At 49.7% G+C, this 57,671-nt stretch carries 48 protein-coding genes and 3 pseudogenes (1 of these 51 running past the window's edge); 17 read left to right on the forward strand and 34 right to left on the reverse strand.

Annotated elements, in window-relative coordinates; genetic code table 11:
- Positions 1-333: 333 nt before the first annotated feature.
- The 4 genes and pseudogenes from M1B78_RS11645 to M1B78_RS11660 form a co-directional block, all read right to left on the reverse strand.
- Positions 334-543: a hypothetical protein gene (locus M1B78_RS11645; protein WP_257940743.1), complete on the reverse strand. Its 210-nt coding sequence runs from the start codon at positions 541-543 to the stop codon at positions 334-336.
- Positions 544-834: 291 nt separating this feature from the next.
- Positions 835-1,372: pseudogene (locus M1B78_RS11650) on the reverse strand (N-acetylmuramoyl-L-alanine amidase).
- 34 nt (positions 1,373-1,406) lie between these two features.
- Positions 1,407-1,508: a smalltalk protein gene (locus tag M1B78_RS11655; protein WP_257940770.1), complete on the reverse strand. Its 102-nt coding sequence runs from the start codon at positions 1,506-1,508 to the stop codon at positions 1,407-1,409.
- Positions 1,509-1,710: 202 nt separating this feature from the next.
- A pseudogene (locus tag M1B78_RS11660) lies at positions 1,711-2,210 on the reverse strand (HU family DNA-binding protein).
- A 383-nt stretch (positions 2,211-2,593) separates the two neighbouring features.
- Between M1B78_RS11660 and M1B78_RS11665 the strand changes: the two are divergent.
- From M1B78_RS11665 to M1B78_RS11695, 7 genes are read left to right on the forward strand one after another with little or no spacing between them, the layout of a single operon-like run.
- On the forward strand, positions 2,594-3,073 hold the full coding sequence (locus tag M1B78_RS11665) for a hypothetical protein (RefSeq protein ID WP_257940744.1): 480 nt from the start codon (positions 2,594-2,596) through the stop codon (positions 3,071-3,073).
- Positions 3,070-5,301 (forward strand): adenosylmethionine--8-amino-7-oxononanoate transaminase, encoded by a 2,232-nt coding sequence (gene bioA, locus M1B78_RS11670; protein ID WP_257940745.1) that lies wholly within the window; start codon positions 3,070-3,072, stop codon positions 5,299-5,301. Before M1B78_RS11665 ends, bioA begins: the two co-directional genes overlap by 4 nt.
- Positions 5,302-5,331: 30 nt before the next feature.
- Positions 5,332-6,483, forward strand: coding sequence for an 8-amino-7-oxononanoate synthase (locus tag M1B78_RS11675; RefSeq protein ID WP_257940746.1), 1,152 nt, complete (start codon positions 5,332-5,334; stop codon positions 6,481-6,483).
- A 28-nt stretch (positions 6,484-6,511) separates the two neighbouring features.
- Positions 6,512-7,300, forward strand: a complete 789-nt coding sequence (locus tag M1B78_RS11680; RefSeq protein ID WP_136010668.1) for a pimeloyl-ACP methyl esterase BioG family protein — start codon at positions 6,512-6,514, stop codon at positions 7,298-7,300.
- Between the two features lie 14 nt (positions 7,301-7,314).
- A complete protein-coding gene (gene bioC, locus M1B78_RS11685; protein ID WP_257940771.1) occupies positions 7,315-8,133 on the forward strand; it encodes a malonyl-ACP O-methyltransferase BioC in 819 nt (272 codons plus the stop codon).
- A complete protein-coding gene (bioD, locus tag M1B78_RS11690) occupies positions 8,133-8,780 on the forward strand; it encodes a dethiobiotin synthase (protein WP_257940747.1) in 648 nt (215 codons plus the stop codon). Before bioC ends, bioD begins: the two co-directional genes overlap by 1 nt.
- Before the next feature lie 29 nt (positions 8,781-8,809).
- The gene (locus M1B78_RS11695) at positions 8,810-9,982 is read left to right on the forward strand and encodes a glycosyltransferase (RefSeq protein WP_257940748.1); all 1,173 of its coding nucleotides are present in this window, start codon (positions 8,810-8,812) and stop codon (positions 9,980-9,982) included.
- A gap of 5 nt (positions 9,983-9,987) precedes the next feature.
- Here the strand turns inward: M1B78_RS11695 and M1B78_RS11700 are convergent, their stop codons facing one another.
- Together M1B78_RS11700 and M1B78_RS11705 are read right to left on the reverse strand one after the other, a co-directional pair.
- Positions 9,988-11,232 carry an ABC transporter permease gene (locus M1B78_RS11700; protein WP_176469184.1) on the reverse strand — a complete coding sequence of 415 codons (1,245 nt, stop codon included), beginning with the start codon at positions 11,230-11,232 and terminating at the stop codon, positions 9,988-9,990.
- A gap of 108 nt (positions 11,233-11,340) precedes the next feature.
- Positions 11,341-12,540, reverse strand: coding sequence for a pyridoxal phosphate-dependent aminotransferase (locus M1B78_RS11705; RefSeq protein ID WP_136010672.1), 1,200 nt, complete (start codon positions 12,538-12,540; stop codon positions 11,341-11,343).
- Positions 12,541-12,797: 257 nt separating this feature from the next.
- Between M1B78_RS11705 and M1B78_RS11710 the strand changes: the two genes are divergently transcribed.
- Positions 12,798-14,033, forward strand: coding sequence for a fucose isomerase (locus M1B78_RS11710; protein ID WP_176469183.1), 1,236 nt, complete (start codon positions 12,798-12,800; stop codon positions 14,031-14,033).
- Positions 14,034-14,117: 84 nt separating this feature from the next.
- Here M1B78_RS11710 and M1B78_RS11715 read toward each other — a convergent pair whose 3' ends face one another.
- From M1B78_RS11715 to M1B78_RS11755, 9 genes and pseudogenes are all read right to left on the reverse strand, one after another.
- Positions 14,118-15,365 (reverse strand): ABC transporter permease, encoded by a 1,248-nt coding sequence (locus tag M1B78_RS11715; RefSeq protein ID WP_257940749.1) that lies wholly within the window; start codon positions 15,363-15,365, stop codon positions 14,118-14,120.
- A 38-nt stretch (positions 15,366-15,403) separates the two neighbouring features.
- Complete coding sequence (locus tag M1B78_RS11720) at positions 15,404-16,636, reverse strand: ABC transporter permease (protein ID WP_257940750.1); 1,233 nt, start codon at positions 16,634-16,636, stop codon at positions 15,404-15,406.
- Positions 16,637-16,661: 25 nt separating this feature from the next.
- On the reverse strand, positions 16,662-17,309 hold the full coding sequence (locus M1B78_RS11725) for a DUF2807 domain-containing protein (RefSeq protein ID WP_257940751.1): 648 nt from the start codon (positions 17,307-17,309) through the stop codon (positions 16,662-16,664).
- A gap of 146 nt (positions 17,310-17,455) precedes the next feature.
- Positions 17,456-18,718, reverse strand: a complete 1,263-nt coding sequence (locus M1B78_RS11730; RefSeq protein WP_257931489.1) for an ABC transporter permease — start codon at positions 18,716-18,718, stop codon at positions 17,456-17,458.
- Between the two features lie 13 nt (positions 18,719-18,731).
- Entirely contained in the window at positions 18,732-20,006 is a 1,275-nt protein-coding gene (locus M1B78_RS11735; protein WP_257940752.1) for an ABC transporter permease, read from the reverse strand.
- 51 nt (positions 20,007-20,057) lie between these two features.
- Positions 20,058-20,723, reverse strand: coding sequence for an ABC transporter ATP-binding protein (locus M1B78_RS11740; protein ID WP_257940753.1), 666 nt, complete (start codon positions 20,721-20,723; stop codon positions 20,058-20,060).
- A 159-nt stretch (positions 20,724-20,882) separates the two neighbouring features.
- Positions 20,883-21,230 (reverse strand): annotated as a pseudogene (locus tag M1B78_RS11745) (FtsX-like permease family protein); the annotation flags it as partial.
- A gap of 29 nt (positions 21,231-21,259) precedes the next feature.
- Positions 21,260-22,507, reverse strand: coding sequence for an efflux RND transporter periplasmic adaptor subunit (locus M1B78_RS11750; protein WP_136010680.1), 1,248 nt, complete (start codon positions 22,505-22,507; stop codon positions 21,260-21,262).
- Between the two features lie 342 nt (positions 22,508-22,849).
- Entirely contained in the window at positions 22,850-23,773 is a 924-nt protein-coding gene (locus tag M1B78_RS11755; RefSeq protein WP_257940754.1) for a glucosaminidase domain-containing protein, read from the reverse strand.
- 103 nt (positions 23,774-23,876) lie between these two features.
- Between M1B78_RS11755 and cdd the strand changes: the two genes are divergently transcribed.
- From cdd to M1B78_RS11780, 5 genes are all read left to right on the forward strand, one after another.
- Complete coding sequence (cdd, locus tag M1B78_RS11760) at positions 23,877-24,359, forward strand: cytidine deaminase (protein WP_005837423.1); 483 nt, start codon at positions 23,877-23,879, stop codon at positions 24,357-24,359.
- A 358-nt stretch (positions 24,360-24,717) separates the two neighbouring features.
- Entirely contained in the window at positions 24,718-26,355 is a 1,638-nt protein-coding gene (locus M1B78_RS11765; RefSeq protein WP_257940756.1) for an ABC-F family ATP-binding cassette domain-containing protein, read from the forward strand.
- A 105-nt stretch (positions 26,356-26,460) separates the two neighbouring features.
- Positions 26,461-27,000, forward strand: coding sequence for a flavodoxin family protein (locus tag M1B78_RS11770; RefSeq protein WP_257940757.1), 540 nt, complete (start codon positions 26,461-26,463; stop codon positions 26,998-27,000).
- 32 nt (positions 27,001-27,032) lie between these two features.
- Positions 27,033-28,529: a 4Fe-4S binding protein gene (locus M1B78_RS11775; protein WP_257940758.1), complete on the forward strand. Its 1,497-nt coding sequence runs from the start codon at positions 27,033-27,035 to the stop codon at positions 28,527-28,529.
- Positions 28,530-28,577: 48 nt separating this feature from the next.
- Positions 28,578-29,981 (forward strand): aldo/keto reductase, encoded by a 1,404-nt coding sequence (locus M1B78_RS11780; RefSeq protein ID WP_257940759.1) that lies wholly within the window; start codon positions 28,578-28,580, stop codon positions 29,979-29,981.
- A gap of 230 nt (positions 29,982-30,211) precedes the next feature.
- Here the strand turns inward: M1B78_RS11780 and M1B78_RS11785 are convergent, their stop codons facing one another.
- Positions 30,212-31,663, reverse strand: coding sequence for a hypothetical protein (locus M1B78_RS11785; protein WP_176469188.1), 1,452 nt, complete (start codon positions 31,661-31,663; stop codon positions 30,212-30,214).
- Between the two features lie 22 nt (positions 31,664-31,685).
- Positions 31,686-33,239: an AAA family ATPase gene (locus M1B78_RS11790; RefSeq protein ID WP_257940760.1), complete on the reverse strand. Its 1,554-nt coding sequence runs from the start codon at positions 33,237-33,239 to the stop codon at positions 31,686-31,688.
- Between the two features lie 528 nt (positions 33,240-33,767).
- Between M1B78_RS11790 and M1B78_RS11795 the strand changes: the two genes are divergently transcribed.
- Positions 33,768-34,406, forward strand: a complete 639-nt coding sequence (locus M1B78_RS11795) for an HU family DNA-binding protein (RefSeq protein ID WP_005832241.1) — start codon at positions 33,768-33,770, stop codon at positions 34,404-34,406.
- A gap of 104 nt (positions 34,407-34,510) precedes the next feature.
- Positions 34,511-35,317 carry an NAD(+) diphosphatase gene (nudC, locus tag M1B78_RS11800; RefSeq protein WP_257931499.1) on the forward strand — a complete coding sequence of 269 codons (807 nt, stop codon included), beginning with the start codon at positions 34,511-34,513 and terminating at the stop codon, positions 35,315-35,317.
- 275 nt (positions 35,318-35,592) lie between these two features.
- Here nudC and M1B78_RS11805 read toward each other — a convergent pair whose 3' ends face one another.
- The 3 genes from M1B78_RS11805 to M1B78_RS11815 all read right to left on the reverse strand — a co-directional run bounded on the left by M1B78_RS11805 (position 35,593) and on the right by M1B78_RS11815 (position 40,961).
- A complete protein-coding gene (locus M1B78_RS11805; protein ID WP_136010663.1) occupies positions 35,593-37,335 on the reverse strand; it encodes a phospho-sugar mutase in 1,743 nt (580 codons plus the stop codon).
- Positions 37,336-37,416: 81 nt separating this feature from the next.
- Positions 37,417-39,060 carry a C69 family dipeptidase gene (locus tag M1B78_RS11810; protein WP_257940761.1) on the reverse strand — a complete coding sequence of 548 codons (1,644 nt, stop codon included), beginning with the start codon at positions 39,058-39,060 and terminating at the stop codon, positions 37,417-37,419.
- Positions 39,061-39,227: 167 nt separating this feature from the next.
- Positions 39,228-40,961, reverse strand: coding sequence for a M23 family metallopeptidase (locus tag M1B78_RS11815; RefSeq protein ID WP_257940762.1), 1,734 nt, complete (start codon positions 40,959-40,961; stop codon positions 39,228-39,230).
- Between the two features lie 197 nt (positions 40,962-41,158).
- On the opposite strand from M1B78_RS11815, the gene ald reads away from it, so the two are divergent.
- A complete protein-coding gene (gene ald, locus M1B78_RS11820) occupies positions 41,159-42,262 on the forward strand; it encodes an alanine dehydrogenase (protein WP_136010661.1) in 1,104 nt (367 codons plus the stop codon).
- A gap of 372 nt (positions 42,263-42,634) precedes the next feature.
- Here ald and M1B78_RS11825 read toward each other — a convergent pair whose 3' ends face one another.
- From M1B78_RS11825 to M1B78_RS11855, 7 genes are all read right to left on the reverse strand, one after another.
- Positions 42,635-43,582, reverse strand: coding sequence for an NAD(P)H-dependent flavin oxidoreductase (locus tag M1B78_RS11825; RefSeq protein ID WP_257931503.1), 948 nt, complete (start codon positions 43,580-43,582; stop codon positions 42,635-42,637).
- Positions 43,583-43,658: 76 nt separating this feature from the next.
- A complete protein-coding gene (locus M1B78_RS11830) occupies positions 43,659-44,321 on the reverse strand; it encodes a DUF4858 domain-containing protein (protein ID WP_176469316.1) in 663 nt (220 codons plus the stop codon).
- 4 nt (positions 44,322-44,325) lie between these two features.
- Positions 44,326-44,883 carry a DUF4943 domain-containing protein gene (locus M1B78_RS11835; RefSeq protein ID WP_257940763.1) on the reverse strand — a complete coding sequence of 186 codons (558 nt, stop codon included), beginning with the start codon at positions 44,881-44,883 and terminating at the stop codon, positions 44,326-44,328.
- A gap of 19 nt (positions 44,884-44,902) precedes the next feature.
- The gene (locus M1B78_RS11840) at positions 44,903-45,997 is read right to left on the reverse strand and encodes a porin family protein (protein ID WP_257940764.1); all 1,095 of its coding nucleotides are present in this window, start codon (positions 45,995-45,997) and stop codon (positions 44,903-44,905) included.
- The gene (locus M1B78_RS11845) at positions 45,984-46,535 is read right to left on the reverse strand and encodes an RNA polymerase sigma factor (RefSeq protein ID WP_257931517.1); all 552 of its coding nucleotides are present in this window, start codon (positions 46,533-46,535) and stop codon (positions 45,984-45,986) included. Before M1B78_RS11845 ends, M1B78_RS11840 begins: the two co-directional genes overlap by 14 nt.
- 205 nt (positions 46,536-46,740) lie before the next feature.
- The gene (gene nadC / locus M1B78_RS11850) at positions 46,741-47,589 is read right to left on the reverse strand and encodes a carboxylating nicotinate-nucleotide diphosphorylase (protein ID WP_117866338.1); all 849 of its coding nucleotides are present in this window, start codon (positions 47,587-47,589) and stop codon (positions 46,741-46,743) included.
- A complete protein-coding gene (locus M1B78_RS11855) occupies positions 47,582-47,974 on the reverse strand; it encodes a DUF4783 domain-containing protein (RefSeq protein ID WP_136010654.1) in 393 nt (130 codons plus the stop codon). Before M1B78_RS11855 ends, nadC begins: the two co-directional genes overlap by 8 nt.
- Positions 47,975-48,068: 94 nt before the next feature.
- Here M1B78_RS11855 and rlmH point away from each other — a divergent pair, with 94 nt between their 5' ends.
- The gene (rlmH, locus tag M1B78_RS11860; RefSeq protein WP_257940765.1) at positions 48,069-48,542 is read left to right on the forward strand and encodes a 23S rRNA (pseudouridine(1915)-N(3))-methyltransferase RlmH; all 474 of its coding nucleotides are present in this window, start codon (positions 48,069-48,071) and stop codon (positions 48,540-48,542) included.
- 6 nt (positions 48,543-48,548) lie between these two features.
- Here rlmH and M1B78_RS11865 read toward each other — a convergent pair whose 3' ends face one another.
- From M1B78_RS11865 to M1B78_RS11895, 7 genes are all read right to left on the reverse strand, one after another.
- A complete protein-coding gene (locus M1B78_RS11865) occupies positions 48,549-51,458 on the reverse strand; it encodes a bifunctional fucokinase/fucose-1-phosphate guanylyltransferase (protein WP_257940766.1) in 2,910 nt (969 codons plus the stop codon).
- 259 nt (positions 51,459-51,717) lie between these two features.
- Positions 51,718-52,074, reverse strand: coding sequence for a MarR family transcriptional regulator (locus tag M1B78_RS11870; RefSeq protein ID WP_257940767.1), 357 nt, complete (start codon positions 52,072-52,074; stop codon positions 51,718-51,720).
- An 11-nt stretch (positions 52,075-52,085) separates the two neighbouring features.
- Complete coding sequence (locus M1B78_RS11875) at positions 52,086-54,563, reverse strand: FAD-dependent oxidoreductase (RefSeq protein ID WP_257940768.1); 2,478 nt, start codon at positions 54,561-54,563, stop codon at positions 52,086-52,088.
- A gap of 177 nt (positions 54,564-54,740) precedes the next feature.
- The gene (locus tag M1B78_RS11880; RefSeq protein ID WP_257940769.1) at positions 54,741-55,994 is read right to left on the reverse strand and encodes a clostripain-related cysteine peptidase; all 1,254 of its coding nucleotides are present in this window, start codon (positions 55,992-55,994) and stop codon (positions 54,741-54,743) included.
- Positions 55,995-56,023: 29 nt separating this feature from the next.
- Positions 56,024-56,422 carry a hypothetical protein gene (locus M1B78_RS11885; protein WP_117601278.1) on the reverse strand — a complete coding sequence of 133 codons (399 nt, stop codon included), beginning with the start codon at positions 56,420-56,422 and terminating at the stop codon, positions 56,024-56,026.
- Positions 56,423-56,542: 120 nt separating this feature from the next.
- Entirely contained in the window at positions 56,543-57,403 is an 861-nt protein-coding gene (locus M1B78_RS11890; RefSeq protein ID WP_002561589.1) for a sigma-70 family RNA polymerase sigma factor, read from the reverse strand.
- A 192-nt stretch (positions 57,404-57,595) separates the two neighbouring features.
- Positions 57,596-57,671: the 3' portion of a Do family serine endopeptidase gene (locus M1B78_RS11895; RefSeq protein WP_136010649.1), read on the reverse strand. Its footprint extends 1,454 nt past the window's final position; 76 of the gene's 1,530 nt are visible here — the last part of the coding sequence; its start codon lies off the right edge, out of view — the gene reads right to left on this strand; the stop codon is at positions 57,596-57,598.

Below are 57,671 nucleotides of genomic sequence, written 5' to 3' on the forward strand. Positions count from 1 at the left end.
AGAGTTCTTTTTGAGGATGTTTTTCTGTTTTAATGAAGAGCATAGCGGGCTATGTGACGAATAGAAACAGAAAAACATAAGGGGGGCAAATCACTTTGTATGTAAACTACGAGAGGGATAAATTGGCTGAAATGCCGATGGATAAAGGGATTGACGTAAAGATATAGATTTTATGAGTCCAAAACGTTCTGTTATATTTGCTTATATTGTGGGCTAATTTAATTGAGTTTTTATGAAGTTCTAAACAGTAAAAATGATATTACGTAAAGTAGAGGGCTGAATTGACGCTTTTTGAGGCGCGATTCAGCCTTTTTTCCGTGTGGAGTGTTTAGGTTATTCTTGAACACAACGAATGAGGTGAGACTGCTTGATAATGGCTCTACGGGTTATCTTAACGCTACCCTCAGTGAGACCCGCATGAAGTAGCGAGCTCTTTTTGATACCTATTTGAGCGTCATTTAGGACGGTATAAATGGCGCTGATACTGCCGAAATAATAGTCCTTTTTCTCGAAAATGAGATGTACGTGAATTATCTTAGTCATAAATTCATTATTTAGAAGTTTATTTCTACAAAGAAATTCTAAATAATAAATATATAGAAGTATTTCCAAATAAAATATGTACTGTTTAGGGTGTTTAGAGGATATGACTTCATAAGTTCTTTTGTATGCCCAAATGAATAAATGACGTTGATAAATAGCAATGAGGCGAAAGGTTAAAAACAAACTTAGGGATACCATAAGGGATACCGATAAGGGATACCTTATTTTGCAGAAAATAAACAGACCGGAAAGAAGCTTGGGAAGAAGCTGAAAAAACTTTTTGAAGAAAATTTAAACAGGCTCTAAGTATGCCGGATTGGGTGGTGCAGGCTCTGTCAGAATGATCGTTGCATCAAAGCAAGGACATTGCTTCACCCACTCTTCCGGCTCTATCTCCCCGTTATGGTTCAGGTCGGGGCTTAGGTCGCGGTGACCGCAAAGCCGGGCACTGGGATAATCTTTCAGCAACAGCAACACAAGTACGCGCAGAGAATGCCTTTGGAAAGGGGTACGCGCATCGGCAGGGCGACCATACTCGTCAAGACCACCTTCGTAACAGACACCGATGCTATTTGCATTCGCCTCCGGGCAGGGACAAGGGGCGAAGAGACTTGATGTCACCATTCTTCCGGATATAAAAATGATAGGAGGATGTGTCCAAACACCAAAAATATGAAAATCACCCCTGTCACAGATATCTGTAGCAAGGGTGATTTTATTAAAAAGAGGTTTTTGACACATTCTGGTCTATCGTCAAGTCGTGCTCCGTATAGTAGCGGTCGCAGCGGGTGGCGGAACAATGGACGACGATAAGATTGATGAATCTCATGAGAATTAAGAATTAACTTTTTAATTTAAAAAAGCTACACCGTCATGACATGGATGCTCAAGGCACCAATGAGGGCAGAAGCTACAGCGATTATCACTTTCAGGATTTTATCCCAAACAGATGATTTTGTACTTATAGGAAATTTAAATTAAGGGTTAAGGATTAAGCCTATTCAGATTATATTCAAAAAGCTTTCTTTATTCAGCTTCTTTTGAGCTTCTTTCTGGTCTATCTTCCTGTTTCTATTTGCCACACAGCTTGCTATGATCCTCATAGAAACAGAGAAAAATCTCCTCAAAAAAGAACTCTCAAAATGATGCAGAATAAAATTTCATTTTTTATCCCAGCGGATTCTCGCCCTGATCACCGTCATTGCTGGACCGACGCCTTGATTGCCTTCGCCGGAACTGCCCTCCTCGGGCTTGTCGAGCACATAGTCCACATAGCCGGGCTGCGGGTCACGGCGGTGCTGCCGTTCACCAACTTCAGCTCCATGTTGAGGATAAAGCGTATATTCACCTTCGCGATAATGCGCACCGTACACTTCTCCGAGGTCTCCATGCCGGGACAGCGGAACGTCATGTGAAAAGTACCCAGCTGGTTCAGCTTCACTTTGTCACCGTTGGCAAGGTTGCCTTGAATCTCCTCCACCAGGGCTTCGATGACGTGCTTCACGTCGCCTTTCGTCATGACACAGTCCTTCTGGATGGAGGCGGCAAGGACATCGACGTCTATGGTGCCGCAAGTCTTGGGTTTCTGACGGAGATAGTACAACATGGGCGAGACCGGGGTCGCTCACAATTTTATGGCATTGGAAGCGTTCTACAATTACATTCATAAATTTGAAAAGTTATAGTTGTTTGCCAATATATAGTTCACAAAAACGCATCATCCGTCCACACCGAATACATCATACATTAAAGGCAAACGGATGATATATTGAGGGTAAATATATGATGAATATCGCAGATAAACTTCTTAATGACTATTAAGTGTTGTTATAAAACATGATATTATTTACTGCAGATTTGGAGACTATCAAAAAACACGTACCTTTGCAGTGTGTTTTTCATAGTATTAGATTTAAGGTTAACGAAAGATTGGCTGTCTGGGATAGATAGCCTTTTCTTTTTTCATACATTACCGTTACCGTTATGAAATTATTTTTTCTACATTTGCACCCGCTAAAAGGAAACAAAACCGCATCAGGCTGAAAAAAACATGAGGAATACATCACCCACCGCACCTACCATCCGCTTCCGCCGCTGGAGCAGAAAAGCCTACGCTGCATTTGCCAGCATAGGACGGTGTGTCACCATCGGTTGCCTGCGCAAAAGCGTGGCAGACAGCTCTCTGTCCAAACAGAAAACTGCGGGAACCGACGGACATGCCGGATGCGGGGAAGAGAGTACCTGGAAAGGGAAAACGGAAGGAAGAGAAACCGACACCGACATTCCGCTGGGTAGCAGCAGCGCCCTAACAAGTATCCTCACGGAGCTGGGAACAAACCGGCACATTCTTTTTGAAACACAAGTCATCCGCCCCTGCGGGAGTACGGGCGGACAAGACACATATAGCCTGAAACAAAAGAGAATAAGAGGTACGAATTACCGGAAGCCATGCAGCAGAATGACGAGCTGCACCGCCCCGGCAATCCGTACCTCTGTCTTTATCCACGAACTTAACCCAAGAAAGATATGACCCTACAGAAGTTGAAGGAACAAGTGCTGCGCGGCAGCCACATCAGTAAGGAAGAAGCCGAATGGCTGGCTGTGCAACCCGACAAGGAAGCACTATACGAAGCTGCCCACGAGATAACCCGGGGCCTGGCCACGGAGGAGTTTGATATGTGCTCCATCATTAATGCCAAGTCCGGACGATGCCCGGAAAACTGCAAGTGGTGTGCACAGTCGTCGCACTACAAAACCCAGGCAGACGTGTACGACCTGGTGGACAAAGAAGAATGCCTGCGGCATGCCCGGCATAATGAAGCCCAAGGCGTGGCACGTTTCTCGCTGGTGACCAGTGGACGGAAGCCCTCCTCCAGAAACATGGAGAAACTGTGCGAAGCCGCCCGGCACATGCGCCGGCACTCGTCCATCCAGTTGTGCGCATCACTGGGACTGCTCAACGAAGACGAAATGCGGGCACTGCACGACGCAGGCATCACCCGCTATCACTGCAACCTGGAGACAGCCCCCTCCTACTTTCCCCAACTGTGCAGCACGCACACGCAGGAAGAGAAGCTGCGCACCCTGCAAGCCGCCCGCAACGTAGGCATGGACATCTGCAGCGGCGGCATCATCGGCATGGGCGAGAGCATGGAGCAACGTATCGAATTCGCCTTCACACTGCGCGAGCTGGAAGTACAGTCCATCCCCATCAACCTCCTGAACCCCATCCCCGGTACACCGCTGGAACAGCAGGCACCACTCAGCGAGGAGGAAATACTGACCACCATCGCCCTCTTCCGCTTCATCAACCCGACAGCTTTCCTCCGCTTTGCCGGAGGACGCTCGCAACTAAGCAAGGAGGCTGTGAAGCAGGCGCTGCACATCGGCATCAACTCCGCCATCGTGGGCGACCTGCTGACAACGCTCGGTTCGAAAGTGTCGGAAGACAAGATGCTGATAGAAGATGCCGGATACCGGTTCTGCGGTTCGCAGTTCGACAGAGAGCACCTCTGGCACCCCTATACTTCTACAACCAACCCGCTGCCGGTGTACAAGGTGAAGCGTGCCGAAGGCGCCACCATCACCCTGGAAAGCGGAGAAACCCTCGTAGAGGGAATGTCGTCGTGGTGGTGCGCCGTCCACGGATACAACCACCCCATACTGAACCGGGCGGCAGAGGAACAGCTGGGCAAGATGTCGCATGTGATGTTCGGAGGGCTGACACACGACCCTGCCATTGAACTGGGCCAGTTGCTGCTACCGCTTGTCCCGCCGTCCATGCAGAAGATATTCTATGCCGACTCGGGCTCGGTGGCAGTAGAGGTGGCCTTGAAAATGGCCGTGCAGTACTGGTATGGCAAGGGAAAGGCGAAGAAGAACAATTTTGTGACTATCCGTTCGGGCTATCACGGGGATACATGGAATGCCATGTCTGTCTGCGACCCGGTGACGGGCATGCATTCGCTGTTCGGGGCATCATTGCCGATGCGCTATTTCGTGCCGCAGCCGCGCTCGCGCTTCCACGGCGAATGGGATGAACGGGATACGGTGGAACTGCGGAAACTGGTAGAGGAGCATCACGAGGAACTGGCAGCGCTTATCCTCGAACCTGTGGTGCAGGGCGCTGGCGGCATGTGGTTCTACCACCTCCAGTACCTACGCGAAGCGGCACAGATATGCAAGGAACATGGCCTGCTGCTGATATTCGATGAAATAGCCACGGGCTTCGGACGGACGGGAAAACTCTTTGCCTGGGAGCACGCGGGTGTGGAACCAGACATCATGTGCATAGGAAAGGCCATAACGGGCGGATACATGACGCTGTCTGCCGTACTGACAACGAACGAAGTGGCGGATACCATCTCCAACCATACGCCGGAGGTGTTTATGCACGGCCCCACCTTTATGGGGAATCCACTGGCATGCGCCGTGGCATGCGCTTCGGTGAAGCTGCTGACCTCGCCCGAATACGACTGGCAAGGAAAGGTGAACCGCATCAGCCAGCAACTGCTGGAAGAGCTCGAGCCGGCACGCCGACTGCCGCAAGTGACAGATGTACGTGTGCTGGGAGCCATCGGGGTGATTGAGACCAAAGAACCCGTAGACATGGCGTGGATGCAGAAACGCTTCGTTGAAGAGGGAATCTGGGTACGCCCGTTCGGAAGATTGGTATACCTGATGCCTCCGTTCATTATAGAGCCGCAACAGCTGACAAAGCTGACGGGAGGATTGACGAAAATTATAAGAATGTGCTAACATTGGCATATGGACACATTAAAAAGAATTATGAATACAACCGAATATATGCAGCAAGAACTGCAAACACTAAAAGAACACAGCAACCTGCGCCTACTGCCGCAACTGACGCACGAGGGGCGCACAGTGGTAGCCGATGGCCGACGCATGCTGAACCTTTCGTCCAACGACTACCTGGGCCTGGCCGCCGACCATCGGCTGAGGGAAGAATTCCTGCAAAATCTGACGCCGGACAACTTCCTGCCGACCTCCTCCTCCTCCCGCCTGCTGACGGGAAACTTCGGGATTTACGAAGAACTGGAGACGGAACTCGCCACACTTTTCGGCACGGAGACAGCGCTGGTACTCAATAGCGGCTATCATGCCAATATGGGGATTCTGCCCGCCGTGAGCGATGCACAAACCCTGATATTGGCAGACAAGCTGGTGCATGCCAGCATCATCGACGGCATCCGCCTATCCACCGCACGCTGCATCCGATTCCGCCACAACGACCTGGCGCAACTGGAACGCCTGCTGGAACAGCATCATACGACATACCGGCAACTGATTATCGTCACAGAAAGCATCTTCAGCATGGACGGTGACAAAGCCGACCTCACGGCATTGGTGCGTCTGAAAAAAAAATATCCCAACGTACTGCTCTATGTGGACGAAGCCCATGCCTTCGGCGTAAAAGGAGCACGAGGCCTGGGCTGCGCCGAAGAAACCGGATGCATCCGGGATATAGATTTCCTCGTGGGCACCTTCGGCAAGGCAGCGGCATCTGCCGGCGCATACATCGCCTGCTGTCATACGATACGCGAGTACCTCGTCAACCGGATGCGAACCCTCATCTTCACCACGGCACTGCCTCCGACAAGCATTGCCTGGACACTGTTTATCGTACGGAAACTTGCCGGAATGCAAGACCGCCGCGAGCATCTGGCAAGAATCGGCCGGACGCTACGCGAAGCATTACAAGCCAAGGGGTACGGATGCCCCAGCGCAAGCCATATCGTCCCCTTGATTATCGGCCCCAGCGCCGACACCGTGTTGTGCGCAGAGCTGCTGCAGAGGCATGGATTCTATGCGCTGCCGGTACGCCCGCCCACGGTGCCCGAAGGAACATCACGCATCCGCTTCTCGCTGACGGCAGACATTACAGAGCAGGAGATAGAAGAAATGATTAAATATATATAGTGTAAGATAACTCATCACATATATTATTATGAGACAGGTTTACATCATCAAAAAAAATAACCCCAAGCTGCTACTGTTCTTCGCAGGATGGGCCGCCGACGAAACACCCTTTAAACAATATTGCCCCCAAGGCATGGACTACATGATTTGCTATGACTACCGCACGCTCGATTTCGATACTTCCATCCTAGAGCAATACCGGCAAGTGAACGTAGTGACATGGTCTATGGGCGTATGGGCTGCTCCTATCGCACTGGCTTCCGTGCCCAAGGAGAAACTGATGCTTATAGCTTTTAATGGTACCATTACCCCTATCGGTGACACAGATGGAATTCCCGAAAAGACCTTCCGAGACACCTTGAGCGGACTGACTCCCGCCTCGCTCCAGAAGTTCATGCGCCGCATGTGCAAAGACAGCAATGCCTACAAAGCCTTCCTTGCCATCACTCCCCGCCGAGACTTCAACGAAATTAAGGAAGAGCTGGAACTCATTGAGAAAAAATACACCCGAATGAGAGGGATAACCATCGATGAAAACGGCAATTATATCTACCCCAATAATGACGAGACGGATGCCTATGCAAACGATAAATGCCAATACATCAATTATGACTACGCTTTCATAGGCGCCAACGACCGCATATTCCCTTTAGAAAATATGAAAACAAATTTCGATGACATGTTCAATGATGACAAACTAATTGTTGTAGACTGCGCCCACTATGACGAACCAATGTTCCGCTTCTTGCTGCAAGACATGTGGTCGATGCCCATTGACGACTTTCTAAGCCATCTGAGAGAACTGGATAGACAATAAAAGAATTGAAAAAAATGACAGACATCCCTACCCGCTCCATAGACAAAGAACTTGTAGCAAAACGCTTCTCCTACTCGCGAAGCACCTATGACCGCGAAGCCAGCGTGCAACGGCAAGTAGCCGAAAAAATGATGCGCCTGCTGACTGACGCCCTGCTTTCCGCAGGCATACCCCGTCCGCAACTTCCTACACACTTCCGCCACATCGTAGAGCTTGGCTGCGGAACGGGCAGCTACTCGCGCATCCTGCTGAACACCTTGCAACCGGAAACGCTGTTGCTGAACGACCTCTGCCGGGATATGGAGGAATGCGTCGGGGAGCTATGCACTACGCGCACTACGCGCGTCAGCTTCTTGCCCGGTGATGCCGAAGCTCTCGACTTCCCCGCAGAAACCGACCTGATAACCTCGTGCTCCACCCTGCAATGGTTCAATGACCCTGGCGCTTTCCTCACCCGCTGCCACCAAGTACTGATGGCAGACGGACTGCTTGCCTTCAGCACCTTCGGCACCACAAACATGCACGAAATACGCCAACTGACGGGGCACGGGCTGGAGTATCTCTCCATTGAGGAGCTGCAAGCCCTGCTCTCTCCCGGCTTCGATGTTCTCCATGCCGAGGAAGAGGTAGTGACCCTGTCCTTCCCCACCCCTCAGGCAGTGCTGAAGCATCTGAAGCAAACCGGAGTGACGGGAACGGAAAAAAGGATGTGGACGCGCAGCCGCCTGCAATCCTTCTGCGAAGCATACGCCACCCGGTTCAGTGATGCCGCAGGCAACGTAAGCCTAACCTATCACCCTATTTATATCGTCGCACGAAAAAAAACAGAATAATGGAAACAAAAAACATCTACTTCATCAGCGGCATTGATACAGATGCCGGAAAAAGCTATTGCACCGCCTGGTACGCCCGTGAGCTTATGCAACGCGGCCTGCGTGTCGTCACCCAGAAGTTCATCCAGACCGGCAACACCGGTCATTCCGAGGACATCGACCTGCACCGTCGCCTCACCGGAACCGGCTATCTGCCGGAAGACAAAGAGGGGCTGACCATGCCCGAGATATTCTCCTATCCCTGCTCCCCCCACCTCGCCGCTCGCATAGACAAGCGTCCGATAGACTTCGGAAAAATAGAGCGTGCCACCAGGGAACTTTCCCACCGCTATGATACCGTGCTCTTGGAAGGCGCCGGAGGTCTGATGGTTCCCCTCACCGAAGATTTCCTGACGATAGACTACATTGCAGAGAAGCAGTACCCGCTTATCTTCGTCACCTCCGGAAAGCTGGGCAGCATCAACCACACCCTGCTGAGCTTCGAAGCCATCAAGAACCGGGGCATCGCGCTCGATACGGTACTCTACAACCTCTACCCCACTGTGGAGGACAAGACTATCCAGGAAGACACGATGAAATACATCAAGCAGTATTTGTCCAAGCACTTTCCCGGAACAAAGTTTGAGGTAGTGCCGGAAATTGTGTAAATTTGCAGCACATAAACGTCCTACTGCACATGGAAGCATTTACATCAGATTCTACTGAAATTATCGTACTCGCTGCGGCGGGTGGCCTGTTCCTTATTCAAATTATCTACTACCTCTGTCTCTACAACCGTATCCATGCACGCAGCCGTGCCGTGAAACAGGGAGACATGCATTTCACCCAGGAACTGCCACCCATATCCGTCATCATCTGCGTCTGCGAGGAATCTGAAAATCTGCGCCGCAACCTGAGCGCCGTGCTGGAGCAGGACTACCCCAAATTTGAAGTCATCGTCATCAACGACGACGACACCGACAAGAGCGAGGATTACCTGACCATCCTCGAAGAGAAATATCCCCATCTCTACCACAGCTTCGTGCCCGAGTCCTCCCGCTACATCAGCCGCAAGAAACTGGCCGTGATGCTTGGAATCAAGGCCAGCAAATATGACTGGATGGTGTTTACCAACGCTGACTGCATGCCCCAAAGCAACCAATGGCTGCGACTGATGGCACGCAACTTCACGCCACGCACCCAGGTGGTGCTGGGCTACAGCGGCTACGAGCGCGGCAAAGGCTGGCTGCACAAACGGGCTGCATTCGACAACCTGTTCACTTCCATGCGCTATCTGGGATTTGCCCTGGCAGGCAGCCCCTACATGGGCATCGGGCGTAACCTGGCCTACCGGAAGGAACTCTTCTACCAGCAGAAAGGATTCTCCGCACACCTCAACCTGCAACGCGGAGACGACGATTTGTTCATCAACCACGTGGCCACCCCGGAAAACACACGGGTGGAAACGGATGCCAAAGCCATTGTGCGCATGCCGCCGCTTCTGCGTGCCAAGGATTGGAAAGAAGAGAAAATAGGCTATGCCTCCACAGCACGGCTGTATCATGGAATGCAACGCCGGATGGCCGGTTTTGAAACCCTGAGCCGCCTGGCATTCCACGCAACTTGGACAGCCGCCATGATTATCGGCATTCTGCATTTCCACTGGCTGGCAGCAGGCGTGGCTTTTCTTTTGTTCCTGCTCCGTTTCACCATGCAGGCCGTCATTGTCAACAAAACTGCCTGCGACCTGGAAGAACAGCGCAGTTATTACTTCACCCTACCGGTTTTCGACCTATTGCAGCCAATACAGTCTTTGCGTTGGAAGTGGTACTGCCTGTTCCGCAAGAAAAGCGGTTTTCTGAGAAAGTGACTCTCTTATTCGTAACGGATGGAAGTTGCCGGATGGATGCGTGTAATCAGGAATGAAGGACCCAGCAGCATCAGTAGCGAAGCCAGCAATGCACCAGCATTCAGCAGCAGAAACAGCCAGATATTGAAAGATACCGGAACAGTAGCCATGTAATAGGTTTCAGGGTCGAGTTTGAACAAGCCAGACCAGCGCTGCACGAAATAGAATGCAAGGCCAATCATGTTCCCCCAGAACATACCTTTCCCAATGAGAAAGACCGAAAACCAAAGGAAGACTTTACGGATGGTAAAATTATTGGCTCCCAAAGACTTCAACACGCCTATCATGGAGGTACGCTCTATGATGATAATCAGCAGGCCTGACACCATGGTGAACCCCGCCACCCCAATCATCAGAATAAGAATGACCCAGATATTGACATCCAAGATGCCCAGCCAGACAAAGATTTGGGGATTGAGCTGCTCTACATTGCGGACGCAATACTCGGCACCATAGCGGTCGGGATTCCCGTCCGCATCGGCAGCTATCTCATAGGTGGTTTCTTCCAGCTTATCATAATCGCGTATTTCCAGCTCCACACCGCTCACCTGGCCGGGCTCCCAGTTATTCAGCCTATTCACCAGACAGAGGTCGGTAATCAGGAACAGGTTGTCGTATTCGGAGAAGTTGGTTTGATAGATACCTACAATCTTCAGGCGGCGGGCACGCACATCGTCTTGGATGAAGTAGGTGTCTATCTTGTCACCGAGCTTCAGTTGTAGCTTGCCGGCAAGAGACTTTGAGATGACTACACGGTTGGACGAAACAGAATCGCTGAATTGCGGAAACTCCCCCTCCAGCAGATGGCGGTGGAAGAAGGTGCTGTCATATTCCTGCCCCACACCCTTCAGCACCATTCCCTGAAAGGCATCGGCGGTCTTTATTATCCCCAGCTTGGTGGAGTAGCGTTGCACATGCTCCACTTCGGGATAGTCGGAAAGCGCAGCCATCATGCTGTCGCCCACCACCACCGGACGCGTCTCATAAGAGCGAGCAGCATCCAAGTTCCCAATCTGGATATGGGCACTGAACCCCACAATCTTATCCCTTACCTCGCTCTTGAAGCCGACAATGACGGACACGGCAATAATCATCACCGCCAGTCCGAGGGCAATGCCCACCATGGCGATAAGAACAGCCGGACGGGAAACCTGCTTGCCCGGCTCCGAGTTGCGATAAATGCGCAACGCTATAAAGCGAGATAAGTTCATGGGCCATTATTTTGTAGGCGCGGATTACACGGAAGATTTGAAACAGACCTCTTTATCTTAAGTTTTCCGTGTAATCCGCGTAATCCGCGCCTAATGAATTATTTCATTTTATTCGGTTCGTCCCGGATAGGCTTCCAATGCCTTTTGCAGGACAAACAAGGCGCGGTTCAAGTCGTCTTTTTTCAGTACGTATGCGATACGCACTTCGTTGCGACCGGACCCCGGCGTAGTATAGAAACCGGAAGCGGGAGCCATGAATACCGTCTGCCCCTCGTACTCGAACTCCGACAGACACCAGGCACAGAACTTGTCGGAATCATCCACCGGAAGCTTTGCCACCGTATAGAACGCTCCCATCGGGATGGGCGAATATACGCCCGGTATGCGATTCAATCCGTCAATCAGGCATTTACGGCGTTCTACATATTCATCGTATGTGTCGCGCAGGTAATCCTCATCGGCATCCAGCGATGCTTCTGCGGCAATCTGGCCAATCAACGGAGGACTGAGGCGCGCCTGGCAGAACTTCATGACGGCATCCCTGATTTCCTTGTTCTTCGTAATCAGGGCACCGATGCGGATGCCGCACTCCGAATAGCGCTTGGACACGGAGTCAATCAGCACTACATTGTTCTCAATGCCCTCCAGATGGCAGGCAGAGATATAGGGAGAACCCGTATAAATAAATTCACGGTACACCTCGTCCGAGAAAAGGAACAAATCGTACTTCTTCACAAGGTCGCGAATCTGGTTCATTTCACGGCGTGTATAGAGGTAACCCGTAGGATTGTTGGGATTGCAAATCAAAATGGCACGCGTGCGCTCGTTAATCAGCTCTTCGAACTTCTCGACCTTGGGCAACGAGAAACCCTCTTCGATGGTCGTGGCAATGGTGCGTATCTTGGCTCCGGCAGAGATGGCAAACGCCATATAGTTGGCATAGGCCGGCTCGGGAACAATGATTTCATCACCCGGATTGAGGCAAGCCAGGAAAGAAAACAGCACCGCCTCCGAACCGCCGGAAGTGATGATGATGTCGTCTGCAGTCAGATTGATATTGTACTTCGCATAGTAGCCCACCAACTTCTCGCGGTAACTGCGGTATCCCGCACTGGGGCTGTACTCCAGAACTTTCCGGTCGACGTTCCGTATCGCGTCAATCGCGACTTGCGGTGTAGGCAGGTCGGGCTGTCCGATGTTCAGGTGGAATACATGTACGCCTCTTTGTTTGGCAGCATCTGCCAGAGGGGCAAGCTTTCTGATAGGAGATGCGGGCATCTCCATTCCGCGAATGGATATTGTTGGCATGAGGTCTATTTACTATTTTACGATTTACTATTCAATATAGAGTATCTATAGGTGACATTGCTATCACTTTATCTTAAAGTTGCAAATGTAGCGAATTATTTGAAACCAAAAGGAAGGCAGGACAATAAAAACTTTAAAAAACTTATCTATCGTGAAAACTCTATGATATGTAAACAGAAACTTGTACCTTTGAAAAAGCAAACGAACCAAGCAGGCTCAATTAATAAACAGTAAATTGTAAAATTGTAAATAACATCATGGTCATCAACCTTATAACTTTTGCTTCCATACTGCATAAACAAGCATCAATCCGTAACTCCCACGAAGTGATATTGACTGAGTTGGAGAAGTACTTTACCGTCAACTTCATTGATTACAAAGACATAGACAAGTTATCACCCGATGACTTCAGCATCATATTCATCGCGACCGGAGGCGTGGAAAGACTGGTAATCCAGCATTTCGAGTCCCTTCCCCGCCCCACCATCCTCCTGGCAGACGGCATGCAGAACTCACTGGCCGCCGCCCTCGAAATATCTTCCTGGCTGCGCGGCCGGGGAATGAAAAGCGAGATTCTTCACGGAGAACTGCCCGAGACCATCAAGCGTATCTTTGTTCTGCACAGCAATTTCATGGCACAACGCCGCCTTTTCGGCATGCGCATCGGCGTAATGGGCACTCCGTCCAATTGGCTCGTTGCCAGCAATGTGGATTATCTGCTTGCCAAGCGCCGCTGGGGTATCGAGTACACAGACGTCTCATTGGACCGCATTTACGAATACTACGGACAGATAACGGACGAGGAGGTGGGCGAAGCATGCGCCAGCCTGGCAGAAAAAGCGCTTGCCTGCCGCGAGGCAAGCCCCGAAGACATGATAAAGGCCGTGCGGCTGTATCGGGCCATCAAAAGGATTGTAGAGGAAGAGCGACTGAGCGCCATTACCCTCAGCTGCTTCCGCCTGATAGACCAAACGGGAACCACCGGCTGCCTTGCCCTTGCCTTGCTGAACGACGACGGAATCATTGCCGGATGTGAAGGTGATTTGCAATCCGTCTTCACCATGCTGGCCGTAAAAGTGCTGACGGGAAAGAACTCTTTCATGGCCAACCCTTCCATGATAAATGCCCGTACCAATGAAATCATCTTGGCACACTGCACCATCGGCATCGCACAAACGGAGCAATTCATCATACGCAACCATTTTGAAACGGAGAGCGGCATCGGTATTCAGGGAATTCTGCCAACGGGAGACGTAACCATCGTGAAATGCGGAAACGAGAGTCTGGACGAATATTACTTAAGCACCGGCGCGCTTGTTGAGAATACAAACTACATCAATATGTGCCGCACCCAAGTGCGGATAAAGATGAACTCTCCTGCCGATTATTTCCTCAAGACACCGCTGGGCAACCACCACATCATGCTGCATGGCAATTACGAGGATATATTGGAGGAGTTCCTGCAAGCCAATGCCTGCAAACGGATTGAATGATTATTCGTTCGCATCCGGTATCACCACCTCGCCTGAAACGGGGAAATACGTTCCCTAGAATGAGCACAGATTACTCAAAAAAACTCATTCATCATGCAATGCTTCAGCGGGCTGCACCTCCATGGCCCGTGAAGCCGGATACCAGATTCCTGCAATCACCATCAATGCCATCAATATCCAGACAATAGAAACGCATATGACAAATCTCCCCCAAGTAGCATCCGTGGCTTCCGTAAAAGTGACATCTGCCATAACCATGTTAATACATATTGTCAAAGCGGGGATAGAGGCAAGCGCCAACAGCAGCAACCCTTCACCCAGCAATTGCCAGCGTATTCTTCCGCGGCTGCTGCCCATGGCCATGCGCAAAGCAATCTCGCTGCGGCGATGGCGGGTACGGAACCAGAAAGTTCCCATCAGCCCGATGAATACATTGAAAACGAAGAATATCACAATGAGCCTTGCGCTGCGGATATACGGAGTGATTCCTTCGGCAGCATCCCGTTCTATCTTCTGGTCCTTATAGCTCTGTATGTCGAAAAGATAGAATGGAGCAACCTGCAGCTGCGACGTCATATCCTGATAGAAACGGGCTGCAAAATTATCCGTATCCGCCTCCGGACGTATCCGTAGGGAGATGAACGGAAGGTACTGGGCCTCATAGAACCAACCGGGAAAAGGAGTCAGAACAAAAGGTCCGTAACGGGCATAATCATCCGTCTTCTGCAAAGCACAGACTGCAGAGACACAGTAACGAAGACTTCCGTTGTAATAATCCAGGAACTCGCGACCCACCGCCTCGGCACTTGTCTGAAAAAGACTGTCTGCCAAATCACGGGTCACCACGGCAGGCAGAGGACTGGCAGTGGAATTCCAATCCGAGACATTCCCCTGCAACAACGGAATACGCATGACGTCGAAATATTCGGGAGACACATAGCGCACTGTAGTCTCAACAACATGCACGCTGTCCGTCGTATACCCCTGGTAAACACGCCCGCGGGTATAAGTATCGGTACCCAGCCACGTGGCAGCACTTTCCACTGCAGGATATTGCCTGATACGCCGGAGCACCTCCTCCATCGGTTTGAACCAGAAGGTCTGCAGGCTGTCTTCCGACGTGCACGACACTATCTGTGTGGGATTGCAGGAAATCCTTATCTTATAGACATGCTCCAAATCATACCCCTTAGGCTGCCGTTCTGCATGGGCAAAGCCATAGAGCACATCCACACAATACCACATCAATGTAAATACAATCAACAGCTCGGCAAACAGCCAACCGTTACTGCGGCGCTGGTTCCATATCTGGTGCAAAATAGAATGTATCATACTCGTTACTGTTTTTAAATTAGAATTTGTTTATCCGCTCATTCACCGCCAAGAACCTCGGCTATGGGACGGCGAGTGGCATGCCAGGCCGGAATAAACACAGAAAGCAGGTTGAACAACAGACATACCACCAATACAGCCACGAAAACCGCAGGTCGGAGGAAGAGCCAGATGCTTACATCAAAATTCGCTCCGGGAGCGCCATCGCCAAGCATCCAGTCCTTGCCCAGCCATAGGAATATGCACGAAAAGAGAAAACCGAGCAATGCGCCGGCAAATGCCAAGGCCAGATTCTCGCGGAGCAACTGCACCATCAAGGTAGAACGGCTGGCACCGTATGCTTTCCTTACCGCAAGCTCAGCCATGCGACGGGACATTTGCGAAGATATAAGTCCGCTGACATTGATGGCGGGCACAATAAGCAATATCAACCCCAGAATTATGCAGGTTACGGCAGGGCTCATCGTGTCATTACGGAAGAACTGCCGTTCCGTATAAGTGCTGAGATCGGGAAGTTCCAGTTTATATTCGGTCAGTGTCTCGTTGAAGCGGGCAAGCGACTGTTCTATCTGCCGCTTGAGCTCCTCTCTGCCGACACCGGGCCTGACAAGAGCCACAGCCTCGAAACCTCCCCGCAGCCCTTCACTGCCCAGACCAGAATCCCGGGTGGAATAAGGCATCCACAACTCTCCATAAGCAAATGTGAACAGAGAGCTCACATCCTTGGTGACCCCGACAATGCGCTTAGGGCGAAAGTTAACAAAATAATTCTTGCCAATGGCTGCTTCGGCAGACCCGAAAGCTTCGCGGGCAAGCTGTTCGCCTATAACCACGACATCCCGGCAAGCATCGAACTCTTCGGTACTGAAAAGACGGCCCGCCACAAGAGGGATATCGTAGACACGCCAATAGTTCAAATCCACCTGACGAACCGTGCGGCGCATTCCCCGCGCGGGTGAATCCCCACAATATCTAAGATAGGTAGGTCCCAGATAGGTGACAAGTTCCGCACCCGGAAGTTCTGCAAAAATAGCGTTGACAGCCCGATAAGACATACCCGTATTAGAATTGCTGTGGTCGGACTTACGGTAAGAGTATCCATAAGAGGAATATACCATACTACTGCGGTGCGACTCGGGAGCCAAGTCAGCCGTCTGGATGTCATACACCATGTAAATGACCATGACAAAGGTGATGCTCACTGCCGTACCGATGACGGAAACAGCACTGAAAAAGGGATTCTGGTGGACAAGAGCTAAAATTTGTTTCATAACTTTCTATTCATCATGTAATGCTTCAGCGGGCTGCACCTTCATCGCCTTTCGGGCGGGAACGGCCTATTTTCAAATTATCAGTATTTACCCCGCCTATGCCTCCTTTAGAAATGTCAGCATGCCCGGCAGTTCCGCTCAGAGTAATTTCGCCGACTCCTCCCACCTTGGCAGAGAGATAATCGCAAACTACATGGATGTCGGCACTACCCACACCCCGCAAAGCCACCCGCAGGTCGCGGCAAGTCAAATCCTTCACATGCACATCACCCACACCTTTCACTTCAAACTCCAGCTTATCCAGCTTCAAGGGTTCCTCACAGTTGAATTCACCCACACCGATAAATTCCAACATCTTTAAATCCGGAGCCGAGAGACGGATGGTGACACCGTCATCTTGGTTGCGCATCTTCTTATCCTTGAAACCGATGGTGAGATGACCATCCTTCACTGTGCTCTCCGTATTCTTCACGTACTTCTCCCGTCCTTCAATCTGTAGGGAGTAGCTGTCGCTCTGTGTGAAGTAAACCGTACCCACAGAAGTTATCCTGATGGATGAGAAAGCCTCCACCTTACGCACTTCACTCACTTTGTTATCTTGTCCCCATGCACAAATTACGCCTGCAAATGCCAATGCCAATGCGATGATAACACCTATAATATTTGTCTTCATATTCTTGCTTATTTATTACAATGATGACTTACTCAAAAAAAACAGACAATGTGTTTAGTACGAACGGATGATGTATTTGCCCCAAACAAGTGATGTGTTCGATACAAACAGATGATACGTTCTTTTTTATCGTTGATATTATTTTCTTATTCTTCATGCAGTGCCTCTGCCGGCTCTATCTTCATGGCTTGCCGTGCCGGATACCAAATGCCCATCATCACCATCAGCGCTATCAGCAGCCAAGCCCCCAGCGAGCCTATCAGGAAGCGCATCATGCTCCACTCCACGGGCCAAGTGGCAATCAATGCAGTACGTCCAATGGTGAATTCGCCGACACCTACGTTGTAACATACCAGCATGGCAGGCAGAGTAACCAGCGCCAACAGCAGTAACCCCTCTCCCATAAGAAGGGCAAAGACCTGCTGCTTGGTACTACCCATCGCCAACCGCAAAGCTATTTCGGAGCGACGGCGGCGCGTGCGGACCCAGAAAGTACCTATCAGTCCCAAGAAGACATTTCCCAAGAGGAACAGCACCACTATTGTCTGACTGTTCACTTTGTCCGTATCTCCATACATCACTTCAAACTGTGCCTGCATTTGCGTGTAAGGTTCCGCACTGGCAACAAATATATTGTCCGTATCCAGCCTCGGCGCTATCTCGCGGAGAAATTGTTCCCGGTAGTCCGGCCCGTCGGCAGCAGGCTTTACACGGAACACAATCTGCGCCTGCTCATTTCCGAATCTCTCACGCATAAGCTGCTCGCCCAGGCGCATAAAAATCCAATGAGCGTCATTGCCATAGCGGTAATCGCGGAAGCTGCCGACAATGCCACCTTGAGTAACCGTATTCACCGTATCTCCACGCCATGTCAGCGGTGTGTTGAGTGAGAATTCCGGCAACCGTTTCTTGAAGGCATCGGCAATAGCCTGGCTCAACATCACATTATTGATACCGACAGGCAAAGCGGCAAAAGTCCGCCCTTGCTGCTCCTGCATATGAAAAACCCGTGTATATCCACCGGTAGCATAAATTATACGCCCGTTCTGCCCGATGGTATCTTGTACAGCCAGCGAGTTATAACTATTCGCGCCACTCATAGGCAAGCTCCAATAGCTCAACGAGGCGGCCTCTACAGTCGGTTCTTGCTCCAGCCTTTTCAGGATATTCAGATACTTGTCGGCATTGAGCAATGTCGTATCACGGCTCTCGCCTCCCTGCACCGTAGTAAGACGATAAACATGGTCGATATCATATCCCAACGGACGATAGAAAGTATATTTCATACATCCCAGAGAATCGCAAAGAAACCACATCACGATGAATACCAGAAAGAGTTCGGCCAACACCCACCCACTATTGCTCAGGCGTGCCCATATCATGCGTAAGTTGTGTAAAATGAATTTCATAATACTTCTTGTTTTATTTATCGTTTAGTGAATCTACAATTGTCCGTCTTGCCGCCATCCATGCAGGCAGTCCGGCACTAAGCATATTGATGACCATGCAGAAAGCAAAAGCCAGCAGAAATACCCAAGGACTGAACAATGCTTCCATGCTCAGGCTAAAGTCACCGGCCGTACCGACATTCTGGTCATTGGTAAAAAGCCAGGTACGCATTCCCCATACAGCCACATAGCTGAACAACAATCCTCCCACACCGCCAAGCAGTGTCAGCACCAGATTCTCATTCAGAATTTGGCGTATCAGTACACCGCGCGTTCCACCGAAGGCCTTACGCACTCCAAGCTCCGAGATGCGCTGCTGCATCCGGCTGTTACTCAGTCCGCACAAATTGAGCGACGGCACCAACAGAATGATGAACAATGCAATGGCATATTGCAGGTATAGCATCGTCACATCCGGTCCCACGTTAGACCATACATGGTTCACATGAGCCACGATGCCGTCCGGTTGCTCCATGATGTCTAGCTGCATATCTCCCAATCCTGCATTGACAGCCTCTATCCGTTTGGCAATACCTTGACGAATGGTCTGGAAATCATCGGATGTACGTGCCAGTACAGCAATATGAGTATCACCGCCATAACTCCATACCGAAATCACTTCCAACTTATCCGCCGGATACATGCTCCATATTTGTGCGTAAGCATCCTTTGCCGTGACAGAAACATCCTTTACCACTCCTATCACACGCACCGGTTCGCGATTCAACAATAACTGCTGCCCCACCGCATCCGTCGTGCCAAACAGCTTACGTGCCACAGAAGCACAAACCACAACTGCCTTTGTACCTCCTGCACGGTCTTCTTCGCCGAAACCATGTCCTGCCAGAAACTGCAGGCTGAATACCTTCCAGAAACCCTGGTCGGTCTGCATAGCATCCACTTTTACCCGGTTGCTGCCATCTGTAAGAGACACCAAAGCGGCACTGGCCGGAGCAAAAGCAGTACAAGCTTCCACTTCGGACAGCGGCTGTATACATTCTTTCATAAATGCCGGTGAAGGAGTATTATAGTTTTGTATCCTCTTCTCTGTCTTGCTGCTTATATGCATGGCAGAAAAATAAAGGCACCGGCTACGGTTCACTTCCGGTTCCAAATCGGCATACTTCGTTTGCCAGATAATCACAATAGCCATAATCATGGTAATGGCAAACGCCGTACCCAGTATGGAAATTATACTCAACAGCGGATTCTGCTTCAAGATAGTAAAAGCTTGTCTTACGGTTTGCATTTCATTTAATTGATAGTTGATAATTAATAGTTGACAGTTGCTAAGCAGTAATTATTCCACCTGACGTCCGTCGAAGAAGCGGATGGTACGTGAAATCTGTTTGGCCTGCTCTTCATTGTGGGTCACCATCACAATGGTACGTCCGTCTTCCTTGTTCAGCTGATGCAACAGCTCCATGACTTCGGCACCCATCTTGGAGTCCAGGTTACCGGTAGGCTCATCGGCGAGGATTATCTCCGGGTTGCCGATAATGGCGCGGGCAATGGCTACACGCTGGCACTGACCGCCGGAAAGCTGTGTAGGCATGTGGCGCATGCGGTGGCTCAAACCTACCTTCTTCAATACCTCTTCTGCCAAACGGCGGCGTTCTTTGGCAGACACCTTTCTATACAGCAAAGGCAGCTCTACATTATCCAATACATTCAGCGAGTTAATCAAATGGAAAGACTGAAACACAAAACCCAGCTTCTGGTTACGGAAAGCAGCCAGCTCCTTGTCCTTCATGCCGTCTACTTTCGTACCAGCTATTTCGATGGTACCGCTGGTGGGTGCATCCAATAAACCCATAATGTTCAGCAACGTAGATTTTCCGCAACCGGAAGGTCCCATGATACTGAGAAATTCTCCCTTGTTCACTTCGAGGTTTACATTTTCCAATGCCACGGTTTCAATCTCGTTTGTACGATAAATCTTGTTGATGCCAGTTAACTTAATCATAATGGTAAGTATTTAATTGTTATTATTCTGTTCTATTTCTATCCCGCACAATTTCTGCTTCAAGGGATCAAAAACTGTACCAAAATCGTTTATCATTGATTATCTGCTATTTATACATGCAGTAAGGTGTCCAAAAATGAACACCTTGTCCGTTTTCATCTATTCGTCACGCAGGGCTTCCGCAGGTGAGATGACGAGCGACACGAGCAGATAATGCGAGGTGAAATCCGACACCCAATAGCTCTCTGTGCTCTCTACCCAATTCTGTCCTTTGGCCAGCCCTTCTTTCAGTGCATATTGCAAATAAAGCAGAAAACCAGTCAGTGAAGCGACCACGGTCAATACCGTGCCTTCGCCCATCAGCAGGCGGACAATGTCACTACGTGTAGCTCCGAACGACAGCATCACTCCCACTTCCTCGCGCCTCGTACGTGTCTGCAACCAGAAAATGGCCAGCCCCGTACCCACAATGTAGAGCATGCTGAACAGTTTATTCTGCTTCAACAGTTCCCAGGCTTGTTTCCAGTAAACCTTTATCATTTCAGTTTCAACTTATTCTTGTTCTTATAGTTACTCATATCGCTCACCACCACTTCATCACCCGGTTGCAAGCCACTGACCACTTCTACAAACTCAAAGTTGGAATCGCCCAGCTGCACCTTGCGCTTTACAATTTCCTTGTCGGAATTGCGTACAAAAAGTTCATACTCCCCACGTCCCACATAATAGCTGGCATTGGCTATGCGCATCACGTCTTCCTTCACTGCATTCATCACATAGACGTCGGTTTTCAGACCGGAACGCAGTCGGCGGTTGTTGTCCTCATTCAACTGCACGGTAAAGGAGATGACGCCATTCTTCGAAAGCGGAGTAACACTGCTTACGGAACCTTCCAGCTTTTCGCTGCCAATCTTCACAATGGCCTTGCCGCCGGCAGCCACACGGTCACCGTAAGTATCGGCAATCTCGCCTTCCACCTTGAAGTGGCTCAAGTCGGAGATGACGGCAATCTGTGAGCCTTCGGGAACCTGGGCTCCAATCTGATTGTTGATATAAGTGAGGATGGCCTTCCGGGGCGAACGCACCTGCGCGTCGTCGAGCGTACGTTTGGTTTCGGCCAGTGTCTTGCGGAACATGCTGAAGTCCAACTCCTGCACTTGGTATTCTGCAGCCAGCACTTCCTTCTCGTTGGCATACTGCTGCTGCAATTGCTCGTATTCCAGTTGTGCTACGTTGTAGCTCAGTTCGGCTTGACGCACTTTGTCGGTGGTACCCGAACCGAGGCTATCGAGGTACTGCTCGTTGCGCAGCTCCACCTTCATGCGGTCCAGCTTCATGGCGGAGACTCTTATTTTCATCTGAAGGTCGGTCAGCTTGGTCTGGTTGTCGAGTTTCAGCTGTTTCAGCTTGTAGCTGCGCATCTGCTCTTCGTCCAGCATCTTCTTGTAGTCGGTTTCGGCACTCTGCAAGTCCAGTTTCAGTATGGGGGTACCTACATCCACGCTGTCGCCACCTTTTCTGTACACTTCCAAAATGCGGGTATTGATGGGCGAGTTGATGATTTCCTCGAATGCCGGGACCACCTTGCCGGAGGCGCTGACGCTGACTTCGATCGTTCCCTTGCCTACTTTGGAGAACACAAGGTCTTTCTCCTTCACTCCCGTACGCATCAATGAAATGAGTACACTGACCACTACGATACCTGCCACACCGATAGCACCGTAGCGGATGATTTTCTTATTGCGTTCCTTGCTACGCACTTCTTTGGGGATTTCTCTATCCATATCTTTAAATTTTATTGTTTGCGGACATAACACTTAACATACACTAAATCCATGCCAAAATCATAACCTGCTGAAAGTAAGCGGAAAGAGAAAAAACAAGGGTGTCCGTTTTCGGACACCCTGTACATTTTCGGATATATTCACCACATCTGTACCTCCAACCGCTTGTTTATGCAAATGAGCCTCCTATCCTTACCGATCCTGCCCATCCCTTCACTATAGTGAATTGTCATTAAAAGGCTTTTAATACGCTATTGAAAGCCTTTCAATGTGATATTAAAAGCCTTTTAATGACATTTCAGATATATACCCATCCCTATACGCTCCTATAGGCACACCGCCTCATCTCAATCTTAAGCGGTCTCCAACCTCCGGCACATATTCCGCATCCTTGCGATTCATCTTATAAAGGTTCTTCAGGCGGATGCCGTACTTTTGGGAAATGGTGTGCATGGAATCGCCGTCCTTCACAATGTAGACGGTATGGGGCTTGGCAGCCTTCTTGCGCTTTTCTTTCAAGTAGATGATGTCTCCCGCCTCCAGCGTGTATTCCTTATGGAGGTCGTTGTATTTCACCAGCTTCTTCCAGCTGATGCCAAACTCCTTGCCCAAGACCTGAAAAGTATCTCCGTTGCGTGCCACCACATAAGCCATATCGTTGGCTATGTATACCCGATGCGGATTGGCCAGCCAGGGCTTCTTTTTCAGTTCCCTCTCCCAACTGCGGGCATCGCGCTTGCTCATGCCACGGCTGTCGTACTTATACAGTTCATAATCCTCGATAATGGTTATCAGGCGGTTGGCATACGACGGATCGGTAGCGTAACCGGCCTTCTTCAGGCCACGCGCCCAGCCTTTATAGTCCGTAATCTTCAGTTTGAAAAGAAAGGCATAGCGTGCTCCCCGTTTCAGGAAATCGGAATGATCCTCGTATGATTCCCTCGGATGGCGATAGGCGCGGAAACATTCATTGCGGGCATCGTCATCATGCCTCACTCTCCGTCCACGCCAATTGCCTCCACACTTGATACCGAAGTGGTTGTTGCTCTTGCGTGCCAGCTCGCTGTATCCGGCACCGCTCTCCAGCAATCCCTGCGCTAGTGTGATACTGGCAGGTATCTTATGACGCTGCATCTGCTCCACGGCAAGGGGGGCATACTGCTTGATATACTCATTGTAGCGGGCATTCCGGCGTTGTGCCTGCACTGTTGTAATGGAAATGAAAAGAAATGCTATGATAGCAGTCAGTCTGAAAATCCGTTTCATGCTTAAAATGTTGAGTTTTACACAAAAGTCCGTAAAAGAATTGAAATAACCAATCTCTTTCCTATCTTTGTAACATTAATTACAAATTATAACCCCTTGCCTTATGAAAGAATTGAATATCGAAATCGCCGTCAAGATATACGACTATGAAGAACTGGATGCCGCCGACCGCGAACTGATGGATGCCGCCCGCGAGGCTACCAACCGCAGCTATGCCCCCTACTCCCACTTCTCGGTAGGAGCTGCAGCCAGACTGGCAAACGGTATTGTAGTGACCGGCACCAACCAGGAAAACGCCGCCTATCCTTCCGGGCTGTGTGCAGAACGCACCACCCTATTCTATGCCAACTCCCAACATCCCGACCAGGCAGTAACCACCCTCGCCATTGCTGCACGCAACGAGCACGACGAGTTCCTGGAGTCTCCCATCCCGCCCTGCGGCGCCTGCCGGCAAGTGATGCTCGAAACGGAGAAGCGCTTCAAGCAGCCAATGCGGGTGTTGCTGTATGGCAAAAAGGGAATCTACGAGCTGAAGAATGTGGGAGAATTACTGCCACTCTCGTTCGATGCTTCGGCCATGAAGTAACAGAACCAATAAAGTATTAACATCGTGTCTGCAGGAAGTTAATTTCTTGCAAACACGATATTAACTTATTGCCGACACGATATTAATATCGCAAAAAGCCTTTGTTATTCAGTGGAAATCATTACCTTTGCGCCCACTAACCAATTAATTCCACCGATGAGAATATCCGACTAAAGACAACACATTTCGGTAAACATCACTATCAACATGCTTTTTCAGACTGAACGCTGAGCATCACCTATATAGATGTTTAGCCAATACTGTGTTTGTCTGTACCCCTCCCCTTCGAGAATTTCAATTTCGGGGAATGCTTGCATCTCCCCTATCATTCTTACTTCTAAAAACACAGTAGAAACTTATGAGCTTTATCATCAAAGACCTTAGCTATATCCATGCAGATAAGGAAATCTTGTTTTCACACCTCCACTTGAGTATCAACTCCGGAGATAAAATAGCCCTGACCGGAAATAACGGTTGCGGCAAGTCTACCCTCATGCGCATTTTGGCAGGAGACTTGTCACCAAGTTCGGGAACGGTGCTACGCCCCGAACATCTGTACTACGTGCCCCAGCACTTCGGACAATACGACCGGCAGACAATAGCACAAGCTTTGGGAATCAGCCACAAGCTATCTGCCCTGCATGCCATCCTAAGCGGTGACGCTACCGAAAAGCACTTCAATACGCTCAATGATGACTGGAACGTGGAAGAACGCGCCCAGGCTTCTCTCGACAGCTGGGGACTGGACGGTATCCCACTCTCCCGTCCGATGGAAGGACTTAGCGGCGGCGAAAAGACCCGCATCTTCCTGGCAGGCATGGAGTTGCACAACCCAACAGCCATCCTGCTGGACGAACCGACCAACTATCTGGACGCGGATGGACGGGAACGTCTGTATAACTTGATACGACGGACATCGGCTACCGTGCTCGTCATCAGTCACGACCGCACGCTACTGAATCAGTTGCCTGCCATCTGCGAACTCTCCTCCCAGGGATTGACGTATTACAGCGGAAACTACGACTTCTACAAAAAACAGAAGACCCTGCAACAAAACGCCCTCACCCAACAACTGGAAGAGAAGCAGAAAGCCCTGCGCCTTGCACGCAAAGTGGCACGCGAAGTAGAAGAACGGAAGGCCAAACAGAATGTGCGGGGAGAAAAAAACTCCATTAAAAAGGGGATTCCCCGCATCATGATGGGAGCACTGAAAAACAATGCGGAAAACAGCAGTAGCAGACTCAGCAGCATACATGCGGAGAAAGCGGAAAAGCTGCAGACGGAAATGGCAGGCATCAAAAGTTTACTGTCGCAGACGGACAAGCTGAAAACAGACTTCAACACCTCCCATCTGCATACGGGCAAGATTCTGATTATGGCAAGGAACGTCAACTTCCATTATCCCGACCATACAGCCTCCCCCGCAGAAACACCCCACACGGAGACGGCTGCAAAGAGTCTCTGGGCTTCTCCCCTCACCTTCCAGCTAAGAAGCGGCGACCGCCTCAGCCTGAAAGGAAAAAACGGCAGTGGAAAAACAACCCTGCTGAAACTCATCATGGGCGAATTGCACCCCACCGACGGAGTGATGGAGCGTGCCGGCTTCACCTCCGTCTATCTGGACCAAGAATACTCCCTCGTCCGTAATGAGCGCAGCGTACTCCAACAAGCAGAAGCTTTCAACCACCGCCACCTGCCGGAACATGAAGTGAAAACCATCCTCAACCGTTACCTCTTTCCCCGCGACGTGTGGAACAAGCCGTGCGGCAAACTGAGTGGCGGCGAAAAGATGCGCCTTTCCTTCTGCTGCCTGATGATTGCCGACAACACCCCGGACATGTTCATTCTGGACGAACCCACCAACAATCTGGACATCGAGAGTATAGAAATAATAACGGCAACGATACGCGACTACGCCGGCACCGTAATTGCCATCAGCCACGACCGGGAATTTCTGAAAGACACCGGCATCGAACGGGAGATACTTTTGGAATGAATCAGTAATTTAGGTAACAACAACCGTAATTTGTATACTGCCGTTCTCATAAAACCTGCCTATTTTTGCAGCACGTAATCATTTACTAACTAACGATCAACGAATATGAGCAAAAAAGTATTAATCCTCTCCTCCAGCCCTCGCAAGAATGGAAACTCCGACCTCTTGTGCAATGAATTCATGCGCGGTGCCGCAGAGGCCGGACATCAAGTAGAAAAGATTTTCCTGAAAGACAAGCACATCAACTACTGCACGGGATGCAGCGTATGCAGCATGTACGGCAAACCCTGCCTGCAAAAGGACGATGCCGCCGAAGTGGTGGAAAAGATGATTGCCGCCAACGTCATCGTCATGGCAACCCCCGTCTACTTCTACACCATGAGCGCGCAGATGAAGACACTGATTGACCGTTGTTGCGCACGCTACCTTGAAATAAAGGACAAGGAGTTCTACTTCATCATCGCCGCCGCCGAAGAAAGTGTCCCCATGATGGAGCGTACCATCGATGGTTTCCGTGGCTTCCTCGACTGCCTGAAAGAGCCCAAAGAATGCGGCACCATTTATGGCGTGGGTGCCTGGAAGGTGGGCGAGATAAACGACAAGCCTTCCATGCACGAAGCCTACGAGATGGGAAAAAAGGTATAAAGAACGAATACTAACCGCTATACAATACATTTATGCTACGTACCATCAGACTGACCCTTGCCGTCATCTTCTTCGCACTCATCACGCTGTTGTTCCTCGACTTCACGGGAACACTGCATGCCTGGTTCGGATGGATGGCGAAGATACAATTCCTGCCGGCCGTGCTGGCACTGAACATCGGTGTAGTACTGTTTCTTGCAGTGCTGACCTTGGTATTCGGACGCATCTACTGCTCCGTCATCTGCCCGTTGGGAGTATTCCAGGACATTGTTTCCCGGCTCTCCGCCAAACGGAAGAAAAACCGTTTCCGCTACTCGTCCGCACTGAAATGGCTACGCTATGGTGTGCTGGGAGTATTCGTACTTGCCATTATCGGCGGACTGAACTCTTTTGTCGTGCTGCTGGCCCCTTACAGCTCATACGGGCGCATCGTTTCCAGCCTTTTCTCCCCGCTCTACCAGTGGGCAAACAACGGACTGGCCTACCTGGCCGAACGTGCAGACAGCTATGCCTTCTATGAAACGGATGTATGGATGAAGAGTCTCCCTACCCTGCTGATTGCCACGGTCACTCTGGTGGTCCTCATCGTGCTGGCATGGCGGGGCGGACGTACCTATTGCAACACCATCTGTCCGGTAGGTACAGTGCTTGGTTTCCTCTCGAAGTATTCCTTGCTGAAACCGGTGATTGACACAAAGAAGTGCAACAACTGCGGACTTTGTGCCCGCAACTGCAAGGCATCGTGCATCAACATCAAGGCACACGAAATAGATTACAGCCGTTGCGTGGCATGTATGGACTGCATCAACAAGTGCAGGAAAGGTGCCATCACTTACACACGCCGCAAGTCGGCCTCCGCTGCAGTCTCCCGGGAAACCTCCGTGGCACCGGAGCAGGTAAACGACGCCCGCCGCGCATTTCTCTCTACAACTGCCGTGTTTGCTGCTACGGCAGCCCTCAAGGCGCAGGAGAAGAGAGTGGACGGTGGACTGGCTGTCATCGAGGACAAAAAAATCCCCGAGCGCGCCACTCCCATCACTCCTCCGGGCTCACTGAGCGCCCGCCACTTTGCACAACACTGCACAGCCTGCCAGCTCTGCGTATCGGTATGTCCCAACCAAGTGCTCCGGCCTTCTTCGGACTTGACAAAACTGATGCAGCCGGAAATGTCCTACGAACGCGGTTACTGCCGCCCCGAATGCGCCAAGTGTGCGGAGGTGTGCCCTACCGATGCCATCCATCTGACGAGCCTCGCCGAGAAATCGGCCGTCCAAATCGGTCATGCCGTATGGATTAAGGAGAATTGCATCTGCATCACAGACAAGATGGAATGCGGGAACTGTGCCCGCCATTGTCCGGCCGGTGCCATACAGATGGTTCCTTCAGACCCGGAAGACGAAACCTCCATCAAGATACCGGTAGTCAACACCGAACGCTGCATCGGATGCGGAGCATGCGAGAACCTTTGTCCGTCGCGTCCGTTCAGTGCCATTTATGTGGAAGGCCATGTGATGCACAGAACTGTCTGAAGCAAGTTTATCACCCTAATATCCATTTATAATTTCAGTCCTATCACAATGAAAGAAGACAATAAGAACAAGATAAACCGCCGCGATTTCTTCAAACTCGCCGGTGCAGGAACGCTTGCCTCGGCAGCAGCCCTGTACGGCTGTTCGGGCAACAAGAACAACAGTGACAGCGAATCGGCCGCGCTGGGCGAGATACCAACCGACAAAATGACCTACCGCACCAATCCCAACACGGGCGACCGGGTTTCTCTGCTGGGATACGGATGCATGCGATGGCCCACCCGGAAACGTGCCGACGGAAATGGAGACGAAATAGACCAGGAAGCCGTGAACGACCTGATAGACTATGCCATTGCCCACGGAGTGAACTATTTCGACACCTCCCCCGCCTATGTGCAAGGTCTGTCGGAGCGCGCCACGGGCATTGCCTTGAAACGCCACCCACGGGAGAAATTCTTCCTTGCCACAAAGCTGTCCAACTTCAGTCCCGGCACGCACAGCCGCGAAGAGTCCCTTGCCATGTATCACCGCTCCTTCCGCGACCTGCAAGTGGACTACATCGACTACCTCTTGCTGCACGGCATCGGCATGGGCGGCATGGAAGCCCTCCACTCCCGCTATCTGGACAACGGCATGCTGGACTTCCTGCTGAAAGAGCGTGAAGCCGGACGCATCCGCAACCTCGGATTCTCCTATCATGGAGACATCGAAGTATTCGACTACCTGCTCTCCCGCCACGACGAACTGAAATGGGACTTCGTACAAATCCAACTGAACTACGTGGACTGGCGGCATGCCAAAGAGGTGAATACCCGCAACACAGATGCCGAATACCTATATGCCGAGCTGACGAAGCGAAACATTCCCGCCGTCATCATGGAGCCGCTGCTGGGCGGACGCCTATCCCGCCTGAACGACCACTTGATGGCACGTCTGAAACAACGCCGTCCGCAGGAGAGCGTGGCTTCCTGGGCCTTCCGATTTGCAGGTACTTTCCCCGATGTGCTGACCGTACTGAGCGGAATGACGTACATGGAGCATCTGCAAGACAACCTGCGCACCTTCTCACCGCTTGTTCCATGTACGGAAGAAGAGTGTACCCTGCTGGAAGATACCGCCCGACGAATGCTGCAATACCCCACCGTGCCGTGCAATGACTGCAAATACTGCATGCCGTGCCCCTACGGACTGGATATTCCAGCCATCCTGCTGCACTACAACCGCTGCATCAACGAGGGCAACGTGCCGCAGAGCAGCCAAGACGAGAATTACCGCGAGGCACGCCGCGCCTTCCTGATAGGCTACGACCGCAGTGTTCCCCGTCTCCGCCAAGCCAACCGCTGCACCGGTTGCGGCCAATGCAACCCGCACTGTCCGCAAAGCATCGACATCCCGGCAAAACTGCAGGAGATAGACCGGTTTGTGGAAGCGCTGAAGCAGGAAACCCTTTAACGGAGTTATCTTCCACATCCGTTTTCTTTTCAAAGATTACCAATCATATGCCGATTCTTCTTTTTGTATAACTTTGCAAAAAGAACCACGGATAAACGATGAATAAGAAGATTTTAACGGCTATTTTAAATAAGTACCGACCTGCCGGGAAATGGGAGTGCAAGTGGCAGGCGGATATTTACTGCTGAGACATAGCCTTCAATAAGCACGCTTTCAGGGCAAACCCTATTTCAGTAATTCCGCGAAGGAATGTATCCCGCCCGATAGATACGGTCGAAGAACGGTGTCCACTCATTGTCCGTGATACCAATCTGCAGACCGTAGAAGTGCGTACCGGCTTCCCGGCAACGGCGAATCTCCTCCATAAAGGCAGGTGAAGAGTGAGGAATCTTGAAGTCGCTGACCCAAAGCACATCGGCATTCATATACTCCTTGCCTTCTTTGAGCAGGCGGAACGTGGCTTCCAACATACGGGTGGCATCTGTATCCCCGCAAGCTGTCTTTGAGAAGAATTCGAGCAGCCTTGCCCGCTCTTTCCTTACGTCAATCGGATGAATGGAAACGGAAAAGGCTATCAGAAAGCAGTTCCGCCGTTGGCGGTCGGCTATCTCCAGGAGTTTTATCAGCAGGGAGTGGGCAATCTTCTCCGGCTTGCCAGCCATGCTTCCCGAGGTGTCCAGACAGACAATCATCGGACCTTTGGGACGGGCAGGCTTGGTTTCGATGCGCCGGGCAGGCTGCATGATTTCCGATTTATAACGGAAGGTCTGGAGCTTGCGAGTAAGGTATTTGTAGACGAACAAATCTTCTAGTTCGCTGTCAGCGGAATGGGCAAGCTCAATGGGAAGCAGGGCATTGAGGTCGTTGCCGGTGCTGATGCCCAGAATGTCGCATTTGGAGGAGTGCTCCATTTTGTAGACATTTCCCTCGGCAACGCGGATTTGCTCACGTCCTTCGTCATCTGCCATACGCCCCATCTTGCGGGCCACTTTCACTATCTCGGGACACGACCGCTGGATACGCACGATTTTCCGTATACGTTCAAAGTCGACGGTATTCCATAGACCGCTCATCATGCCCCAAGTCTGGAAGAATTCGTCCTTGTCCACCCGGTTCTGGCGGACGTACTCGGGGATGTCTTTCAGATTGGAACGGAGTCTGCGCTCGAGGGCGTCTTTGCGGAAAGCTATCTCTTTCTCCTTTTCTTCGTGCATCTTCAATTGGAAAGCGCCTTCCCAGTCATCCACCATTTTCTCCCAGACTTCATCGTCCGCATGCCCTCCTTCGGTGCCGAAGTGGCTACGATAGAAGCGGGAGTCGAAGCCGTACTTCCGGTATTTGTCGGAAATCTGCTGGAGCAAGGCTTGCCAGCCGTCTTTCCGCCTTGCTATGGACCATTCCAGCACGAGTTTCATCTCATTCCGTTCCGACTGGCTTTTTCTGAAGTTATACTTCTCCTTATCCAAATTCAATTGGATGAACTGAATCATGGTGTCGTAAAAGATACGGGCACAGAGTTCATCACTTAGCACCTGCACCTTGACCATAGAGTCGTTCATCACAGAAAGAAGATAGGCATACAAAGGCTCAGTATCCGTCTCCGCACACTCTCCGGTGGCTACGAAGCGGTCTAGTGCCTGCACGTAGAAGGCGGCGTCATATCGGGTAGCGGTGGTGTTCATCTTCTTCTCGGTTACCGGAGGATTATTCGTCTCCATATCTCAGTTTACGCATGTCCACACGCGCCCAAGCTATTTCCTTGCGGACGATGGAGACGTATTGCGCTACGCTCTTTTTGTCTTCTTCGGAGACGAAAAGGTTGTCGGACAAGTCTCTCACCAAGCGGTCTATGCCGGCGGCGGCAGTGTCCAGTTCCGTCTCATAATCACGGTCGGTGATGGAGAGGTTTCCCAGCCAGAGTTGTTGCTCCTCGCCCCGCTGCAGGCGCCGCATGGGGAAGCGCACACCATTGATGTAGAGATGCTTGTCGTCGCGGTAGAGGGTGACGCGTTCGGTGCCTTTCTCTTTCATGGCGCCGGTATCGGCAAAGGCGCGGATGATAGTACGCTTGGGATTGAAAGGATCGGCATACATTACGCCCAAGGTGGGAGCATCTTTGGCGCTATACTCCTTCAGATTCTTGTAGTCCACGATAAAGATGTAGGTGTTGCCCGTACCATGTTTCTCCACCTGGTAGTAGAAGTGGGCCGTTATCAGCAGGTCATCATCCCTACGGTCGCCGGCAAGGCGGGCCTTGTCGAGAGCTTCGCGCACATGGCTGACTTTCAAATCGGATTTCAGCGAGGAGGCGATACCAGCAATCTGCTTTGTGTGGGGCACGAACAAGGCACGGATAACGATGTCACGGATGGCAAGGCTCTCATCAGGCTCACTCCATAGGCAGTGGTAAACGGGAAGCAAGTCGGTCAGGGAGACTTCTGTGCGGCCGTGGACAAAGGCGGAGGTCTTGAGCAGCTTCACGATGTTTTTCCAGCGGCGGTCGCTGACGTAGACATTACGGTGCAAGTCCGAGTCCTGCATCTCCACGCTTGTCAGGCCCCGACGGATGGCTGTGATGCAGGAAAGAACATCGAGAGGCAAGGTCACGCGGCGTATCTCTGCTTGCCATTCGGCATACTCGCGGTCGGAGATTTGCCATTCGCAGGCAGTCGTTTCCGGATGGTCGGCAGAATCGTCCAGCAGCATTTTGTAGAAAGACTCTTCCTGCTTGACGCAGGTGCAGAGGATGCGGATAAGGAAACGGTCCCACAGAGCTTCCAGCCCTTCACCCTGCGCGGGCAGTTCGTTGCTGGCGGCTACGAGCAGTTTGAGGGGGAGATGCAGTTCCTTGTCGCCGTTGCGGAAAAGTTTCTCGTTGATGACGGTTAGCAGAGTGTTCTGTATGGCAGGGCCTGCTTTCCATATTTCGTCCAGAAACACGACATCGGCTGTGGGCAGATAGCCGTCGATGGCACGTTCATACTTGTCGGATTCTTTCAGTCGGCTAATGCTGACAGGACCGAAAATCTCGTCGGGCGTAGAGAAGCGGGACATCAGGTATTCAAAGGCACGGGCATCTGTAAAAGCCGACTTTAGCCTCCTGGCTACCATTGACTTGGCTACTCCCGGAGGTCCCAGAAGGAGAACACTTTCACCTGCCAGGGCTGCCAGCAGGGAGAGGTTTATCTCGGTTTCTTTTTCGTATACTCCCCGGTTCATTTCGGAAAGGAGGAGACGGATGCGTTGGGTTATTTCCACAATATGATTTATTTGTAGTCAGTACTTATGTATAAAGAAAAGCGTGTAAAGATACAAAATAGTAGCGAAATCAGAGAGATTCTTATTAAGATTCACTATCTTTGGAAAACAAATACACACAGACACGCACACACGTTGTGATTTGCTTTCATTTCCTATATCTATTACCATTTCTACCTGGAGACAAATTGTCCCCAGGTAAGTGACCAGTCCTTCATCGGGTCAGTCCCTATTATTGGGGATTTAACAATCCCCCCTCTTTTGCCGAAAACTAAAACTTTCCTCCCCAAACACTACCCTTCGTATCACAATATTTTATACCTTTGTTCACTAAGAAATAATCGTCCCATACCCATTTCTGTTTCGTCCGACAGCTGTCGGACGATAATTAAACAACCGTTGGACGATAACGCAACAGTTGTCGGACGATTAGTTCTTAGGAAAAAGAAAATTAATTCGCTTAGCGACAAAAATAATTCCCCGAAGCGACGAGAACTGTTTATCGCTATAAACAAAAATGAATATCTTATGAGCGCGTATTACGACCTTTACGAAACGCCTTCGCCCGACGGGAAAGAAGACAAGAAATCACTCCATGCACGTATCTGCCCGAAAAGGACTTATACCCAAAAGGAGTTTGTGGAACATATCGCAACTTTCCAACATCTGCCCAAGAATGTGATAGGGGCAGCATTGGATGCCTGCATTGACGAGTTGTGCGATTTGCTGGCCAACGGAAACATCGTGGAGCTGGGAGAACTCGGATTCTTCAGCACTTCACTGAAATGCTTGCGCGAGACCGACGACGAGAAAAAGAAAATCCGCTCCGAATCCGTCCAATTCCAAAACGTACACCTGCGCATCAGCAGCACGTTCCGCAACAACATCAAGAAGAAAATGACGTTGGAACGTGTACACTCCACTACCAAGAAATCGAAAAAAGTAGTAGAGACCACCGAAGAAACAAGAAAAGCCGAACTGGAACTGTTCCTCAAGCAGAATGTATGTATCAACAAGAACGAATACATCCAGCTAAGCGGACTAACCAGACATGCCGCCATAGACGAACTGAACAACTTCATCCGGCAAGGGTTCCTGCGCCGCCGCGGAATGGGAAGGTCAACGGTCTATGTGCGACAAGAAAAAGACACAGCAAACGAAATTTAGGGGGGCAAGCACAGAGACACAGAGACATAGAAATTAATTTGAAAAGAATCTCTGTGCCTTTGTATTTTCGTGTTCATCCCCCCAAAATAATAAAACAACAAACAATGGAAAAATCAACAGAACCCCAACCCTGCACGCAGTGGTTCGTCTTCTTCAAAGACCAACTGCTGCTGAAAAAAGGATATACAGACAAAGGAGAAATAAAATACAGCGTACCCGTCAGTATAGAGCCTCCTCTGACACCGGAAGCCGGAAGTAATATACACGAAGTGTTCCCCCCCAACGGCAAGCAAGTACGTGCATTCGCCTTGGAACAGCCCGTGACCGAAACCGACGAATGGGTAATGATAGGCCTGCGAGCATCGTACGACTACATCGCGCCAGACGAGTACCGTTCCGCAGGAAAGGCTTTCCAGATACTCTACTGGGACGAGCACAGCCGCTTCTGTCCCGTGTGTGGCACCGCTATGGAGCACCAGACCCCCATCATGAAGAAGTGTCCCGACTGCGGCAATGAGATGTACCCTCCCGTTTCCACCGCCATCATCGTACTGATACGCAAAGGAGACGAAATCCTGCTGGTGCATGCCCGGAACTTCCGAGGAACCTTCTACGGACTGGTGGCAGGCTTCCTCGAAGCCGGCGAGACACTGGAAGAATGTGTGGAACGGGAAGTTTTTGAGGAAACGGGGCTGAAAGTAAAGAACATCACTTACTTCAGCAACCAGCCCTGGCCCTATCCCAGCGGATTGATGGTGGGCTTCATTGCCGACTACGAAAGCGGGGAAATAAAACTGCAGGAAGATGAACTGACCTCCGCCGCTTTCTATTCCAAAGACAACCTGCCCGAAATTCCACGAAAGCTGAGCATCGCAAGAAAGCTGATAGACTGGTGGCTGGAGAATAATTGAAGAGTTAAAAACTAAAAGGAGAAGGGAAAAGCAGATTGCGGAAAACACACACTCACAAACGAACAACTACAAATGAAACGACTCTCATCCACATCAACCAATCGGTGTGTAACCGCAATCTGCATATACTAAACTTCTCTGCAAACGTTTTGTTCATCAACCATCGGGTTTAAGCCTTATTTAAGTTTTCTTTCAACACAGAAGCAAAAGGAAAAGGCGCAACCCCTACGGGTTACGCCTCTCCGAACATTATATACACATTTTACTCTTTCCTATCAGATGCCGAGTGACTTGCGCACTGCCTCCACTTTCTTTTCAGCTTCGGCATCAGCACTGGCATAGCATTTCGGACAGCCCATCTCGCCCTTCACCTCGATATAGAACTTAATCTTCGGTTCCGTACCGGAAGGACGGACAGAAATCTTCGTGCCGTCTACAGTGAAATACTGAAGTACATTGGATGTCTCGGGCATATCCAGCTTGCTTACACCACCCTGAGCATCAGTAAGCTCCAGCGTCTTGTAATCCTTAATCAGGCTGACAGCCGAACCACCTATTTCCTTCGGAGGATTGGCACGGAAGTTATCCATCATCGCCTTGATTTCCTCGGCACCGCTCTTACCGGGTTTCACCACATTCACGGTGGTTTCCTTCGAGAATCCGTATTCTACATAGATTTCCATCAATACGTCATAGAGTGTCTTGCCCTGGTCTTTGGCCCAAGCACAGATTTCGGCCAGCAAAGAGCAGGCAGAAACCGCGTCTTTGTCACGGACAAAGTCTTCGGCCAGGAAGCCGTAGCTTTCTTCGCCACCACCGATGTACTGCTGCTTGCCTTCGCTCAGACGGATTTCGCGGGCAATCCACTTGAAGCCGGTGTAGCAGTCGCGCATTTCAATCTTGTTCTTGTCCGCCACAGCCTTGATGAGTTCAGTCGTCACAATGGTCTTCACGATGAAGTCGTTCGGCTGCATCTTGCCCATTGCAATACGGTTCTTGATGATGTAGTACAGGAAGATGAGACAAGTCTGGTTACCGTTGATAAGCACCCATTCGCCTTTGTCGTCCTTGCAGGCCATACCAACACGGTCGGCATCCGGGTCACTTGCCATCACAATGTCGGCGTCAATCTTCTTGGCCAGAGCAATGGCCATGGAAAGGGCTTCGGCATTTTCGGGGTTCGGAGAAACCACTGTCGGGAAATTGCCATCCTTCACCATCTGTTCGGGCACGCAGTTGATATTTTCAAATCCCCACTCCTTCAGTGAATCTGGAATGAGCACGCGGCCTGCGCCGTGAAGCGGAGTATACACAATGCTGAGGTCTTTCTGCCGACAGATGACTTCGGGGTCGATGGAAATGGAATGAACCATACTCAGATAAACATCGTCCACATCCTTACCAATCATCTGAATCAACTCCGGGTTACCGTTGAACTTGATGTCGTCCACAGTCACCTTGTTCACCTCGTCGATGATGGCTGTGTCGTGCGGAGCGAGCACCTGCGCACCGTCATCCCAATAAGCTTTGTAGCCGTTGTATTCTCTGGGATTGTGGCTGGCAGTGATGTTGATACCACTTTGGCATCCCAAATGACGAATGGCAAATGAAACTTCCGGCGTAGGACGAAGGGCATCGAAAAGATAAACCTTAATGCCGTTTGCCGAGAAAATGTCGGCAGAGATTCTGGCAAACTTGTCACTGTTGTTACGGCAATCGTAGCCTACCACTACAGAGATTTCATCTCTATCTGCAAAGCATTTGTTCAGATAGTTGGACAAACCTTGAGTAGCTGCTCCTACGGTATAGATGTTCATGCGATTTGTACCCACACCCATGATGCCGCGCAGACCGCCCGTTCCAAACTCCAGGTCTTTATAAAAACTGTCTATCAATTCGGTTTTATCTGGATTTTCCAACATGCGTTTCACTTCCGCCTGAGTTTCGGCATCATACGCCGGGGTAAGCCATTTTTCGGCTTTCTCAGTCACCTGCTTAATCAGTTCCTGATTTTCCATAAGACTGTTATTATTTTAAGAGTTAATATAAACTTTTTTGTAAGACACAAATGTAGAAGAATAAGTCCAAATATCCTAATTTTATTCAGGCATTTTATATCTGTCTCCTGTCTGCTTGACATACTCTTCAAGGAACTCCTTCGGGTATCCCGGGCGGATTACGCCTGCCGGCTGGCCAATGGAATTACGTTCGAATTGACCGTTTTTCATACGTTTGACAACACCGTCATTATACTTTACGACAAGAAACTCGCCAAGACGTTTCCAAGTATCGAAGGTGCTTTGGGCAGTCATGTTTGTATAATTGGTAAGGAATGCCTTTGCTTTGGCTGGGTCTTTTTCCAGCAGTTTGGCAGCAGCAGCCTCAACGCCTTCCTGCGCTTCGTTGAAAGTTGTCTCCAACTCTGTCTGAGTGGCACGCACGTCGCCCATCATCAAGTCATAACGGGGATAAACCATATTGGCCACCCAGTTGAAAATCCAGAAAGCGGAGTTCCAGGAGAAAGTGATGTAATCGGCGCCGTCCACGCGGGTGTAGCACACAGGAACCTTGTCCGTACAGCAATATACGGGCGTAAATACCGTCATGTTGGCATCATCCGTGCCGAACCACAGTACTCCACCGATAGGGTCGGGCAACTCGGAGCGCATCTGTGCCACGAATACGAAACCACTCTGCTGAGTGGAGATGGGACGCTCATTGAAGTATTCCTGGTCGCCCACCTTGAAAGAGAGTGGAGAAAGACGGTACGGGGTATGATACGGGCCTGCGCCGAAATCTTTGCTGATATCGAGAGGAGTACCTTCATAATGATCGCGCATGGCGTTCTTCACATCCTGCACGGAAACCTTGCGGTTGGGTTTCACAAACAAGGGCATCGGAGTGTTCGTCTCGCCTAATATATAAGGCAGGAACTCGTTACCGCGGTCGGTAAACATATTGAAATAGCTCCATACACGGGCCTCGCAATAGCGACGGGCTCCAAAATCGAGCGGAGCGTAGGCATCGGCAAAACTGAAATCCTTATTCACACCATCAAAGTAACCCTTCTCACGTGCAAAGGAGATGACGTCGGCAGAGTACATGCAGTTTTCCTTGTCGTTCATGTTGAACTGATGAATACGGCTTTGGTTGGCATGAGCGGAGATACAATCGTCAGGCACACGGACAGCTACCCATACGGCACCACGCACACCGGGTCCTTTGCCAATCATCTCCATAATCCATATCTCGTTGGGGTCGGCAATGGTGAAGGATTCTCCACTACTGTAATAGCCATATTCCTGCACCAATTCCGTCATCACCTTGATAGCCTCGCGAGCAGTGCGTGAACGTTGCAGTCCGAGATAAATCAAGCTACCGTAGTCGATAATACCGGTAGTGTCTACCAGTTCGGGGCGTCCGCCGAATGTCGTCTCACCGATAGTGAGCTGGAATTCGTTCATATTGCCGATGACGTTGTACGTCTGGCGGGCCTGTTCTATCTGCCCGAGGTATTTGCCGGTATCCCACTCGTGTATGTCAATCAGCGTGCCTTTTTTGTGCATGCCGGCCGGATAATGATATAACTCGCCGAACAAGCCATAGGAATCGGCAGAATAGGAAACAATGGTAGAACCGTCCGCGGAGGCGTTCTTGCCCACGATAAGATTGGTGCAGGCCAGCGCATTCGCCACGGCTACCACAACAAACAAGACGGAAAGAGTCAGTCTTTTACTTTTCATACTTCTAATAAATTAAGGCCTCACTCCCGTCCCCTCTCCGAAAGAGAGGGGAGAAGAAAATGATAGCTTGTTACACATATTTTTATTACACTTATTTATTACACTATATATAGCAAAAGTAACTTCCGACCTCCCCTCCCTACGAAGGAGGGGTCGGGGGAGAGGCTTTACCATACAAAATCAAACTGTTCGGTGGTACAGTTGCCACAGCCATCCGTCACCGTCATCTCCACCACATGCTTGCCGCCTTTCTCCACATGTTTCGGGTCGAGCTCGCACACCAGGTTACCACTGATGGAGTTGGGCTTTCCAAACAAGGCATATTTTCCGTCAATCGTACCCCGATAGGTGTTGATGCCGGTTTCCTTGTCCTTGGCCTTGAAGATGATTTTTCCCGTACGTCCCCATTGGGCTTGGTTCACGGGAGTTATCACCGGTGGAACCGTATCCACTGCCACGGTATAAGTCCCCAAATCCCGTATACGCACTTTCATGACACCATCCTCATACTTACCGCCGATACGGTATTTTCCACCGCGCGCCGTCACGCCCGCCACATAATATTTGGCCATATCCTCTACCGGACGTCGGCGCAAGCCGATACGTAAATCACAGGCACCGTGCATAGGAATACGGGTATCGTTCAATTGATAGGTGAAAGCTATGTCACCGCTATCAGCCCGCACAGAATAGTTCAACAGGACGTTATCGTAGAGCATTCCTTTCGGAATGACCAATTCTAACCCCGGTTCCTGCAGATAGTTCACCTTGTCCCATTTGAGTGCGTATTTCTCACGATGTTCCACCGGAGCAATTGTCGTCTTCTGCCCCTGCACCGTGAAGCGAACCTTGGAGGTATTTCCCAGCGCATCGCTCAGCGTATAGACAAACCGATAAGGGCGTTCTTCGTTGATTTCCACCAGTCCGCGATTGCCGTTGGATGCCTGCAGCATGCGCAGGCGGTTGCCCGGCTCTATAAAAGACTTCATATACTGACCTTGCGTCCACGAATTGATATATCGGTTTTCCTCGTATGCAAAGCGGTCTACCGTACTGCGGAAGACTTCCTCGCCGTCCACTTCGAGAATCACCGTCTTCACGCCATATTTATTCTGCACTCCGTCCATATAATCGTAGGCACGGATACCTGCACCAATCAGTCCCCAGGCGGTAATGGGTTTCGTTGGATGTGCCGGAAAAGCCCGTCGCGTCTGCTTGCCCTCCACCACTCCTTTTCCCGGCTGGGGAAACAGCATGATACCTTCGGCACGCGGAGCAGTCTTGTCCTTCACCTTGTCCATGAAGAAAGGCAGCGGGTCTATATATTCGTCCGTAGCCGTCTCTATCATATCCAGATGCAGGTGCGGACCGAAAGAGTATCCGGTGTTTCCGCTTAAAGCTATTATCTGACCGGCCTTCACGGGATATTCGCCCAAGATATGCACCCCGAGATTATTACTGCCTCTATCTCTATCGTCTCCCTCATCTGACACGGGAGCAGGCTCGGGAATTATCTCTACTTCCCAGCTTTCCTTTTCGTACTGAAGAGCCTTCACTCGCTTTGCCACTTCACCCACAAAGGCGCTAAGATGACGGTAGATGGCGGTATAGCCGTTATCATACATCACATCGAGCACATAGCCTGAGCCGTGGGTGACGCGGATACGCGAAATATATCCGTCTGCCAAGGCGCGTACCGCCTTGCCTATGGTGCCGCCGGTCTTGAAATCCAGTCCGCCATGAAAATGGTTGGCACGTATCTCGCCGAAGTTACCGGAAAAAATGATGGGAAAATCAAAAGGCGGGATGAAGGAGGGCTTGTCTGTATCGGTTTCTTGGGCATAACCGCTTTGCACACTACCAATAAAGAACAAAAGAAAGAAAAATATAGGATATTTCATATTTTGTAGGGTCAATATTATTTTAAATGCATGCAAATATAAAAAGAATAGTTCTCTCTACCTACAGAAAGCTACAATTATCATTGATTAGAACATACATAAAAATCCTGTTGAAGAACATAGATGCACCGATAACACCCAAGCCGGGAAATCGCTATATTGCGCCATGTTTAACCCCCAATTAAAACTTTAAGGTTATGATTATCGGAGTACCCAAAGAAATCAAGAACAACGAGAACCGTGTGGGCATGACCCCTGCCGGAGTAGCCGAGTTGGTGAAAAAAGGTCATACGGTGTATGTGCAGGCCACGGCAGGCGCAAACAGCGGTTTCTCCGACGATGACTACATCGCCGTAGGTGCAAAGACTTTACCGACCATTGAAGACACGTATGCCGTAGCCGACATGATTGTCAAGGTAAAGGAACCTATTGCACCGGAGTACAAACTGATTAAAAAGGGACAAGTGGTATTTACCTATTTCCACTTTGCCGCCGATAAATTACTGACCGAAGCCATGATTGAAAGCGGTGCTGTCTGCATCGCCTACGAAACCGTGGAAAAGGAAGACCACTCACTTCCGCTACTTACTCCCATGAGCGAGGTGGCAGGACGTATGGCTACGCAAGTAGGAGCCCGCTTCCTTGAAAAGCCACAAGGCGGCAAGGGAAAACTGATGGGCGGCGTGACGGGTGTACGCCCCGCGCGCGTACTTATCCTTGGAGGTGGTATCGTGGGCACCAATGCCGCACAGATAGCTGCCGGAATGGGCGCCGAAGTGCTGATTACAGACATCAATCTCCCCCGTCTGCGCTACCTGAGCGAAGTGATGCCGAAAAACGTAAAGACACTCTATTCTTCCACTCATAACATCATAATGGAATTACCGAACATCGACTTGGTAATCGGTTCCGTACTCATTCCCGGTGACAAGACCCCACATCTCATCACCCGGGAAATGCTGAAGATGATGAAACCCGGCACCGTACTCGTGGACGTAGCTATCGACCAGGGTGGTTGTTTTGAAACCTCCCACCCTACCACGCACAGCGACCCTACCTACATTGTGGACGGAATTGTGCACTACGCCGTTGCCAATATCCCCGGCGCCGTTCCCTTCACCTCAACCATGGCGCTGACAAATGCCACCCTGCCCTACACCGTTGCTCTGGCATGCAAAGGCTGGCGACAAGCCTGCAAGGACGACCCGGCCCTGGCGTTGGGATTGAACATAGTGGAAGGCAAGGTAACATACAAAGCCGTAGCCGACGTCTTCGGGTTGAAATATGAACCGGAAAAATAGGAAAAAGAGAACTTTGACACATTTTCTTCTTTCTCCCGCCACATAGCGAGCAGTGTAATGCAAAGATTGAAAATGAACGGAGATTTCTTGGAACTAGTGTGGAACAAGGTCTGAAAGAAGTCTGTAATGAATAGAGACATGAGCTTCTCTTTTTAGTTATGAGTTATAGGTTATGAGTTATTTGCTGGCAGGCACTGTAATCAGCAAACAACTTATAACTTATAACTCTATAATGGATTTCTTTATTAGAAAAATTTAAAAACAACGACCGTCTGCGCGTCTCCTAAATACCGGACTTATAATATCAATGATTCTCTATACCGAGTCAAAAATACGAAAAGACTTATGTATAATTATCTTGTCACCGTTTTTTCAGAACGCTTCCCGCATCCTCTCCCACGCCTTTCTGCTCTCCTCTACCAACTCTTGCACGACCGACGCCACAGATTGCACTCCCTTTCCATGCAGCAAAGCGGATACCTGCCCTATTTCCAGTTCCCCTTCTTCCAGGTCACCTTCAAAAATACCACGTTTGGCACGGCCACGCCCTAAAAGGCTACGAAGTTCTTCCTCTGAAGCTCCCACAGCTTCAGCAGCCTCTACGGCACTGCGGAAGTTATTGCGCGCCAGACGTACCGGAGCTAATTTCCTCAAAAGCAGACGAGTATCCCCTTCTTCCAAATGCAAGCAGTAATCCTTGAACACCTCGCTTGCAGAACTCTCTGCTGTCAAGGCAAAGCGTGTACCAATCTGTACAGCTTCTGCCCCCAACACCTGGGCAGCCAGCATGGCCTCGCCCGTTGCAATGCCGCCGGCGGCAATCAGAGGAAGTGTAGTAACTGCACGTACAGCAGGTATCAGGCACAGAGTGGTAGTCTCCTCCCTCCCATTATGCCCACCGGCTTCGAAGCCCTCGGCAACTATTGCATCGACGCCCGCCTCTTCAGCCTTCACGGCAAAACGCGAGGACGAAACAACATGCACCACCGTGATGCCACGCTCGTGCAACCACCCAGTCCATTTCTTAGGGCTGCCGGCAGATGTAAATACAATCTTCACTCCCTCGTCGACCACAATCTGCATTATCTCTTCTATTTGAGGATACATCAAAGGAATATTCACACCAAAAGCGTGATGCGTAGCCTCACGGCATTTCCTGATATGCTCCCGCAACGTTTCGGGGTGCATCGAACCTGCACCGAGCAAGCCCAACCCTCCCGCATTACTTACAGCAGCAGCAAGTCTCCAGCCGCTACACCACACCATGCCACCTTGAATTATCGGATATCTTATTCCGAATAGAGAAGTCAATCTGTTCATTCTTACTTTTTTTAAAAGTTACTGATGAAAACAAGAAGAGGAGAAAGAAAGTTCAAAATCTGACAAAAGTAATAAATTACTGTTTTCCCGAAACTGTTATCGAGTCACCATACGCCTTCAATACTTCCAGCGTACGGGCACGGCGCTTCCGGCCTTTGAAATTCCAAAACTCACGGGTAAAAGGCACCATCAGGTCTAGCCCGGATATTCCTACACCACCGATACGCTGCCAACCGCCCACAGCCATATTATTGGCACGCTCCGTCACCCGGTAACGCAGACCGGTTGCCTCAATCTGCTCCACCGTCTCACGCAGACCGGCATCAAACGGATGTTTAGCCCAGTTCGTGGGAATCGTCAGAATCTTAAGCGCATAGAATTCGTCTCCCCGCCACGTATCTTTGTCTACCTTTATTTTTTTCTGATAAATAGGATCCCAATTATATTTGGTATTGGCCGTATAGGGACGCAGGGTAAGTACCACTTTCTTCTCGGGTGCTTTCGGCATGACGGGCAATGAATTATCAAAATCCATCCACGACTTGTCCATCACCGCTTTCGGACTGCCCAGGGAATTATTCATTTCCAATTCTTGCAATGCCTCCGGATTCAGTTTTATCTCCCCCTCGCCCTTCAGCAACCGGTTCAGCCTCAACGAGTCCTGAGAGGTCCAGTTTTGGGCATAGCAAGGGAAGGCTACTGCACAGAGCAGCCCCCAAACAAGTATAAACTTTCTCATAAAATCACCACCACATATATCCGCTACCACAAAGCGGTTCGTCATAACAGGGGTCAATCGTCCACATAGTCCGTGGATACTTACGGGTTTCCCACCAGCGGCGGTAGCGCGAAGCGGCATCCAGCACCTCTTCGTCCGAAAGGAAATAGATACCTTCATAATTCTCCGCATCCGTATGTACCATCTTGCATCCCATCGAAGCATTATTCCCGAGGCGGATAGTCTCTACCGTCCACAAGATGCATTCGCCCAGACGCAGCTTGCCGCCTGCCGAATAGGACACCGGAGCCAGAGGAAAAGCGGGAATGGCCGTCAAGTCCTCGGCATACTTCAGCAATTCCTCTATATCTTCGGAAGTGAACTTGGGCATGTTACTCAACCCATCCGGACTCTGAGTAGAATATTTGCCAGCCTTCAACTGCTTGACAAACAAGCCTACATCCGGATGGTTGTAGTCCAACGTCTCTTTGTTGCAAGAGCCCAAAGAGAGAACAGAAAGAGTAAAGAATACAAGCAGCATAGTCTGCCCGGATATATGTAATTTATTGCATAGAGTCTTCATATTTGCATGATATTTAAGATTAATAAGTCATGCGCAGGCCGCACAACAGATTCAGGTTGGTAGGGCGTTCCGTACGCAAGGTTCTCGTCTGTGAATCCGTATCAAAATGACGAGAAACGGACGGCTCTGCAAACAAGGCAAAACGGTCGTTCATTTTATAGCGTACCCCTACTCCGGCAGCAACCGACAACTGTACCGGCTCTGCGCCGAAACCCTTGTCCGGAGCACCTGCAATACATTTCTCGGCTGCTCCGCCTACCATAGCATAGAAATCCACTTTCGGCGTACTGGCCAGCATCATGTTCAACCTTACCGGAACTCCCAGCGTATGCAACGTACGGTCACCATCCAAGCAATTATACTGAAGACCGGCTTCCAAGGAGAAATGCTTGTTCAAACGACGTTCCACACTTACCCCGGCCGTGAACGGCATATGGAAATTCCCTTTCGGCAGGGAAGTGCCGATGCCTGCTTTCAATGCCCAATTACGGGGCTTTAACGGTGATACATCCACAGAGTTTGCCGATTCTTCCTCAAAAGATGACGGCATTCCATCTATATTATCCTTATGGCCAGGATTTGAATGGTAGTCCCCGTTTCCGGCCGGAATTCCGTTACTGTAATAACCGTTTCCCGGCTGCTGCCGGTTTCCATACACCCGTTGGGTAATTCTGAAGGAAACATGGACAGACACGGATTCATCCTCATCGGCCTGCGTCGTCAATACTGCCGGAATGCCGTTAGCAGGATGCTGTGTACCGGGCTTTTGTGCCACGGGGTTCGCCTGACGGATAGAGGGAAAACTTTCCTGCACCACATCCCCGTTCAAGTTGCCTTCCGGCGTCATGGCCGCCACTTGTGTAAAGGCCTCCTTGATTTCCTCTTTCGGAGAGAAATACCAGAAAGCGGCAGAAGCAGCTCCCAGTACAAATACAACAGAGGCGGCTGCGGCTACGCGGTGAAACCTCGGAGAAAGAAGAAGCCGCCTGCCTTTTGCGGCAACCGGTGACGGCAAGTCACGTTGCAACCCTTCCCAAAAGTCCTCCCGCACTGTCATCTCTGCGCCGGCAAGACGACTGCGGAACAAACCGGTTATTTCATCATTTTCTCTCATATTCAGTATATTCTTTAATTCTTTTTATCAACAAACACTTGGCACGATGCAACTGCGAGGTAGACGAATGCTCTTTGATGTGGAGGATTTCGGCTATTTCTTTGTGCGATTTCTCCTCAAAGACGTATAAGTTGAATACAGTGCGGCATCCGTCAGGAAGTTCCGCCACGAACGCCATCAGCATTTCTTCGGAAATACGGCCTCCGGTTTCGGCAATGCCCGCTTCATCCGGAATGTCGGGCAATCGTTCCTCATTCACCACCAGTTGGCTGAAACGTTGCTGTTTCCGCAGGTAGTCTATTGCCTGCGTCACCATTACCCTTGTCACCCAGGTGCCCAATGCACATTCGCCACGGAAGGTGAAGTGAGTGAAAATTTTGATGAAGCCATCGTGCAATACGTCATGGGCCGCATCGACATCGCCCGTATAGCGGTAACATACCGCCAGCATCTGCTTGGAGTAGAGGGTGTATAATTCCTTTCGGGCGGAATCCTTTCCTACCCGGCAGCCCTCAATCAGTTCTATCTCATTTTCCAATGTCAGTGCTCGTTTTACGGACGCCTCTTCGCGTCGTTTGTTAGTTAGACGCATTTTTTTTGAAAATGCTGCTGAAGTTATTCTAAAAAGAAGTTAAAGAACGGAGATTAGTAAAAAAAAAGCCTCTCATAAGAATTGCTTCATTATGGCAAATTCACATGAGAGGCTCTCCTAGTTTATTCAGCAATGTTACTTCCTGCTTCTATCAACACGCTTTAAAGCTCATGTCCAATCCTTTCACGGAGTGAGTCAAAGCTCCTACTGAAATAAAGTCCACACCGCATTCGGCATAGTCGCGGAGCGTATCAAACGTGATGCCGCCGGAAGATTCCGTTTCATAGCGGCCACCTACCATCTCCACCGCTTTCTTTGTCATTGCCGGCGTAAAGTTGTCGAACATGATACGGTCTACGCCGCCTAGGTCGAGCACTTGCTGCAATTCGTCGAAGTTGCGCACTTCTATTTCTATCTTGAGGTCTTTACCTTTTTCCTTGCAATATTCCTTCGCACGGTTGATGGCCTTGTCGATTCCTCCGGCAAAGTCCACATGGTTGTCTTTCAGCAAAATCATATCGAACAAGCCGATACGGTGGTTTACACCGCCACCGATTTTTACCGCCATTTTCTCGAGGATACGCATGCCCGGAGTGGTCTTACGGGTATCGAGCACACGGGTATTCGTACCTTTCAGTTGCTCGGCATACTTGTGTGTCATGGTGGCAATGCCACTCATGCGCTGCATGATGTTCAGCATCAGACGCTCCGTTTGCAGCAACGACTGTATCTTGCCTTCCACAATCATGGCCACGTCACCCGGCTTTACGGCTGTACCGTCATTAATAAACACTTCCACCTTCATGGTAGGGTCGAAACGACGGAACACCTCCTTGGCTATCTCGATACCGGCCAGTATGCCCGGTTCTTTTATCAGCAGTTTGGACTTGCCCATTGCCGTAGCAGGAATGCACGAAAGGGTTGTATGGTCTCCATCGCCTATATCTTCGGCGAAAGCCAGGTCTATCAGCCTGTCAATCAATTCTTCTTCCTTATTCATCTGTTTTATCTATCCTTATTTGATGTATGACATATTTGTTCTGTACTTTTCTGAAGAAACAATTCACCCGAAAGTTTCCATTTGCGGTCATCAAGGTACCGATGACGAAACCTGACTCATCACGTTTCCCCTGATGGTTCACATTAAAACCGCCGACCTTGTGGTTGGAGAAGAAAGCAGCCATTGTGCCCTCTGCCGTCCGCTTGTCGGCGTGGGTCGACTTATTCTGAATGATTAAATCGACCTTTTCACCCAGATACTTGTTGAGCTCCTGAGAGTTTCCTTCCTTGAAGGCTCCAATCACTCCCTCGGGAACGTTCTGGGCCAGCAGCACAGACGTCCAAATGAAGAGACCGGTCAACAAAAAGATTACCCGTTTTTTCATTTTCACAAGTATTTATGATAGGCAAAGGTAAGCATTTGTCTCAAAATACAATAAAAAAATACTAAATTTGTGCGCTAATCAAAACAGAACCAGCATGAAAACGACTCTGCTCGTCGTAGGACGAACTGTAGAACAACACTTTATAACAGCCATCAACGACTATGTGCAACGCACCAAGCGCTATATCTCATTCGAGATGGAGGTCATCCCCGAACTGAAAAACACCAAGAGCCTCTCCATGGAAGTGCAGAAGGAAAAGGAAGGGGAACTGATATTGAAAGCTCTCCAGCCGGGAGATGTGGTCGTACTGCTGGACGAAGGTGGAAAAGAGATGCGCTCCATAGAGTTTGCAGACTATATGAAGCGCAAGATGAATACCGTGAACAAACGGCTGGTATTTATTATCGGAGGCCCTTACGGATTCTCCCAAAAAGTGTACGAGGCGGCACACGAGAAAATGTCCCTCTCACGCATGACCTTTTCCCATCAGATGGTACGCCTCATCTTTGTGGAGCAACTCTACCGAGCGATGAACATACTGAACGGGGGGCCGTATCACCATGAATAATGAATTTCAGCTTCTCGACACCTGGAATCCCTTATCCGAGAGTGACATTTCTACGAACCTGGCTCTCGGATTCGGTACATTCAGCGTCAAGGTCTCACGGATGCGCAGGGCTGCCTGCGGATCCTTGGCCACCATATACAGATAACCTCCCCCACCGGCTCCCGGCAGTTTATATCCTAAGGTATAGTCTTTTATCTGACGGATAATGTCCTCTACGGCAGGAGGATTTGTTCCACTGTCCAGTGCCTTCTTCTGCATCCATGTCTTGCCTACCAGTGTTCCGAAACCCTTGAAGTCATTCCGTTGAATGGCTTCGGCCATATCCAAGGCATGTGCTTTCATCTCTTCCAATAACCCCAGGTGCAAGGAAGAGTTAAGGAATATGGAGCGCACTATTTCTGCAAGGATGCCCTTGGCTGTACGCGTAATGCCCGTATAATACAGCAGATGGCAATCGCGGTATTCCGGATGAGCAAACAAATGCTCGGGCAACCAGCGTACCAATGGCTGCTGGGCAAATCCAGCCTCCGTCTGCAACAGTTTGATGCCTTGCAGTACCCCACCGTATTGGTCTTGCCAACCGCCGCCGGTCGTCAGCAATTGTTCCAAGGCAAGCGTGCGGCGGCATATTTCGTTCTTATCCCACATCAGTCCGCAAAAGTCACTCAATGAGCCCAAGACAGTAGAAGCCAAAATGGAACTTGTGCCCAGACCGGAACCTGCAGGTATGGCGGAAAGCAATGTAATCTCTATACCTGTGCCAAAGGCTTCCAGTTGTTTTTCCAGCGATGGATAAACCGTTTCCGAAAAAGCCGGAACAAACCCGGCCAACGCCAATGCTGCTTTGGGAATGGAAAAGGGGGAACCTATCGTGCAATAGGATTGCAATTCCTCAAAAGTATTCACCACCTCCATGGCTCCCATATCAATGGAGCGCAACACGATGCGATGCTCCGCGCAAGGTTTGATGTACACTTGTAAAGGCGGCTGCCCGTTCAGTTCAATGGCAATATTCACCACATTCCCACCGGCAAACAAGGAGTAAGGCGGAGTGTCTGTCCATCCTCCCGCCATATCTATGCGTACGGGGCTACGCCCCCATACTATCTGGTCACTATACACATTCAGGCGGGGACTGCTCTTGCGTTCATACAAATCAGTCAGCAGTCCTTCGCGCAACAAGCCGAATGCGGCCTGCTCGTCTGCCTTGAAGTCCCTTCCGTCCAGCTTCTCAATCTGTGCGCGCAACATCCGGTTATGGATACGCTGCATCAGCGGAGCGTCTGTCGGTAATACTTCCGGCTTGTCGATGCCGAATTTATGGAATTCACCGGCCACATCCATCAAGTCGAGTTGATAGAATACACTCTTTGCATGGTTGCGTGCCAGCACTTCCCAGTTTCCTTTGCAGAAACTCTCCCGCTGTGCATACAGCAGACGCAAGTCGGCTTGTGCTGAAATTTCGTCGGCAGACAACCGATGACTCTCCAGCCAGACAGCCTTTCCTTCCGGCAAGCCCGGTTCGGAAACCATCCATCGAAGTACCGTCCCCATCCGCTCTTTATCTTTCACAACCGGAAAGATGGCAGCAGCCTGCAGGTCATCTTTTCTGCCGGTGATGTCTTCCGACACCAATCCCCGTTCGGCCAGCCATTCCAAAAACGACATTCCAAGGAACAGAGTCTTTTCATCCCGAATATCTCCCTTAAAAGTATCGTCAAAACCATAGGGGCGTACTGCCCAGCGATGGTCGGCAAGCGGAACTATATCAATACATATACCGTCCGGAATGGTCAGCATCCAGTCATTCTTGGGAACACCCGTGATAATCTGCCGTGCCCCCAGCCGCCAAGAAGCTCCAACAAAGCTGTTTTCAATCCAAAGGCTGTCGTTCTTCGAAGCAAGGGGGACATGCACTTCCGCATTCTGTACAAAGATGGCCGGATTGGGCTTCAACTTCCGGTGCATAATCCGGCGCTGGTCGTAGACCTTATTCTGTAAGGTAACGGTTGAAGACAACAGTTCGCGGCTTGTTCCATAATGGTAGAATTCGCCTCCAGGCAAAGGTAATATGGCGACAGAGAGGCTGTTCAGTTCTTCGTCCTCAATACGGGGATGATTTCCTAAAGACAAGCCGAAGTCAGCATACAAGTCGTAGTATTTCAAGTCGGAATATGGCGCATCCGCGTCCAAAGCCCCATCTGCCTTCTGCGAACGTTTCATCAGCAGGTCAACAGCCCGGTCGCTCAATAACCAGATGCCGATATCCATTAAAAAGAGATGTGTCTTGGACAAGTTTTCCAATGCCTCCAGAGAGGGTTTCTGAAGCATAAAGTCCAAGGATTCCGGCCGATTCCTGTCTGAGACAAACACACCATGATGTGTGGCGAGCAACGGGTCTACCCACAGTCCATAGCACACCACATCTGCATCAGGAATCTCTTGAAGCGGCTTTTCCGCACGGATATACACATCACCGCTGGCAATCAGCGTACGCAGTCTTTCGGGAGCCCGCTCCATAATCTTTTCGTAAAGCGGGAGTTGAAGGGATAATAAATTCTGTCCCAGTTTTTGTCCACGCGCCCAGCGAAACACCGGAATTGGGGTCAATATCTTGCCCGACGGTGCATATCCCGGTAAACGACGGCTTTGTCCTCCAGCATGCAGCAGAATACGCTTCTCTGCTGGAAGGCTTTTCTCTGTTGGAATGCACTTTTCTGTTGGAATACGCTCCTCCGCCAAATACTTCCTATCCCGTTCCTTCTGCCATTCTCTCAAGAGCCAGGTAGTTCCCCCACCCGAGCCAAGTTTCATTTCCACCGGGTCGGAAGTACAAAACCATTCCGTACGGTCTACATTTTCCAGTTCATAGAATGCCGACACCAGATTAGGCGGCAAAGACAATAATTTCTGCATATCGATTGCTGTATTGCTTACTATTTAAGAGCAAAGTAAAACAATATTGAGCAATTGACATAGGAAGTTTCAATTTATTTCTTTGGTATCAAGCTTGTGTTCCTTTACGAAAATACGACTGAGTATAAATAGCGTGCAATACACGATATTTATAACATGTCATACAAGAAATTAACAACGTGTCATACAAGAAACAAATATCGTGTCCGCAGGATATTAACTTCCTGCAAACACGATATTAATTCGCTTTTACACAAAACTATACGAGGCTGACCACCTGCTGCAACAACCCCGACAATTCGAAAGTAGCATTCTTAATATCCGAAATCCGGTTCTTGCCTTCTGCCGTAAGAGAAAAACGCATCTGGCGCTTATCCTCCTTACCTATCAGACGGGTAATGAACTTCTTTCCCTCGACAGAGCGAATGACCTTTGAAGTGTTGGAGGCAGACAAACCCAGCGCCTCGGCTATCTCACTGGAGGTCAGCTTAGGAGTATTGAGCAACGTGCACAACAGCATTCCTTCATTCAGCGATAAATCGTACATCTGCGTAAACTGCACCTCGAACTCGGAAATAGCCCGATAAACATCACGGATTTTACATAAAGTCTCCATATCTCGTCCTCCTATATAAATAAGTTCACATTTGACTTGTCCGCACGTTCCATATAGGTAGCCACGCCACCGATAGTTACTTCATCCAGAAGTTCTTTTTGTTGGATGCCCATCATATCCATAGACATCTGGCAAGCGATGAATTCCACTCCCTGCGCCAATGCCTGCGAGCGCAACGACTCCAAAGAATCCACTCCCTTGCGCTTCATCAAGAAGCGCATCATGCGGCTGCCCATGCCAAACATATTCATCTGCGACAACTTCAGTTTCAAAGAGCTGGACGGCAGCATCATGCCGAACATCTTGCCGAAGAAGTCTTTCTGCACACTGGGTTTCTGCACTTTCTTCAAGACGTTCAGCCCCCAGAAGGTGAAGAAAATGGTTACTTTCTGTCCCGTTGCCGCTGCTCCGTTTGCCAGTACGAAGGTTGCCAGCGCTTTGTCCAGGTCGTCACTGAACAAAATCAGCGTCTTTCCCCTACCCCCGGCTACGGGAGTGTTGGAAACGGATGCGCAAGCCGGAGCGCCTTTCTCGATGACTACCGTATAGCGTCCTTTCTCGTCATGCTTCTCTATCAATTTATTTCCCGTCGTATCGCACCATGCAGAAGCATCGCGTGCAAAACCGGCATCGGTAGCCACAATCTCCACACGCTCACCCGCAGCAATGCTGTCCATCGCCTTCTTCACCTGCATGATGGGCCCCGGACATTGCAAGCCGCAAGCGTTTATCTTCAACGGTTCCTTTTTAGAGGTAGATGCCGCTGCAGGAGCACCGTCGTCAGCAGAGGCGACCGAGGAAGCAGAAGAAGAGCCACCGCCCGCCGGAACAGATGGAGACGGCAGAGGCGCTGTTGCCGTAGAATAAGTCTTATAACCACCTATCAGATTGCGCACATTGCGATAACCGCGTCCCATCAGGATGCGCAGGGACAGATAACCGCGCAGACCCACAGCGCAGAAAAGCACTACCGGCTTGTCCGTAGGTATCTCTGCCAAATGCTCGCGCATTTCATCCAACGGAATATTGACAGCTCCCGGAATGGTGCCGAAAGAGAATTCCTCGGGCGTACGGGTATCTATCAGCATCACTTTATCCTTCTCTTCCACCAACTCGCGCCAAGAGATGACAGGCATAGCACCGCTGATAATGTTCGATGCTACATAGCCGCCAATAGCGATGGGGTCTTTGGCCGAGGAGAAAGGAGGCGCATACGTGTGCTCCGTCTCCATCAAATCGTAGACTGTGCCACCCCGTTTGATGAGTCCGGCTATCTGGTCGATTCGCTTGTCCACTCCCTCGTAACCGATACATTGCGCACCATAGAGTTTACCGGTTTTGGGATGGAAAGTCAGTTTCAAGGTCAAAGGCAGGGCATCCGGATAGTAACCGGCATGAGATGCCGAGTGAGTCACCGAGCTTTGATATTCCATGCCCCACTGCTTCAAGCGTTTGGCTGCAAGGCCCGTAGAGGCTACCGTCATGTCGAATACTTTGGCAATGGAGGTGCCGATAGCTCCTTCGTAGGAAACAGTATTGCCAAACACCATATTATCAGCAACGATACGTCCCTGGCGGTTGGCAGAATTTGCCAGATAATTGAGCCAGGGCTTTCCGGTCAGCGGATGGGGGTATTCGATGGCATCGCCCACAGCATAGATGTCTTTTTCGGAAGTCTCCAAGTGTTCGTCTACCCAGATACCGCCCATCTCGCCCAGTTTCAAGCCGGCTTGTTGCGCCAATGCAGTGGCAGGACGCACACCGATGGAGAGTAACACCATATCGGCAGGAATGGCCTTTCCGCTTTTCAGGAATACGGTGATTCCGTTGTCCGTACGCTTGAAATGGGTTACTCCTTCTTCCAGATAGAGAGAGACGCCTTTCTGCAACAGATGCTGATGAATAGGTGCCGCCATAGAGAAGTCGATAGGCGCCATCACCTGATTACCCATTTCGACTACAGACACATGAACACCGGCATGATGCAGGTTCTCCGCCATTTCCAATCCGATGAAACCGGCACCTACCACCACGGCGCGTTTCACCTGCTTGTCCGAGATATAAGCCTTGATATGGTCGGTATCTTCTACATTGCGCAACGTGAAGATGCCTTCGGAATTAATGCCTTCCAAGGGGGGCTTCACGGGGTTGGCACCGGGAGAAAGCAAAAGTTTGTCATAGCTTTCGTCGTACTCCTTGCCTTCCGCATTGCGTATGGTAACGGTCTTGTTTTTGGGATGGATGGCGATTACTTCATTCTGCACACGCACATCAATGCGGAAGCGCTTGCCGAAAGATTCGGGTGTCTGCACCAACAGCTTCTCACGCTCTGCTATCACTCCGCCTATATAATAAGGTAAACCACAATTAGCATACGAGATATAAGGGCCTTTCTCCAATAAAAGGATATCAGCCATTTCGTCCACTCTTCTCAGTCGGGCGGCTGCCGTGGCTCCACCTGCTACACCGCCAATGATTACGTATTTCATAATTCTTCGTCTTTTTAGTTTGATGATACAAAGAAAAGAATTACTTTCAATAAAACATAATTTCCAAAGGAAAATATTATTAAAAGACTTATATTTAATGAGAACGGACATAAAAAAAGGATTATTACAAGTTGTTACACCTATAATAATCCGTTCTGTATTCAAATTTTCTATAAGTTACCAACCAAGTCGGGCAAGACCAGCAGCACTATACCATGAAGTAGAACGATAAGCAGCATTAGCAGCTTGGGCAGCAGAAGTAGTGGAAACAGAAGGTACATAGTGGGTTACCCCATGCGCATAGGGTTTCATAGGAAACATCCCCCAAACAGAGTCAAACCGCTTGTGCGCAAACATAGAATAATTCTTCTTGGTAGTATTCCAATATGCTACAGATGCATCAAAAGACTGTTTCCATTGATTAAATGCAGCACCATCGTCATTCAGCAAGTATTGCATCATTTCCTGCATATCATAATAACCGACATGTTTATCTCCAGTACGTTTATCATAATCAAAGACACTGGAACGAAGTTCGGAAACCTCAGCACCTTCTGGCAAAACCTGCTTTGTCACAGCTGCTAAGTTTTCCAATTCTGATGATTTCAAAACTGTAATGGAAGTCCCACCAGTCCAGTTGTCATTTGTCATATTAATTCCACCTTCATAGTTACTATCATAAACCTTAAAATATTCTGTAGCCATCTTTACAGCCGCATTTTGAGTAAACATTTGAGGGACTACCTTATCGTAAGGGGCACCTGGTCCCGGATTTTCAGTCGGTGAACCTATGTAATATTTCGCATAGTTACGCAATTCATATGCAACCTCAACAGAGAGCATGAAACAAGCATCAAACATTATAAACTCAAAACGAGGTGCAGAATCTAATACAGTCAACAAAGCAGAAACATTCATCCGATTATCATTACCATCCCCTTGATCCTGCCCTACCCAACGAGTTTGAGGAGTTCGCAAAGGATAAGGAACCCAGCCATCACAATGTGACCAATACACCAATCCATAACTATCAGCAGGATATTCATTGAAGGCACGCTTCAATACTTCTACCATGACAGAAGTGTCCGTAGAAACCTGCTCATCATACTCTTTAAGGATCTCCTTATTTATACCTCCTTTTTTATCTCTATTTATACGAAATAAGACCGGCTTATCATTATTGTCCAAATAGACCAACAAATTATAAAGAGAAGTGTCAACAGACTTCATCCCCTCAAACATTTCTTCAACATCCCGAGTTGCAAAGTCCTGGCTATTATATTTTTCATCCAGACCATTTTTATCTGCTACAATATATACCAGCACTGTACGACTTCCCTCAATTGGAGGAGTAGGACTGTCGTTCTTTTCACAACCAACAAACAAGATGGAAAAGAATATTCCTAATAAAAGATGAGAATTCAATTTCATAATCATTCATTTGATTTTCAAATTCAAGATTACTCCTGCGGTTTTGTAAACGTGAAAGCCTCAGGCTTCACCACCTGCAAAACCATATTCTTACTCTTTTTATACTTGCCTTTTACCTTTACAGCCTCTTTTTCCAACTTTTTCTTGTTTTCAGCGAAATAAATCATGCAAGTATAATCAGGTTTCTTCAGATTGTACTCCAGATAGTTCTTAAGCTGGTAAGTGTATAAATCACGCTTGGGCAAGAATCCATTCTTGTCCAGCTCTACGCTGTCCAATACCTGGATGTCTGTATAATATACGATGGAGTCATTGAAAGAAGCCGCCACACCAAAAGCATATACAGCCTTTTCCTTATCTTTCATTGTAAAAGCCGAGCACAACGCAAAAACCAAAGCTACGGCACAAAGTATACGAACGTATTTCATTGAGTTATGAGTTATAAGTTATGAATTATCAATGGGGCAAAGATATAAAAAAAACCGCACGCCTACTAAAGACGTACGGTTTTTAATTCCTTCTATTTGTCGGAAACTGATATTTCTTATTTATCCCAAATAAGATTTGAGCAATTTACTACGATTACTTTGTCTTAATCTTCTGATTGCCTTTTCCTTAATCTGACGCACACGCTCACGGGTCAAACCGAATTTGTCGCCGATTTCTTCTAATGTCATTTCCTGCTGTCCGATACCGAAAAACATCTGTATGATTTCTTTTTCCCTATCGGTTAACGTAGAAAGAGCTCTATCAATTTCCCTCGCAAGAGACTCGTTCACCAAAGAGCGGTCGGCCATAGGGGAGTCGTCGTTGACCAACACATCGAGCAAGCTGTTGTCCTCTCCCTCTACGAAAGGTGCATCTACCGAGATATGACGGCCGGACACCTTCAGTGTATCAGAGATTTTGTCAACAGGGATTTCCAATTCATCGGCAAGCTCTTCGGGAGACGGACGACGTTCGTTTTCCTGCTCGAACTTGGAAAAGGCCTTGCTGATTTTATTCAGCGAACCCACCTGGTTCAACGGAAGACGTACAATACGCGACTGCTCTGCCAAAGCCTGCAGAATGGACTGACGTATCCACCATACTGCATAACTGATGAACTTGAAACCACGTGTTTCATCGAACTTTTCGGCGGCCTTAATCAGTCCTAAATTGCCTTCGTTAATCAAGTCGGGCAAACTCAAACCTTGGTTCTGGTACTGCTTGGCCACAGATACAACGAAACGCAGATTGGCACGTGTCAATTTCTCCAATGCAACACGGTCACCCTTGCGGATGCGCTGAGCGAGCTCCACTTCCTCTTCAACAGTAATGAGGTCCTCGCGACCGATTTCCTGCAAATACTTGTCAAGAGAAGCGCTCTCTCTGTTAGTGATACTTTTGGTAATTTTAAGTTGTCTCATTCTTATAATACAGATTTGGGTTGCAAAGGTACGACAAATTATTTTGTTACAATAATTTCATCCTAACTTTTTCACCTTATTTATATCTTATCCTATATAACAAAAAGAATGCCGGTATGTATTGTACCGGCACCCCCTTTTTCGCTATTGTTAGCTAATATTACAATCTTCTTACCAAACTATCCCTATTCTTTATTCTTGGGTCAAATCAACGGCATACATTGCACGCTTTCCTGACGGGAACATACCGGTGATGAACAAACCTTGT

This window comes from Bacteroides muris (ex Fokt et al. 2023), from assembly GCF_024704895.1.
Classification (GTDB): Bacteria; Bacteroidota; Bacteroidia; order Bacteroidales; family Bacteroidaceae; genus Bacteroides; species Bacteroides muris.

Coding starts and splice junctions, on each gene's coding strand:
- M1B78_RS11645 (WP_257940743.1), bottom strand. CDS start 543: ATGACTAAGATAATTCACGTACATCTCATTTTCGAGAAAAAGGACTAT.
- M1B78_RS11665 (WP_257940744.1), top strand. CDS start 2,594: ATGAGGAATACATCACCCACCGCACCTACCATCCGCTTCCGCCGCTGG.
- bioA (WP_257940745.1), top strand. CDS start 3,070: ATGACCCTACAGAAGTTGAAGGAACAAGTGCTGCGCGGCAGCCACATC.
- M1B78_RS11675 (WP_257940746.1), top strand. CDS start 5,332: ATGAATACAACCGAATATATGCAGCAAGAACTGCAAACACTAAAAGAA.
- M1B78_RS11680 (WP_136010668.1), top strand. CDS start 6,512: ATGAGACAGGTTTACATCATCAAAAAAAATAACCCCAAGCTGCTACTG.
- bioC (WP_257940771.1), top strand. CDS start 7,315: ATGACAGACATCCCTACCCGCTCCATAGACAAAGAACTTGTAGCAAAA.
- bioD (WP_257940747.1), top strand. CDS start 8,133: ATGGAAACAAAAAACATCTACTTCATCAGCGGCATTGATACAGATGCC.
- M1B78_RS11695 (WP_257940748.1), top strand. CDS start 8,810: ATGGAAGCATTTACATCAGATTCTACTGAAATTATCGTACTCGCTGCG.
- M1B78_RS11700 (WP_176469184.1), bottom strand. CDS start 11,232: ATGAACTTATCTCGCTTTATAGCGTTGCGCATTTATCGCAACTCGGAG.
- M1B78_RS11705 (WP_136010672.1), bottom strand. CDS start 12,540: ATGCCAACAATATCCATTCGCGGAATGGAGATGCCCGCATCTCCTATC.
- M1B78_RS11710 (WP_176469183.1), top strand. CDS start 12,798: ATGGTCATCAACCTTATAACTTTTGCTTCCATACTGCATAAACAAGCA.
- M1B78_RS11715 (WP_257940749.1), bottom strand. CDS start 15,365: ATGATACATTCTATTTTGCACCAGATATGGAACCAGCGCCGCAGTAAC.
- M1B78_RS11720 (WP_257940750.1), bottom strand. CDS start 16,636: ATGAAACAAATTTTAGCTCTTGTCCACCAGAATCCCTTTTTCAGTGCT.
- M1B78_RS11725 (WP_257940751.1), bottom strand. CDS start 17,309: ATGAAGACAAATATTATAGGTGTTATCATCGCATTGGCATTGGCATTT.
- M1B78_RS11730 (WP_257931489.1), bottom strand. CDS start 18,718: ATGAAATTCATTTTACACAACTTACGCATGATATGGGCACGCCTGAGC.
- M1B78_RS11735 (WP_257940752.1), bottom strand. CDS start 20,006: ATGCAAACCGTAAGACAAGCTTTTACTATCTTGAAGCAGAATCCGCTG.
- M1B78_RS11740 (WP_257940753.1), bottom strand. CDS start 20,723: ATGATTAAGTTAACTGGCATCAACAAGATTTATCGTACAAACGAGATT.
- M1B78_RS11750 (WP_136010680.1), bottom strand. CDS start 22,507: ATGGATAGAGAAATCCCCAAAGAAGTGCGTAGCAAGGAACGCAATAAG.
- M1B78_RS11755 (WP_257940754.1), bottom strand. CDS start 23,773: ATGAAACGGATTTTCAGACTGACTGCTATCATAGCATTTCTTTTCATT.
- cdd (WP_005837423.1), top strand. CDS start 23,877: ATGAAAGAATTGAATATCGAAATCGCCGTCAAGATATACGACTATGAA.
- M1B78_RS11765 (WP_257940756.1), top strand. CDS start 24,718: ATGAGCTTTATCATCAAAGACCTTAGCTATATCCATGCAGATAAGGAA.
- M1B78_RS11770 (WP_257940757.1), top strand. CDS start 26,461: ATGAGCAAAAAAGTATTAATCCTCTCCTCCAGCCCTCGCAAGAATGGA.
- M1B78_RS11775 (WP_257940758.1), top strand. CDS start 27,033: ATGCTACGTACCATCAGACTGACCCTTGCCGTCATCTTCTTCGCACTC.
- M1B78_RS11780 (WP_257940759.1), top strand. CDS start 28,578: ATGAAAGAAGACAATAAGAACAAGATAAACCGCCGCGATTTCTTCAAA.
- M1B78_RS11785 (WP_176469188.1), bottom strand. CDS start 31,663: ATGAACACCACCGCTACCCGATATGACGCCGCCTTCTACGTGCAGGCA.
- M1B78_RS11795 (WP_005832241.1), top strand. CDS start 33,768: ATGAGCGCGTATTACGACCTTTACGAAACGCCTTCGCCCGACGGGAAA.
- nudC (WP_257931499.1), top strand. CDS start 34,511: ATGGAAAAATCAACAGAACCCCAACCCTGCACGCAGTGGTTCGTCTTC.
- M1B78_RS11805 (WP_136010663.1), bottom strand. CDS start 37,335: ATGGAAAATCAGGAACTGATTAAGCAGGTGACTGAGAAAGCCGAAAAA.
- M1B78_RS11810 (WP_257940761.1), bottom strand. CDS start 39,060: ATGAAAAGTAAAAGACTGACTCTTTCCGTCTTGTTTGTTGTGGTAGCC.
- M1B78_RS11815 (WP_257940762.1), bottom strand. CDS start 40,961: ATGAAATATCCTATATTTTTCTTTCTTTTGTTCTTTATTGGTAGTGTG.
- ald (WP_136010661.1), top strand. CDS start 41,159: ATGATTATCGGAGTACCCAAAGAAATCAAGAACAACGAGAACCGTGTG.
- M1B78_RS11825 (WP_257931503.1), bottom strand. CDS start 43,582: ATGAACAGATTGACTTCTCTATTCGGAATAAGATATCCGATAATTCAA.
- M1B78_RS11830 (WP_176469316.1), bottom strand. CDS start 44,321: ATGAGAAAGTTTATACTTGTTTGGGGGCTGCTCTGTGCAGTAGCCTTC.
- M1B78_RS11835 (WP_257940763.1), bottom strand. CDS start 44,883: ATGAAGACTCTATGCAATAAATTACATATATCCGGGCAGACTATGCTG.
- M1B78_RS11840 (WP_257940764.1), bottom strand. CDS start 45,997: ATGAGAGAAAATGATGAAATAACCGGTTTGTTCCGCAGTCGTCTTGCC.
- nadC (WP_117866338.1), bottom strand. CDS start 47,589: ATGAATAAGGAAGAAGAATTGATTGACAGGCTGATAGACCTGGCTTTC.
- M1B78_RS11855 (WP_136010654.1), bottom strand. CDS start 47,974: ATGAAAAAACGGGTAATCTTTTTGTTGACCGGTCTCTTCATTTGGACG.
- rlmH (WP_257940765.1), top strand. CDS start 48,069: ATGAAAACGACTCTGCTCGTCGTAGGACGAACTGTAGAACAACACTTT.
- M1B78_RS11865 (WP_257940766.1), bottom strand. CDS start 51,458: ATGCAGAAATTATTGTCTTTGCCGCCTAATCTGGTGTCGGCATTCTAT.
- M1B78_RS11870 (WP_257940767.1), bottom strand. CDS start 52,074: ATGGAGACTTTATGTAAAATCCGTGATGTTTATCGGGCTATTTCCGAG.
- M1B78_RS11875 (WP_257940768.1), bottom strand. CDS start 54,563: ATGAAATACGTAATCATTGGCGGTGTAGCAGGTGGAGCCACGGCAGCC.
- M1B78_RS11880 (WP_257940769.1), bottom strand. CDS start 55,994: ATGAAATTGAATTCTCATCTTTTATTAGGAATATTCTTTTCCATCTTG.
- M1B78_RS11885 (WP_117601278.1), bottom strand. CDS start 56,422: ATGAAATACGTTCGTATACTTTGTGCCGTAGCTTTGGTTTTTGCGTTG.
- M1B78_RS11890 (WP_002561589.1), bottom strand. CDS start 57,403: ATGAGACAACTTAAAATTACCAAAAGTATCACTAACAGAGAGAGCGCT.